The organism is Alkalimonas collagenimarina (genome assembly GCF_030717845.1).
GTDB lineage: Bacteria > Pseudomonadota > Gammaproteobacteria > Enterobacterales > Alteromonadaceae > Alkalimonas > Alkalimonas collagenimarina.
Genome location: NZ_JAUZVZ010000012.1, coordinates 1 through 56,446, shown reverse-complemented (window position 1 = coordinate 56,446; position 56,446 = coordinate 1). Strand labels below are relative to the sequence as shown.

Sequence of the window (56,446 nt, the reverse complement as noted above, 5' to 3'; positions counted from 1 at the left end):
TGCGCAGGTAATGGTTGATGGCAGGGGTGAACGAATGCAACCATGAGGTCAGCTCCGCCCAATAATCAGGTCGATCACCTACTTCTTTTTTATCAATCCCCAGATAACGCGAGTCGAGACGACCAAGGGTTTTGCCCTGATCGCGCAGCAAGTCTTTCCAGAAAAAGGCGTTATCAATATCGAGGTTGCTGCCCAGTACCGATTGCAACGATAAGCCAGAGTAACGAGCTACTTGTTCTGCGATGCGTTGTTTTTCTGCCTCATCAATAAAAGCACCTTTCGCCAGCGCCGGTAGGTACTGATTCAGGGTAAAGTCTTCCACTTCTGGCAGTAACTCATATAGGTCGCGTTGCTGCAAATCGTCAGACAGCACGCCATGGTACCAGGCGGTAGCTGCGAAGTAAGGCAGACGATTGGCGGCTTTCACCGGGCCATTGCGCTCAATGCCCATATCTGTTGGCGAGACCAGAATAACCCCATTTAAATACATCCACTGCTGATTTTGCAGCGCCAAAGCCAGACCAGCAACGCGTGTGGTGCCATAGCTTTCGCCAATTAAAAACTTCGGTGAGGTCCAACGGTTGTGGCGGGTTACAAAGGTATTCAGCCATTCGGCCAGATAGCTGACATCAGCATTGACGCCAAAGAACATCTTTTGCTGCTGCTCGCGGGATAGTGTCTCGCCCTGACTGTTTGGTACCACGCGGGAGTAGCCGGTATTCACCGGGTTTACAAACACAATATCCGCTACATCCAGCACGGAGTAGGGGTTGGTTTTTACGCCATAAGGCTGGATAGGATAGCCTTCATCATCGATGTCGAGCACTTTAGGGCCGGTATAGGCAACATGCATCCAAACGGACGCGGAGCCCGGACCGCCATTGAAGGAGATCAGCAGCGGACGCTTGCCTATATTGGATACGCCGGAACGTTGGTAGTAGGTATAGTGCAGAGTGGCAACGGGTTCCCCTTCTTCATCCCATACCGGCTGAGTGCCAATGGTAGCCGTATATGAGATTCGTTGACCATTGATCCGAGTCTGATGATTGGTTTCCACCGAATGATCGATCTCGATCTGGCGGGTTGTGGCATGGCTGGTACTTGTCAGCACCAGCATAAAAGCTAAAGTAAGCAGTCGCATTCTAGATTGTTCTTTGTTGATGAAGAGTAGTTGTATTTAAGCGCAAAAATGACCAGCCTGCTATCAAGCTGCGGTCAATAACGGCTGGTCGCGATAGAGTGACTTGTTGAATCGTGCAACCAGGCGTTGTCGTCGAGGTCACAGATTAAAATAGAATCAGAAAAACGAATCGTTCTCATTTTTCAATCTTTTGATTTAAAAAGGTTTTTTGATGTTGAGGTGCAACTAGGCTATACTGAGGTATCATCAAATGACTCGGAGCCCATGATGCAAGGTGATCCTAAAATTATTGCACAACTGAATCAGGTGCTTACGGCAGAACTCACCTCAATCAATCAATACTTCCTGCATGCCCGTATGTACAAAAACTGGGGCTTAAAAGGATTGAATGATGTCTGTTACAAAAAATCCATTCTGGATATGAAGCAAGCGGATGCCCTGATCGAACGTATTTTGTTTTTGGAAGGACTGCCCAATCTACAAGCGCTTGGCAAGCTTAATATTGGTGAGCAGACTGAAGAGATGCTGCAGTGCGATCTGGGCTTTCAACAACAACAGTTGCCACCATTACGAGCAGCAATAGCCTTGTGTGAGCAGCTGCAAGATTATGTCAGCCGCGATTTGCTGACCAAGTTACTGGATGATGAAGAAGAACATCTGGACTGGTTAGAAACACAACAGCACCAAATCAGCACCATGGGGCTGGAGAACTACCTGCAACTGCAAACAGGAGCTGACCAATGAAAGGCAAGCCAACCATTATCAAGGCATTGAATACTTTACTCGCCAACGAATTAAGTGCCATGGATCAGTATTTTATCCATTCACGCATGTATCAGGATTGGGGGTTACAGAAGCTGTATGAGCGCATCGACCATGAGTTTGATGATGAAAAAGGCCATGCGGCAGCCCTGATTGAACGTATTTTATTTCTGGAAGGAGTGCCTGATCTCAGCACTCGTGATGGTATCAAGGTGGGCAAGGATGTGTCTGAAATGCTGCAAAACGATTTAGACGTTGAGTATCGGGTGCAGGCTTTGTTGAAAGATAGCATGGCATTGTGTGAGCAAGAACAGGATTACGTGACCCGTACTATTCTGCAGCAACTGCTTGATGATACTGAACAAGATCACGCTTACTGGCTGGAACAGCAGCTTCGTTTGATTAAGATGCTGGGCTTACCAAACTATTTGCAATCGCAGAGTTAACATTCTCTGTCATCGTAGAGCTAACATGAAACCCCGCTAAGCGGGGTTTCTTTTGCACAGCCAGTCAGCATAAATCGTTTAGGAGTTAAATTTCTAATCTTTTTTTACGAACGACACCATCCATTTAAATTGAGAATAATTCTCATTTAGTTCTTGATCACTACCGGTAGTCAGTGCCTATAATAGAACATAGAACTATCTGGAGATGTGAATGAATACCGCGAGTGCAAGTAAGCTCAGTAAACTTACCGTGCGAAAGCTGCTGGGTTGGTTCATCCTGGTGCTTGGTGCTGGCTATGGTTTGCAGCAATTAGCCCTACTGATGCAGCAGCAAGAGCATGTGCGCTATGCGTTTTATGCGGGTATGGCGGCAGCTGCTGCTACAGCACTTGGCGCCTTGCCAGCTTTGTTTTCTCGTGGTTTATCCAATCGATTACACGCGGCCATACTGGGCTTTGGTGGCGGCGTAATGCTGGCGGCCAGTATTTTCTCGTTGATCGTGCCAGCGCTGGGTTTATTTGAAAGCTCAGCGCAAACGAGCTGGCAGGGGCCGTTGCAAGTGGCTGCTGCGATTCTGCTGGGTGCCGTTCTGATGCTGGCATTGGAGCGCAGTGTTCCGCATGAGCATTTTATCAAAGGGGCCGAAGGTCATCAGTCACTGGCGTTAAAACGTAGCTGGTTGTTTGTGATTGCTATTATTTTACACAATATTCCTGAGGGCTTAGCGATTGGCGTGGCTTATGCCAGTGGTGATGCGGTGGGTGCTTCAGCTTTGGCCACCGGTATTTCTCTGCAGAATGTTCCTGAAGGTTTTGTCGTGGCGATGGCTTTGCTGGCGGTAGGCTACAGCCGCCTTCTTGCCCTAATGGTTGGTATGTTATCCGGTCTGGTGGAGCCACTGATGGCTGTGATCGGGGCCATCGTGCTGAGTAACGCGCTCTTGTTGCCTTGGGGTTTGGCGATGGCAGCAGGGGCGATGCTGTTTGTCATCAGCCATGAGATGATCCCAGAGTCGCATAGGCAGGGCCATGAAATGGCGGCTACCAATGGCCTGATGCTGGGGTTTGTGCTGATGCTGGTGCTGGATACCGCGCTAGGATAAGCAAAACCAAAGCTAGATTTAAAGCACAGCAAGGCGAAATTATGCTATTGTGATATTATCACATTTCTATGGAAGGTTTTGGCATGCTCATTCAATTGTTACTGGCCAGCTCAACGGTGTTACTGGTTGCTTTATTGGGCGGTTTCTTACTGATGCTTGCACGGCCGTGGCTGAGCTGGATGGTCCCTGTGTTGATTGGGTTAGCCATCGGGGTGTTGCTTGGTAGTGCCTGGCTGCACTTGATCCCTGAAGCACTGGAAAGCGCGTCGTCGTCAGTGTTTATTATGTTGATGGTACTGTTGGGTTTCCTGTTGTTTCATTTGCTGGAACAGGGGCTGCATTGGCACCACCATCATGTCCCTGATGGCGATGCGCGCCTGGCTCAGTATGCAAAGATGAACCTGGTTGGGGATGGGCTGCACAATGCTGTCGATGGGGTATTGATCGCTGCAAGTTTTATGGTTGATCCTGCACTGGGTTGGGCTACGACTCTGGCCGTGGTGTGGCATGAGTTACCAAAAGAGATTTCCGATGTGGCGGTGTTAATGCATGGTGGTGCCAGTTTAAAGCGTGCCATTGTGCTTAACACGCTATGCAGTCTGCCGGTGTTTGCCGGGGCTTTGTTGTTGTATGCACTTGGGCAATGGCTGGTATTGCCATTATCCGCCTTACTGGCGATTACCGCGGGTGGTTTTAGCTACATTGCTTTGATTGATCTTTATCCACTATTGAAATCCGATGTGAAGCGAACCTCCTGGTTACAGCAAGCGGCTTTGTTTTGCGGCCTTGGCCTGATGCTGAGCTTCCTCTTGCTCGAAGGGCATTAAGCAAACGTTAACTACAGGGCCTGCCAGCAGGCCCTGTACAATGGAATTAAAAATCCATTCCCTGAAACTGAAAGGGCTCAGAAACTATGAATTGAGCAGAGGTTTCACCTGCATACACTTGCCCTTGATTGGCTCGTAATACTTTGACTTGCGCTTGCTCACTGAAATCCAGATTTTTTAAGTCGACCCAAAAGGTATTGGGCGTTAGTGCTGTTTCAAAGAAATAGCGTAAATGCTTGTGATCGGCCACCACCCTCCATTGGGTGGTCGATAAGTTGGGGTAGCCATCGATCTGGTAGCCATACGGCACTGAGGTATTGCGAATCACGCTAAACACACTGGCTGCGGCGATGGCTGGATCTGCCGTCTGTGGAATGCTGTTGATGTAATAATGAGCCCGGACAAAGCGATCAGGGGCTTTGACAGTACCGGGTAAAAACTGATTACCTGGAATACTATCCCAGTATTTTTGGATCGCCAGTTGTTGCTCGTACGGTGGGTCGTTGGTCATCACCACATAGGAAGGGTCATGATGCACCACCAGTGAGCCATCGATGTACTCAAATATCGCATTGTCACCACTGGCATCGGATACTGATAAGTGAATGGTGGTCATTTTATCGGTGCCTGGGATCACATCGGTCACCACCACAAAGTCTTCTTTACTTAAAGCCGCCACGGTTTCGGCTACACTGGCGAAATTATCCAGTACATACTGCGCCCACAATGAAATAGCCAGGCCAGGTTGATCTCCTTGAGGGTTAAAAGTTGGGTACTCGGACTCGACTAGCCAGAGCATATTGGCGACCAACCCCTTTTCGTTCATGCCATCCGAAGTGGCAATGTCCCAGGAGCTCACCACCAAGCTGCCGTATTTCGAAGTCCACTGAATGCTATTGTCGCCGACTTCTCCATGGCGCTGCATACCGCGTGGGAATGTCCATAAGTTGGCGGGGATTGGCAGGGAAAAATCCATACTACGCCCTGTCATTACGGTTTGCTCCGGACCCTTGTACATGACCCGAGTGCAAGCTTCGGCTAGTTCTGTGGTTGCAGCTAGCGTGAGGGTGGCTGCTGCCAATAAGCAGCTGATTTTTTTAAGTGCAAAGCGCATGGCATCACTCTCTATGGATGGGGGATTTTAGAGTCTAGTCAGGTAAGTGACTCTTTACCAGCATGAATTTCGCTTTCAAAAAACCTTGAGCCTGCTGCCCTTGCTTATGTTCATCTGCTTTTAATCTAAGTGATGGTTCTTGTTCATCTTTGGGAGCGGCTGCAGTTCATATGGTGCTGATACAGTGGTCAGGTAAAGCAAGTTAGAGATGATACTTACCTATACTAAATAAGGACCAACCTATGCGTATTCGAGTTGCTTCAATGATTTCCATCGCCGTATTCACCATGGGCACTAGTCAGGTTATGGCTGCGTCTGTGGTGAATAACAACATCACAGAGGCTGAAGTAGAGCAAGCACAACAAGCTTGGGGCAAAGCCTTAATTGCTATCAGTGCCGCATACAGCGCAGGCGGACATGAGCAAGCTGAGCAGAAAGCCCGTCAGGTGCTGGATGCTGCTTATGGCTATGGCCATGGTGCCGTGTTGTTTAAACCCACATTAGCCAGTGGCGAGCAAACCTTTCGTACCAGTTACGATGGCGCCTTAGCCTATTTTGTCGGTGGCAATGCGACCTATGCCGATGATAGTGGCTTTGCTTTGAAAGGTTGGCAAGGGTATGAATTTAATAATGCCGGCGTTTATATTAATGGCGACCTCGCATTGACCATGGGACATGTGATGCTGACCGATAAAAGTGGAGCGGTCACCACAGTCGACAAAACCTGGGGTTTTAAAAAGGACGAGCAAGGCGATCTACGTATCGTATTGCACCACTCGTCGCTGCCCTATAGCGCCAACTAACCGGTTGCTCATCCCAACCCTTTTGGCTGGCCATCTCCTCTGAGGTCAGCCTTTTTTATTCCGCTTGCAAGCAGTAACCCAAACCCCGTCGGGTATGCAATAACTTCACTGAGTGTGGGTCGTCAATTTTTTTTCTAAGCCGGGCAACATAGACATCAACAATATTGGTTAATGGGTCTTCGTTTAACCCCCAGACATTGGTGAGAATGCGCTCACGGCTGTATACCTTGCCGCTGTTGCTCATCAATAACTCAAGGATACCCAGCTCTTTGGCAGTTAAGGTCAGCGTTTTACCGGCACGATTGACTTGCATGCTATCCAAATCGAGCACCAGATCGGCAACCTGCAACTGACGTTGGTGCAAGCTGCTGACATCGCGTTTAGCCAGAGCTTCAATTCGGGCCAGCAGCTCTTCAAAATGGAATGGCTTGCCTAAATAGTCATCGGCTCCAGCGCGCAGCCCTTTCACTCGCTCATCGACTTCCGACAAGGCGGACAAAATGAGAATACGAGCAGGGATTTGTAAGCTACGAATTTGCTGGCATAACGTCAGACCATCCAATTGTGGCAGCATGCGGTCCAGCACAATGACATCTGGCTCGAATTGACGCACGATTTCCAATGCATTCAAGCCATCTTGTAACAGCTGAGTGCGGTAACCTTCAGCTTTTAAACCGCGAGATAGAAAACTACCTACTTTTTCATCATCTTCAATAATCAGTATTTTCATGCTGAGTTCCGCTAAACAAGGGCAGGCACAGGCACACTGTGGTGCCTTTAGGGTGATTGGGCAATAGCTCTATGGTGCCATCGTGCGCTTCCATAATGGCTTTGGCAATACAAAGCCCGATCCCCAGTCCATCGGGGCGGGCATGACGGGCATTGGTCCCTCGAAAATGTCGCTGAAATAGCTGCGATCGATCGTTTGGGTTCAGGCCTATTCCCTGATCACTGAGCTCCAGTTTCAGTTCGTTGTCGTTCAGTGTGAGCGCCAGCTGCAACGAAGGATTGTTGCCGGCATAATGCTGTGCATTGTCGGTAATAATACGCAGCACACTGGCAAACTTTTCGCTATCAAGGAGCAGCCAGTGGTTGGCAGCTAGCTCAGGCAATATCACCGGTTCTAACTGAAAGGGGCTGTTCAGTTGCTGTTGAATGGTATTTGTCGCCAGTTGGCTGAATGCCGATAAGGTCAGTTGTTTTAAGTTTACCTGCAGTAAACGCTCTTCGCCGCGAGCTAAGAGCAGCAAGTCTTCAATCCGCCGGCTCAGCTGTTGGCTTGCCGCCAAAATACGACCGAAAGCCTCTTTGTATTCGGTGCTGTCTTTATCTTTACCGCGCAGGCTAATTTCGGCTTCACCCTGAATGCTGGTGGCCGGAGTACGTAATTCATGGCTGATATCCGTTAATAATTGCTTTTGCCGATGCTCGGCTTCATGCAACTGGGCCAGCGCTTGTTGCAACTCTGCAGTCCGCGCCTGAACTCTTTGTTCGGTAGCTTGCTGGCTTTGTTTTTCCTGGCGGGCAAAGTCAGCAATGTAACCAGACATCAGATTAAACTGGCGGGCCAGCTCGGCAAATTCTGCTGGACCTTGTTCGTCGATACGATGATCAAAGTTGCCCTGCTGCAATTGCTTGGTGCCATCGAGCAGACGTTGGAGCGGCCGGCTCAATGCTCGCGATAGATGCCAGCCAATATAAATGGCAAAAAACAGCCCACCCAGACTGATCAGCAGCATGGTGTGCTGTACTTGTTGAACTGCAGACAACGCATCAGTTTCGGTGCTATTTGCTCGAAGCTTTTGTTCGGCAATGGCCTGCTGCAGCAGCTCAGAGAGATCGGTATCCTGAAATTTATCAAATAAGCTAATCAGGGTGCGCCAGCGCTCGATATCATCTTGGTAGGCGGCTATTTCGCGGGTTCTTAGTGCTTGTTCCAGAGTATGTAAGTTGGATTGCAGCAGAGAAATGACTTTGACCTGTTGCATAATGAGTTGCAGATCCGGCTCGCTGGTGCTGTAGAGCTGATCGCGAACGGCCAATTGATCTAAAGTGTGCAACTGTTGCTGCATGCGGGCGAACAAAGTATCACGAAATCCGGTATTGGCGTCATCGGTGAGTAAATACTCTGCCAGCCAGACCTTCAAACGCTGTTTATCTGCGCGCAGTGAGATAAATTCTGACAGCATTTGATTGGCGATGCGGTTGCGCTTGGTGTGAAACTCAGAGTTCTGCTGAGCCCAAAAGCCAATACTGGATAGCAGCAGAATAATTCCTACCAAAATACAAAGCGATACTATCAATTTGCGAAGGTACATCAGCAGAGCCCAGCGACAATAGTAATGCTCAGTATATGAGCTTTCTGGCTGAGGATCATGAAAATTGGGTTAACTTTGCTGTGGTGATGTTTTCGCCTTTAGCTTAGGACCAGACCGGATCCATGGTCAGCAGTAATCGTTTATTTGTTGCAGCCGGTGAGCGATGGCTGATGGCGTAACAGCCGCTGTTTTCCCAGCCACTACCCTTGAGCAAAGCAACATCACCGCATTGCAGTTGCTGAGTGGGCATGGGCGCATCTACCGGGCCTGCATGCCACTCGGTCGCAGGGCCTGTGTAACTACTGACCAGACGACATACCAGATGATCGGTATGAAATTTAGGACACATCGGTTTATCCAAAACGCGCAGGCGCAGGCCTATCTCGTTGCAATCCATCAGGCAAGCAAACATCTCTGTCAGTTGGCTGATATCCGCAATAAAGAGGTCGCGGCCTTCGCCTTCCGGCAAAGCGTTGCTTAACTCATGGGGGATATCGCTAAGCGACAGCATGCACTGCAGTGGCAATGTCAGCTGTGTTTGCAACTGGTGAGCATAGCTGTGCAGGTGGCTCGATACATGGCGTTGCCAGACGGCTAAGTTGACATCTGGTTGAAAGATCGTTGTCAATCCGTCTGGCTCTTGGCTCAAGCATTGTCGGGCCAGAGGCTGCACTTCGGAGTGATATGGGCTGGTCAAATGGGCAGAGTTGATGGGCTCTGGCCTGAACGTGCTGAAGGTGCTCATACTAATTCGTCCATTGCTGTTAGCTGAAACGGGTTCTCCAGCTGTGGCCAGCTGGTTTCACCCATGGCCAGCTCTGCATCGGTCAGCAGTGCCGCATTCAGTTGTGCAAGCATGCTGGTTTTATCCAGCTGTTGACCAATAAACACCAGCTCTTGCCGTCGATCGCCATACGGTTGCTGAAATTGAGATAAGATTGCCGCTTGGGTCTCTTTGTCATCAGGCCTCTCGTCCCGCGGCACGGCTTGCCAGAACAGACCCGCCATACCATAGCGGGCAATGCCACCCGCCTGATGCCACTGCCAGGCATGGGCAGGGGTAGCTGCCAACCAGAAGTAGCCTTTCGAGCGGATTAAACGGCCAGTCGGCCAGTCTTGATGCAAAAATGCATGAAAGCGGGCCGGATGAAAAGGCCGATGCGCGGTAAAACTAAAGCTACTAATGCCATACTCTTCTGTTTCTGGCTGATGCTCGCCCCGCAACTCTTGTAGCCACCCAGGAGCCTGTGCTGCTTGCTCAAAATCAAATAAACCCGTATTGATGATGCGTGCAAGCGGCACCTGACCATGCTCGGCCAGCACTTGCTGTGCTCGTGGGTTTAAGCTCTTCAAAATAGCTTGCAAGGTCGCCAATTGCTCTGGGCTGACTAAATCGGTTTTGCTTAGTACCAGTAAATCGCAAAACTCGACCTGCTCAATCAATAAATCAGCGACACTGCGTTCATCCTCTTCGCCCAGACTTTCGCCTGTGCTCGTCAGATCGTTGGCTTGCTGGTAATCGTGCAGAAAATTCACTGCATCCACCACCGTCACCATGGTATCAAGCCGTGCGACATCCGATAATCGGCTGCCGTCTTCGTGCTCAAAGGTAAAGGTTTCGGCAATCGGCAGTGGCTCGGAAATACCAGTCGATTCAATCACCAGATAATCAAAGCGATTGGCTTGTGCCAGCTTGCCGATTTCCAGCAGTAAATCTTCACGCAGGGTGCAGCAAATGCAGCCATTGCTCATTTCCACCAGCTTTTCTTCGGCCCGGTTCAGCGTGACTTCTTTATTGATTTGCGCGGCATCGATATTGATTTCACTCATATCGTTGACGATCACGGCAATGCGCAGTCCGTCGCGGTTATGCAAGATATGATTAAGCAGCGTGGTTTTACCAGCGCCTAAAAAACCGGACAAAACCGTCACCGGTAGCGGGCGAGAAACAGCGGAACCAAGCATACAACACTCCAGTATTTGTAATGGTATAACGTATCAATTGTAGCATGCGGTAGAAGGCTGTCTACCGCAGTTTTCACCGTGTTTCGATGACGGCTGGCTGTTTATTGCCAGCGCTTAGCACCAAACTCAAGCCAAGCAGCGTCGATGGTAAAACAGAGATTTTTTTTATCGTGGTTCCTTGTTGTTATGGATATCGGAAAAAACAAAGGGCTTGCCGCGTGGTGGGCCGAGTAATTCATCGCTATGCATGACCAGCCGGCCAGCAATGATGGTGGCAATAGGCCAACCTGTGACCGTATCGCCATGATATGGCGTCCAGCCTGCTTTGCTGGCAATCCAGCTGTTGTCGATGGTTCGCTTGGCCTTTATATCCACTAGGGTAAAATCGGCATCATACCCGGCGGCAATCCGGCCTTTACCGACCAGACCGAAAACCCGTGCCGGGTTGCTGCTGGTGAGATCCACCAGTCGCTGCAAGCTGAGGCGGCCTTTGGCAACATGGTTCAGCATCACTGGCAACAGCGTTTGTACGCCGGTCATGCCGCTGGGTGAGTCAGGATAGGGGCGGGATTTTTCATCCAGCGTATGGGGTGCATGATCACTGCCAAGCACATCGACGGTGCCATCGGCGATGCCCTGCCATAATCCTTGCTGGTGAGCCTGATCCCGCACCGGCGGATTCATTTGCGCCAGGCTACCCAGTTGCTGATAGCAATCCGGCGCCACCAGAGTTAAATGATGTGGAGTCGTTTCGACCGTCACCCGGTGTTTAAAAGCCGCCAGATAGGCCATTTCATCCGCGGTGGATATATGCAGGATATGCAATGGGCGGTTGGCTTGCTCAGCCAAAGCCACGATGCGCTTGGTAGCCAGCAGGGCGCTTTCGGCATCGCGCCACAGAGGATGATTCTCTACTTTACCCGCAGTGAGTGCTTTACGCTCCCGAAGGCGGGCTTCATCTTCGGCATGAATCGCCACCCGACGGCGACCATCGTGCAAAATTTTTAGTAGCAGCTCATCTTGTTCGGTTAATAAGTCACCGAAGGAGCTGCCCATAAAGACTTTGATGCCAGCGCAGCCCGGCAGTTGCTCCAGTTCAGCCAGCTGACCCAGATTGGCCGCGCTGCCACCTATGTAAAATGCGTAGTTGCAATAGCTATTTTCGGCCGCACTATCGAGCTTTGCTTGCAGGCAATCGGCCGATAAGGTCAGCGGATTGGTATTCGGCATTTCAAAAAATCCGGTCACACCGCCTAGCACCGCTCCTTTGCTGCCGAGGGCAATGTCTTCCTTGTGGGTTAAACCGGGCTCGCGAAAATGCACCTGCGTATCAATCACCCCCGGCAGCAAGTGCAAGCCGGTGGCGTCCAGCCTGTACTGGCAGCTCCAGCCCTCAGTGCCAATGGCGGCAATACGATCATCGATGACGGCGATGTTTTCGCGCACGATACCAGATGGAGTCACCAACTCAGCGCCATGAATGATCAGATCGGCGTCTTGATGTGTCAGACGTTTCAGCCATTGTTGTGCAGTCATAATGATTCCTGCTCAGGGTATCGTACCCGGGCGATGGCATCGTGTGGATGCAAGCTTTCAAGGTGGGCGACGTCTATGGCAAAGGCCGGAAATTCTTGCTGTAGCTTGGTATGAAGGCGCCTGACCGCATCTTCAACAAACATCAGGTTCTGGCCATTAAGTTTGGCGAATGCTTGCTCATCGGCCCGTTTCACAGCCGTTTGTACCGGTGTGGCCAGTGTTTGCTCAGCCAGATCAATCAAGTGGCTAATGGGGAAATGGTCCGAATCAGCAGCCAGTTGCACCTCAATACTGGCCTCGCTGCGTTGGCTATGAGGCGTGGCATAGCTGCCATGCTGCTGCAACCAGCTCGCCACATCGCCTTTGCTCAATTGCTCGCTACTGGAAAAGTCGGCCAAAAACTTTTGTTGCAGCAATTGACGACTGAGTGCAGCTGAGCAGGGGCAGGTGGAGGAATACTGCACTTTTGCCGTCATCACAAGCAGGAAGCCGCCGGGCTGTATGCTGGCCTTCAGCTGCACCGGATAACTGCGCCAGCCAGCCAAGTCGGTGGTGATGAGTGCTGGTCGTTTCCGCATACGCTCAAAGCTCAGTGACAAGCTGATGTGATCGCTTTGGCAATCCTGATGGCTGTGCAACAGCTGTTGCAGGAGGCATTGCAGGTTGACCGGGGTACACAATTGCTGTTCGCTGAAATCATTCAGCAGTCGATACAGCCGAGACATATGTATGCCGCGAATACTAGTTGCCGGTAAGTTGATGGCAATGTTGGCCTTGGCGGGAAGCCGCAGATTCTCGCCGTCATCGGCTAAAGACAGCATCAAGTCGATCTGATGCATGCCGACACCATTAAGCGCTGTGGTGCTCTCCGGTTGGGTTTCGGTAGTGATATCAGGCAGAGTTGCCTGCAGCATAGTGGACTCCTTGGTGTATAGTCAGTGAGCGTCAAAATGTGATACTATCACATTTAATTCTCCTTTCACCGCGAAAATTTCTACCATGCCTTGCATCAAAAAGAAGAACTACCTAGCATGTGCGCAATTTTTAAAGTTCAGTTACAGGGAACAACCATGTTTCGATTGACGACCATCCATGCAGCGATTCTGGCTGCTTTGAGTACCCAGGTACTGGCCGATGAGGTCACAGATACGACATTGCAAGATGAGGCCCGACAGGTCGAGCGCATAGAGGTGCGGGCGTCCGGTTTGCGCCGGGATGTGGTGGAAATGGCTGGTCCGGTGTCGGTGTTAAGTGGCGATGAGCTGGTACGCCGCTCTGAAGTCAGTATTGGTGAAACGTTGAAGCATGAACCCGGCGTGCACGGCAATTATTTTGGCCCGGTGGCATCCAGCCCGGTGATCCGTGGTTTGGACGGCGCCCGGGTGCAAGTGATCCACAATGGCATAGGTACCGGCGATGTGTCGCGGGAAGGACCGGATCATGCCATTACGGCCGATGCTATTACCGCACAGCAAATTGAAGTACTGCGTGGCCCGGCGACCTTGTTGTATGGCAGTGGCGCTATTGGTGGTGTGATCAATGTGGTGGATAACCGTATTCCACAGCAACGGGTTGAGCAGGCTGAAACGGTATTACAGGGCCGGTTAAACAGTGCCGGAGCCGAACGCTCGCTGGCCTTTGCCCACGACAGCGGCTCTGATGCACTGGCGTTTCATGCCGATGGTTATGCCCGTAAAAGCAACGAATACAGGGTGCCTGAATACAGCAACGAAGACGGTGACAGCAGCAAGCGGCTGGCCAACTCCTGGTCTGATCATCAGGCCCTGAATCTGGGGTTAAGTAAGGTACAGGACTGGGGCTTTGTCGGGGTCAGTTATGGTTACATCAGCAGCGAGTATGGCTTGCCAGAAGGGCCTGCTGCACCGGGTGATGGCGATGAAGACGGCGAATTTATTCAGCTGAACCAGCAACGGGTTGCTGTGGCGATGGAATACAATCCTCAGCATCCATTGTGGGAACGTTTTACTGCTGATCTGGCCTTTACCGATTACGATCATGCCGAAATTGACGATGGCGAGGTAGAAACAGAGTTCACCAGTAAGGTGCTGGAAGCGCGCTTAACAGCGACCTATGTTCTGGATGGCGGCTGGCGCGGCATCGTCGGTTATCATGGCTATGTGCGTGATTATAGTGCCGAGGGGGAAGAAGCCTTTACGCCCAGCACCGATACCGACAGCCATGCTGTTTTCGTGTTGCAGGAGCGTAACTTTGGCCGCTTCACAGCTGAGTTTGGTGCTCGGTTGGAGCGATTGGTGCAGCAAGCTGATGACGTTACCGACAGTCTGGGTAGCCAGGCCATTCGCGACCCGTTTAATTTATTCAGTTGGTCGGTGGGGGCCGTCTATCAATTGGATGACCAGCATCAGCTGACAGCAGCCTTTAGCCAGGCAGAACGGGCACCTGCTGCCAACGAGCTGTATGCCAATGGCATTCATGTTGGTACCCGCTCGTATGAAATAGGTACCGCTTATCAGGTGACTCAACAGGGCAATGACTTGCAGATCATCAGCGATGCCAGCTTATCAAAAGCCGAGCGGGCCAATAATGTGGATTTAGGTTTGCGCGGCCAGTGGACCGATATCAGTTATCAGTTGAATCTGTTTTACAACCGGGTCGATGATTTCGCCTATTTACGTAACCTCGGCGTTGAGTTTTCAGGCTTTGATGCTTACCAATACACCCAGCAAGACGCAAAAATTCATGGTGCTGAAGGCAGCATCACCTGGCGTTTTGCACCGGATCATCAAATCAGTGTCTTGGCCGATACGGTAAGGGCTCGTTTAGCAGATGGCAGCAACTTACCTCGGATTCCGGCCTATCGGGTCGGTGCTGAATACCAGTTCAGCGCAGATGATTGGACGGCGCAACTCGGTATGACCCATCATGGCAAGCAGGACAAAGTAGGCGACAATGAAACAGAAACACCGGGTTATACCTTGTTTGAAGCCAACTTGAATTACCATTTTCACTGGCAGCAATTGGATATGATGGCGTTTGCCAAAGCGCAAAATGTCACCAATCAACTGGCCTTTGTACATAGCTCCTTTATTAAAGAAGATGCACCTTTGCCGGGACGTAATCTGACCTTGGGCGTTCGCGTTACTTTTTAAAACGCGACCTTACCAGTCACTTCGGCGAGGATATCTCCTTCAAAACAAAGCATAACGGCTGGCTGTTAAGTCAGCCGTTATGCTATAAGGATGTGGGCGGAGTAAAAAAGGATTAGCGATGATGACGGGCTGGTTTGATGTGATTGCAGTGCTGTGGTTTCTGACCATCTGGGTGGGATATACATTGGTTGCCAAGCGCCGTGCCAAGACGGTGAGTTGCTTGTCGTTTGAACTGCGCCGCAAGCGTAATGACTGGATGCAGCAAATGCTCTGTCGGGAAAATAAAATGGCCGATGTCGGCTTGCTGTCGACCTTAGAGCGCAACGTCAGCTTTTTTGCCTCCAGCAGCCTATTGGTGCTGGCGGGCTTATTAACAGCTTTGGCATCAGCGGATAAAATCAGTGTGGTGCTGAGCAATGTATTACCGTGGAGCCGTGACGCTGAGGTGTCTTTACAGCTTAAATTACTATGTATTGCGCTGATTTATGTGTTTGCTTTCTTTCAGTTTACCTGGTCTCTGCGACAGTACGGTTTTGGTGGGGTACTGATAGGGGCGGCTCCTGATGGCCGGAAGATGGAGGATGCTGATCGCGAGGCTTATGCCATCCGCGCAGCCAAAGTGATTGACCAGGCCGGCCACTCATTTAACTATGGCCTGCGCAGTATGTACTTTTCACTGGCGGCTTTGGCCTGGTTTATTGACCCATTACTTTTTATGGCAGCTACTGTGATCGTGATGCTGGTGATGAAACAACGTGAGTTTCATTCCAAAGTGTTGCATGCACTTAGGGATTGTTGAGTGCAACTTTGCGCTTTACTGCAGCTCGAAGGCTCTGACTACGCGCTGTACGCCATCTACATGTCGGGCAATTTCAACCGCTTTATCGGCTTCAGCTGCGGTGGCTAATCCCATTAAGAAGACTTCGCCGTTTTCGGTCACAACTTTAATATTGAGGCCACTGATGTCGCCGTCGGCCAGCAAGGTAGACTTCACCCGGGTGGTGATCCAGCTATCGCGACTTCGGGTCGATAATGAGATGGGGGATCCCACACGGATTTGATTATGCAGATCGCGCACACTTTGCAAATCTCTGGCAATACGACCTGCTTGCTGACGTACTTGTTCTGATTCAACTTGACCTGTTAACAACACAACACCATTGTAGCTGACTACATTGATCCGTCCCTGCTCATTTAAACCTGCCTCGGCAAACTGCTGGTTTGCTCGCAGGCTAATGCCTTTATCATCAATTTGATAGCCGATGGTACGGCGATCCTGAGCGGCAACTACCGCGGTGGCGCCACCTGCCACCACTGCTGCAGCACAGCCTTGCAGTAAAGCCATGCTAACCAAAACGATCAGTAAACGTTGTTGTTTCATAACTCACCCTGTTGTGGGAAAAGACTCATTTCAATGAGTTCGCATAAGCAATGCAATAAAAACGCATAGCACTCGTAAACCCGGGCATTGCGATGCGCGGGGACTCGTAATTCAGTATCCTGAGCATTGAGCAAACCAGAGAGTTCATCACTGCCTTCTACCGTTAAAGCAACAATACTCATATCACAGGTCAGTGCTGCTTCGACCGCTTTAATCAGGCTTTGTTCTTCACCACGCAGTGAAATAACCAACAAAATATCGCCTTTTTGTCCAAGTGCTTTCACCTGACGGGCAAAATAATCGGTATTGGTAGTCGGGCTGGGGCTCAAACTAGACTGATCTTGATGCAAGGCAAAAGCTGGTAGGCAAGGGCGCTCGGTTTCATACTGGTCCAGTAGCAGTTGAGCAAAGTGTTGGGCCAGGCCAGCCGTGGCACCATCGCCACAACAAATCACTTTTCCGCCTTCAATCAGGCTGCTAACAATACGAAATGCGGCTTGCTCAATGGGGCCTGCCATGACTTCACTGGTGGCAATCATGGTTTGAATATTTTCGCTAAAGAGCTGGCGGATTTTATCCTGCATCGCAAGTCCTGTAAGTGTTCGGTATGTTATCTTGCCTGAATGGCGCTTTGGATCCAGTTAAAATCATAAGGCTCCTGGCCAGATATCGCTACCACATCAAAACGGCATGGTCCCTGATGTTTGCTGCGCTGTAAATACAATTGTGCTGTCCGTAGCAGCTTTTGTTGTTGCCGTTGACTGACCGCTGCTATCGCGCCACCAAAAGCATTTGAAGCGCGGTACTTTACCTCAACAAAAATTAAGCAGGGCCCATCTCGCATGATTAAATCAATTTCACCAAGTTTGCAGCTAAAGTTCTGCTCCTGGCTTTGCAAGCCCTGTTGCTGCAAGAACTGCTCTGCCAATTGCTCATAGCGAATGCCCAGCGTATTCGCCATATTAGGGCTCCTGAACAGCTTGTAGAGCTTGCTGGCTGTAGCGTGCCCAACTAAGTTGTCGTTGGATCTGTCCCTCTGGTGTGACACTGAGCTCACCCGTTAAACCAGCATGGCGAAGCGCTGGAATATGTTGCAGCTGTCGCAACTGTGGGATCAGCTGCACGGCATCAAAACCCATAGCGAATAAACGCTGCAATGCTTCATCCTGGTCGGGATAAAGCACATCAAATTGCCGCCGTAACTCAGCACTTTGTTGCACAGTGAGCATCCATGGCATTTCAGTAAAGGTCAGGCCCGCTAAATCCCGGTGATCGGTTCGATCGGCTTGAATGCTATGGCTTCGAGAGCTGGCATAAACTGGTAAACTGGGTGCAGTTTGGCTCACCGATACATCCAAAAAAGGTTTTAACAGTCTGGTTTGTGTAGGATCCGCCAGTAAATACACGGCATCAATATCGAGTCGGCTATGCACATCAGATTCAACCTCCCCCGGGATCAGCTGGCTGATCTGACGGAGTCGTTGTCGGCTTTGTTCCAGTTCAAGCAAACGGGCAACCATAGCTTCCAACTCATCTCTGGCCTGAAAACTATATAACTCAGGAGCATCATGGCCATAACCTTGCCATTGCCGGCTAAAATGCTGAGCCATGCGTTCAGCTGTGGGGTTTTGCGCATGAATTAACACCGGGCGCTGGTAGTCCCGTCGTTGAAACATGGCAGCCATTTGGCTGGCTTCATCATCCATACTCAGGCTAAAAAAGAACGCCGGGCTCTCTGAGTCTGCCGAGCCTGGTTGGCTAGGCTGGTTTAAATACAAAGTGGGCCAATGCCAGTCATCGTGCTGCCGGATCGCATCGACCCGGCTCCGCTGTAACGGGCCTAGGACAAAATCGATAGTGAGTGCAGTTAGCTCATTATGCAGCTGCTGAGTCTCAAGTTGACTATCTAAGAAAAATAGCTCGACCTCAGGTTGTGATGCCACTGCCGCCAGCATGCCATTTTGAATGGCTTGGGCATGAGGCCGAAGATTGCCATGGATGGGCAGTAAAACGGCGACCCGTTTGGGTTGAAACGGCGTCAGCTCGCCGAGTTGCAAAATATCATCCGGTAACACATCCAGTGCAGGCATCTGGCCGTAACGTTGTTGCCATTGCTGCAGTTGTCGCTGCACCTGCTCAGGTTGTCCAATCACAGGGCGAAGGTTCGACGCCAATTGCAGCCAGGCTCCCGTGCGTGGACCAGCATTGACCATAAGCGTTTGCAACTGTGATTCATCCAGTTGGTTCAGTAGTTGCCACAACAGCTGCCATTGAGGCTGGGCATCGGCGGTCATCTTGGTGCTGAGTTCATCCCACTGCAATAACCACTGCGCTGCTTTTTCTGGCTGCTGTAGCTGGCGAAACAAGCGGGATGCTTGCATAGCATAATGGGCTTGAGTCGAAGGCTCTAATGCACTCAGTCGCGTTTGTTCAATCAGTTTTTGTGCAGGACTGTACTGGCGTAAATCGACCAAAGCGTGAAGTTGCCATGCCGGTAGCGTGGCTTGCAGCCACACTTCATCCAAACGATTTAGTTCATCGCTAATGGCTAGTGCTAACCGGGGGTTTTGTTCATTCAATGCCGCCGTTATGGCGTTCAATAATGTTTCTTGTTGTGATTGACCTTGCTGCTGGCGTGCCTCCTGCATCCATTCTCGAGCGGTTTTGCCGCTGTCATCCGGAATCAGTTCGATATCAGGCTCTGGGGTAGCAACGGGAGCAGAGACCTGAGGTGCTTGCTGGGCACAACCTATCAAAAACAAGGCAAGCAGGCTTAAAAGAAGGAATGGCTTTTGTTTGCTGGAATTCACAATGCGCAGTACCATAGCTGAATGATGGCTCTATCTTACTGAGTCCGACTCAGAAGCTCAAACAAAAGCGACCCCATGACGACAGAAACCGGACAACTTTATATCGTGGCAACCCCAATCGGCAACCTGAATGATATCAGTCAGCGAGCCTTGGATATACTGCAACAAGTCGACTGGATAGCCGCCGAAGATACAAGACACTCGGCCCGGCTGCTGCAGCACTTTGGCATTAGCACCCGAATGTTGGCTTTGCATGATCACAATGAAAAGCAACGGGCTGCATCGTTAATCGAGACCTTGCAGCAAGGGCAAAGCATTGCCCTCATTTCCGATGCAGGGACTCCATTGATCAGCGATCCAGGTTACAGCCTGGTGCGCCATTGTCAGCAAGCGGGCGTGCAGGTGGTACCGATCCCGGGGCCTTGTGCTTTGATCAGTGCCCTGTGCGCAGCGGGTTTGCCGACCGATCAGTTTTTATTCATTGGTTTTTTAGCGGCCAAACAGCAACAGCGTATCAACCAGCTGAACCGTATTCCTGCTGGTGTTGGCACTGTAGTCTGTTATGAAACGGCGCGCAGAGTGCAGGCGACCTTGCATGATCTGGTTGAAGTGTTTGGCGCTGAGCGAGAGTTGGTGTTGGCGAAAGAGTTGACCAAAACCTTTGAGCACTTCGCCCGGGGCACCGCCAGCGAGATCCTGCACTGGTTGCAGGAAGATCCAAAGCGTTGTCAGGGTGAGATGGTGCTGATGATTGCACCAGCGGCAAAACCAGACAGCGACAATGATATCGCCCCCGCTGTGCTTCATACCTTGCAGTTACTGATGCAGGAGTTGCCACTAAAAAAAGCAGCTGCATTAACCGCTGATATCCATAGCCTGAAGAAAAATGCACTCTACCAGCACGGCCTGAGTTTGCAGCAGAAATAAAGGCTGTTTTGCACCTGCTTTTCACGTATACTGCGCCCCGAGTTGGCCAAGGCAATCGCTGCTTGCATCTGCAAGGGGAGGAAAGTCCGGGCTCCACAGGGCAGAGTGCCAGGTAACGCCTGGGCGGCGCAAGCCGACGACTAGTGCAACAGAGAGCAAACCGCCGATGGCCCGCTTGCGGGATCAGGTAAGGGTGAAAGGGTGCGGTAAGAGCGCACCGCGCGGCTGGCAACAGTTCGTGGCACGGTAAACTCCACTCGGAGCAAGACCAAATAGGCCTCCTATGGCGCGGCCCGCGTTGGAGGCGGGTAGGTTGCTTGAGGTGTATGGCGACATGCATCCTAGAGGAATGGTTGCCACCTTGGAAACAAGGGACAGAACCCGGCTTATTGGCCAACTCACTTTTCCCCTCCGTAAATCCATCAATTTATTATTCTATTTGTCTTTTATCACCTCTGCACGATGTGTCATCAACTGCAGGTCTCTGGTTATTTATTCCACTTTCTCCCACAAAATCATGTGTTTTGCTCCAGACTGCATTTTTACTGGATCTTAAACGATCATTATGCATGGCTTTTACCTTGACAATGGTCGGATCCCGACCCTAAACTGTAGCATTGTGGGGATTTGTGGAATATTGTGGATCGTGTGGGATCAACCGCTCGCTCCGTGGACTAAATTATGCTTCGTGGCTCATTTACGCTGACAATGGACACCAAAGGCCGGATCGCGCTACCAGCGCGCTACCGCGAATTCTTGTTGTCTGAATGCAGTGGCCAAATGATCTGCACCATCGATCACAAAGACCCTTGCCTGATGCTATACCCACTGGCCGAGTGGGAAGATATCGAAGAAAAACTCAAACGTTTATCCAGCTTTAATGCGCAGGAGCTTCGCTTGAAGCGCTTGCTACTGGGACATGCCTCTGAATGCGACATGGATAAAAATGGCCGCATTTTGTTACCCGGCCCACTGCGTAGCCACGCCGGTTTAGACAAAAATATCCGCTTGGTCGGCCAGTTAAATAAGTTTGAAATATGGGATGAAACTGCCTGGTTAGACCGGGTAGAAGACGATATGGCGCTGGAACGTGACATGCCAGCCGATACTGAATTATCTGAACGACTACAGGACTTTGCACTGTAAATGACTGTCAGCTCTCATACATCTGTCTTGTTGCAGGAAGCACTCGACGGACTCGCCATTCAACCCGATGGGATTTATCTTGACGGGACCTTTGGCCGTGGCGGGCACAGTCGTGAAATTCTTTCCCGGTTATCAGCCGATGGCCGCCTTTATGCTATAGACCGCGATCCTGCGGCGATAGCCGCTGCAGCCCCACTGCAGTCTGACCCTCGCTTCCACATCAACCGCAGCCCCTTCGCGGAGCTGGCCACCCTGTGCCAGCAACAACAGATTCATGGCCAGTTGAACGGCATCTTGCTGGATCTCGGCGTGTCCTCCCCACAATTGGACGATGCTGAACGTGGTTTTAGCTTTATGCGTGATGGTCCCCTTGATATGCGTATGGACCCGGATACCGGGTTATCTGCCGCTGAGTGGCTGGCTAGCGCCGATGTTGAAGACATCAGCTTTGTGCTGAGAGCCTATGGCGAAGAAAAATCAGCTTGGCGTATTGCTAATGCCATCGTTGCAGCACGCGAAGAGGCACCCTTGACCCGGACCCGGCAATTGGCTGAACTGATTGCCGGCGTGGTGAAAAAGAGCCCGAAAGAGAAGAAGCATCAAGCTACCCGTAGCTTTCAAGGCATTCGTATATACATCAACAGCGAACTGGAACAAGTCAAGTTAGCCCTTGAAGCGGCGTTGGATGCGCTGGCACCTGGTGGTCGCTTGGTGGTAATTAGTTTTCATTCGCTGGAAGATCGGTTGGTCAAACAGTTTATGCGCCAACACAGCAAGGCAACGCCTATTCCGCGAGGCTTACCATTAACCGATGCTGAGTTGTATCAGCACTTGCCATTAAAGCTGATTGGCAAAGCCATCATGCCTTCTGAGGCTGAATTAGCAGCCAACCCACGAGCTCGAAGTGCGGTGCTGCGAATTGCCGAAAAAACCGCGCCAATGGCGGGAGGGCAGCCATGAGCCAAATCCGCTTAACTCAGGTGATTTTACGCGATTGGCGCCGCTATCGGTTGGCCTTGTTGCTGATGTTTGCCTGCTTATTAACTGCGCTTGCTGTGGTGCATTCGTCACATGTAAATCGTCAACTAATCAGCTCACACAATCAGTTGGATCAGCAGCGCGATAATCTCGATATCGAATGGCGTAACTTGCTGTTGGAACAGCGTGCCCTGTCTGAACACAGCCGGGTTGAAGCGATTGCCAACAGTCGTTTACAAATGCGTCGTCCCAGTGGCGACCGTGACGTCATGGTGACTTTGCCATGAGCCGGACCAAGCAAAAAACGCATGCAAAACGCAACCAGACTCCAGGTATAGTGGGTTGGCGTTTTATTTTTGTGCTATTGGCGTTGGGCTCGGTCTTTGTTGTGTTGGTTGCCCGAGCCGCCTACTTGCAAGTGCTTGAGCCTGACATGCTGATCAACCAAGGTGATCTGCGTAGTCTGCGGGTGAAGTCGGATACTGTATTGCGCGGCATGATTTTGGATCGTCATGGTGAAGAATTAGCCGTTAGTGTGCCGGTGCAGGCAATCTGGGCCGATCCTAAAGTGGTACTGGAGCGCGGTTCGGAGCAAGATGAGCGTCGTTGGCAGGCATTGGCCGACACCTTAAATATGACACCACAGCAGTTGAGTGCACGGATTGGCAGTGATAGCCGTCGGCGCTTCGTCTATTTGCAGCGTCAGGTAAACCCTGCGGCTGTCGACTATGTGCGTCGTCTGGCGGTACCCGGCATTTATTTTCGTCAAGAGTCGCGTCGCTTTTATCCTGCGGGCGAAGTGACGGCCCATCTGATTGGTTTTACCGATATCGATGATGTTGGGGTCGAGGGCATAGAGCGTCGTTTTAACGCAGTACTGACCGGCACGGCTGGACGCTCTTTAGTGCGACGTGATGCCAAAGGACGCGAGATTGAAGTGCTGGAACGCGAAGATGCATTGGAGCCAAAGAGTCTGCAATTGAGTATTGATCAGCGCATGCAGAGCATCGCCTATCGTGAATTAAAAAAAGCAGTGCTGACCTATGGCGCCAGCTCAGGCTCAGTGGTGATTGTAGATGTACATACCGGCGAAGTGTTGGCCATGGTCAATAGCCCTTCTTACAACCCCAATAACCGACGGAATACGCCGGTACATCATTTTCGCAATCGTGCCATTACCGATATGTTTGAGCCTGGCTCCACCATCAAGCCATTGCCTATTTTAAGCGCGTTGGAATTTGGTTCGGCGGATCTGGATACCGTCATTGATACCTCACCGGGCATGCTGCGTATTGGTGGCAGCTGGGTGCGGGATGTTGGCAGCAACAACGGCAAATTGGATCTGACCGGCATCATGCAGAAGTCGAGCAATATTGGTGTGACTAAGTTGGCGTTATCCATGCCGCATCAACATTTATTGGATCTGTATTTTAATATGGGTCTGGGTATGGATACCGGGCTTGGTTTAACGGGGGAAAGCTCCGGCATGCTCAGTCATCGTAACCGTTGGTCTGATCATGAATTGGCTAGCTTATCCTTTGGTTACAACCTGTCAGTTACTGCAGTGCAACTAGCACGTCTGTATGCTGCTATCGGCAATGGCGGCATCTTACGACCATTGACCATTTTAAAATCAGAACAAGGTCTGCCGGGTGAGCGGGTGCTAACCGAAGCTTATGCCGATGCAATGCTGGACATGATGGAAGCGGTGGTAGAGCCTGGTGGTACTGCTACCCGTGGCCGGGTCGATGGCTATCGGGTGGGCGGAAAAACCGGCACCACGCGTAAAGCTATTGCTGGAGGCTACGGTGATGATTATGTGGCTTCCTTTGCTGGCATAGCGCCTATTTCAAATCCTCGCTTTGCTACCGTAGTGGTACTGAATGAACCCGCCAGTGACTATTACCATGGCGGCGAAATTGCAGCACCGGTGTTCTCAAATATCATGGACGCTGTGTTGCGCTTGAATAATATTACTCCGGATGCTGAACGAGTCCGCATCACCAAGCGCACTGGAGGTTCCCATGCAGGTTAATACCGCTGCGCAATGGCTGGGTGCCTTGGCCGAACAGATACCAGCACAAGCGCTAAAGAATTTACAAATTGATAGCCGTCAGGTAAGCGAGGGCGATGTCTTTTTCGCTTTGCCTGGTCATCAGCAACATGGCAATGCTTTTATCGAGCAGGCTTTAGCACAAGGCGCTGCGCTGGTGATCACCGATGAAGCACCAGCAGCTTTTGTCGAGCATCCACAGGTGATCGTAATGGTAGACCTGATCAATCAGCTGCAAGGTCTGGCTGCTCAATTTTATCAGCACCCTGCCAGCCAGATGAAGCTGATTGCTGTCACCGGCACCAATGGTAAATCCAGTACCAGTTGCTTTGTACAGCAGTTGGCGCAACAGCTACACCATAATGCAGCAGTGATAGGTACTCTGGGCTATGGCCACCCAGATAAACTAACGCCATTGCCGAATACCACACCGCATGCGGTTGAGATCCAGAAAATTTTAGCCCACTTGCTAGAGCAAAATCACCAGTTGGTTGCGATGGAGGTGTCGTCGCATGCCATCGTTCAGCAGCGTATAGAGGGGCTGATGTTTCAGGTGGGGGTTTTTACCAACCTGAGTAGAGACCATTTAGATTACCACGGTAGTATGGAGGCTTACGGCGCTGCCAAAGCGCGCCTATTTACCAGGCATTATTGTCAGCAAGCGGTCATTAATGTGTCTGATGCTTTTGGTGCCGGGCTGGCTGCGCAATGCGAATTGCCTTTCTGCGCTATTGGTACACTGGAGGCATGTCGGCCGTTCGAGCGCTACCTTGCTTACAGCGCCGTGCAACCAATTCCAGGTGGTTTCAGCTGTAAAGTTCATAGCCCGGAAGGCGATTTTGAACTGACCTTGCCCTTGATAGGCCTGTTTAATATTGAAAATGCGCTAGCGGCTATCGCTGCATTGTCGCTGTGTGGTTATCCAGTCGCAGCCTTGTGTCAGGCGGCAGCTGTGTTAAGAGCGATCCCAGGTCGGATGGAGCAATTCCAGTTTCCTCATCCGCTGACTCTGGTGGTGGATTTTGCCCACACTCCAGATGCGCTGCAATTGGCGTTAGAAGCCTTGCGCCCACACTGTCGTGGTCACCTATGGTGTGTGTTTGGTTGCGGTGGTGATCGCGATCAGGGTAAGCGTCCTTTGATGGCTAGCGCCGCCGAAGGTTATGCCGATCGCATTGTGATTACTTCTGACAACCCTCGCCACGAGGATGCCAATCAGATCTGCCAACAAATTGCGGCAGGGATGTCCGAGACGGCCTGCTACCAAATTGAACCCAACCGTGAGCACGCCATTAAATTAGCCCTGAGCGAAGCGCAACCGAACGATGTCATTCTGGTGGCAGGCAAAGGGCACGAAACGTATCAACAGATAGGCGATGTGTTTCGGGATTACGATGAACGAGCCTTTATCCGTCAGCTACAACGGGAGATGAGCCGATGATCACCTTAGATACAGCCACCATTGCAACGGTTACCGCTGGCGTCTTGGTTGGTGACAATACTCCTATTCGTCACGTCAGCACTGATAGCCGGGCAATTAGGCAGGGCGAACTCTTTGTTGCCTTAAAAGGGGCGACCTTTGATGGCCAGGCTTTTGTCGCTGAGGTCGAGCGAAAGGGCGCGGCAGCCGTATTGGTCCATAGCCCACAAGACGTAAGTATCCCACAAATTATCGTGGCGGATACCACCTTAGCCCTGGGACAACTAGCTGCTTATGTCAAACAGCAGTTAGGGACTCCAACGGTTGCTGTCACCGGCAGTGCGGGCAAAACAACGGTCAAAGAAATGTTGGCGGCGATTCTAAAGCGCAAAGGGCGGGTGCTGGCCACGGCTGGTAATTTTAATAATGCCATTGGTGTTCCGTTGACACTGTTACGGTTAGAGCCAGAACATGATTATGCTGTGGTTGAACTGGGTGCCAATCATCAGGGTGAAATTGCGTACACCAGTTCCTTAGTGCAACCCGATGTGGCGATGATCACCAATGTCGCAGAAGCTCATTTAGAAGGTTTTGGCGATTTAGCAGGCGTGGCTCGCGCTAAAGGCGAGATTTTTAGTGCCTTGCAACCGGGTCAGGTTGCGGTGATCCCTGCCGACAGTGAGTTTACTGGTTATTGGCAAAGCCGTTTGCAAAAACAGCAGGTACTGACCTTTAGCCTACAACACGATGCCGATTATCAGGCTGCAGATATTGTCCTGAATACGCAGGGCTGTGCTGGTTTTGAGTTGAAGTGCACACAAGGGCATGGCTTTGTGCAGCTAAACTTGCCTGGTGTTCATCATGTGGCGAATGCCTTGGTGGCTGCTGCTGGTGCGATGGCACTTGGTGCCAGCTTGAATGATGTTCAGCTCGGCCTGGCCGAGATGAGCACAGTGAAAGGTCGGACTCAGGTCATTGATGCGCGCCCGGGCGTGCGAATTATTGACGATAGTTACAACGCCAGCTTAGGCGCGGTCCGGGCGGCAATCGACTTGTTGGCCAGTTATCATGGCTATCGGGTCTTGGTGTTAGGCGACATGGCTGAATTGGGTACAGATGCACGTTTGTACCACGAACAGGTTGGAAAGTATGCAAAGGAACAAGGGATTAATCTTTTGTTCACGCTGGGGGTGTTATCACAGAGCGCCAGTGATTGTTTCAACGGTCAAGGGCATCACTTCAGTTCGCGCCAGACGCTGGTGACGCAACTGGAACCTTTTATCGCCCAGCAACAAGACATCACCATTCTGGTTAAAGGCTCTCGTAGTGCAAACATGGAGTTGGTGGTGCAAGACTTGCTAGCTAGTTGTCAGCAGGAGAAAACCCCATGTTAGTGTGGCTTGCCGAATACCTCACTCAGTACATGACATTTTTTAACGTCTTTAGTTATCTGACGTTCCGTTCAATCTTAGGTGTATTAACGGCGTTAATACTGAGTGTGTATTTAGGCCCCCGCTTGATTGCCCGTTTGCAGCGTATGCAAATAGGTCAGATGGTGCGCAACGACGGGCCGGAAAGTCACTTTTCCAAGCAAGGCACCCCAACCATGGGTGGTTTGTTGATTCTGGGTTCTGTGCTGGTCAGTACTTTACTGTGGGCGAACCTGAGCAACAAATATGTGTGGGTGGTGCTGTTTGTCCTGGTCAGTTTTGGTGCGATTGGTTTTGTCGATGATTACCGCAAAGTCATTCGCAAAGACCCGCAAGGCCTCATTGCCCGCTGGAAATACTTCTGGCAATCGGTCTTTGCCATCATCACCGCTTTATTTATTTACATGACCGCCGAGCAATCGGCGGAAACCGCATTATTGGTGCCTTTTTTCAAAGATGTTATGCCGCAATTGGGCCTGCTGTTTTTGGCATTGAGCTACTTCGTTATTGTCGGTACCAGCAACGCCGTCAACCTGACCGATGGCCTCGATGGTCTGGCTATTGTACCAGTCATCATGGTGTCAGGCGCTTTTGCCATTATTGCCTATGCAAGCGGTAATGTGGTGTTCTCCAGTTATCTGAATATTCCTTATCTACCCCATACCAGCGAACTGGTGGTGCTTTGTTCTGCCTTGATTGGTGCTGGTCTTGGCTTTTTGTGGTTTAACACCTACCCGGCTCAAGTGTTTATGGGCGATGTCGGTTCACTGGCATTGGGTGCTGTACTTGGCGTGATTGCAATTTTAGTTCGACAAGAGCTGATTCTGTTCATTATGGGCGGTGTCTTTGTGATGGAGACGTTATCTGTCATTTTGCAAGTGGGCTCTTACAAGTTACGTGGTCAGCGGATTTTTCGCATGGCGCCAATCCATCATCATTACGAACTGAAAGGCTGGCCAGAGCCGCGCGTGATTGTGCGTTTCTGGATCTTGTCAGTGATGTTTGTGTTGATTGGGTTGGCTACTTTAAAACTAAGGTAATGAAATAATGATGTCATCGTGGCAACAAAAACGCATTGCAGTCGTCGGACTTGGCCTATCAGGCCAGGCGACGGTGCGTTTTTTGCTGCAACATGGCATTCGCCCGGTGCTAATGGATACGCGCAAAAAGCCACAGGGCGTGAATGATCTGGCACTGGATAAAACCGATGGGCTTTACTTGGGCGAACTGGATGCGAATCGATTGGCGCAGATGGATGTCTTAGTGGTCAGCCCTGGTCTGGATCTTCGTCATCCGGCTATCCGCTTTGCCATGGCGCAAGGTGTTGAAGTCATAGGTGATGTGGAGTTGTTTGCCCGTTACAACCATAAACCTGTGGTGGCCATTACCGGTTCGAATGGGAAATCGACGGTAACGGCGATGGTTGAAGCCATCTTGCAGCACAGTGGTATTAAAGCCGTGGCTGCTGGCAACATCGGTTTACCGGTACTCACGGCCATGCAGCAAGACGATGCCGAGCTGTTTGTGCTGGAGTTATCAAGCTTTCAGTTGGATACCACGACCAGCCTTAGTTCGGTTGCTAGTACCATTTTAAACCTATCCGCCGATCACTTGGACCGCTACTCATCATTGCAAGCCTATAGCCAATCCAAGCAGCGGGTCTTTCAGCAAACAAAATTAGCATTCTACAATCGGGCCGATGCGCATACGATGCCTCAGCCGCAGGGGCTAAACCAACACAGCCTGGGGCTGGATGCACCACAAAGCTCCGATGGCTATGGTGTAGTCGAGCGTGCCGGTCATTATTATCTCTATCTGGCCGGTTCGGAGTTGATGCCAGTGTCGGCCCTATCATTGGTGGGACGACACAATCAGTACAATGCACTGGCAGCGGCCGCTCTGAGTCTGGCAGCAGGAGCCGACTTTGCCAGCATGCGTCATGTGTTAAGCCACTTTAAAGGGTTGCCTCACCGCTGTGAGTTGGTGCTGGAGCATCAGGGCATTCGCTGGGTGAACGACTCCAAAGCCACCAATATCGGTGCCACATTGGCCGCGATTGATGGATTACGCTCTGAGGTGTCAGGGAAATTGATTTTGCTGGCAGGTGGTGACGGCAAAGGCCAGGATATGACTGAGCTGGCCAGCACCTTACAAAAGGATGTTGATCAGCTCATTACTTATGGTCAGGACGGTACCGCTATTGCTGTGATGAAAAACGGCAGTAAGCAAGTCGCTGATCTGCAGGCTGCGGTCAAGCAGGCGGCTCGTTTTGCGAAAGCGGGGGACATGGTATTGCTGTCTCCTGCCTGTGCCAGTTTGGACATGTTTAAAAATTACATGGAACGTGGCGAACGTTTTGCCGAAGCAGTGCGGGAGGTGGTGCGATGAAAGCGTTCACCTTGCTGCACTGGCCACGTTGGCAACAATGGTCCTTGCTGGAGCGTGACCAGCAGCGCGATTACGACAGTGTGTTTCTGGTGTTGTTGTTGGCATTGCTGGCGATTGGTTTGGTGATGGTGACCAGCGCTTCCATTCCCGTAGCCGATCGCATGTTTGGCAACCCGATCTACTTTACCATGCGCCATTTGATCTATATGGGGTTGGGCTTTGCTTGCGCTATTGCCGTGCTTAATATTCCGGTGCACTGGTGGCATCAGAGCAATATTTTGTTGCTGGCATTGGCTGTTGCGGCGTTGCTGGCGGTGCTGCTTTTTGGTCATAGCGTTAATGGTGCTAAACGCTGGTTATCGGTTGGGCCTATCAATATACAAGCGGCCGAACCGGCAAAACTATTTTTCTTTGTTTACCTGGCCAGTTATTTGGTACGACGTCACGACGAAGTACGGGATAATATGAAAGGCTTCCTGAAGCCCATGTTGGTGCTGTTCTTATTTGCGGTGTTGCTGTTGTTGCAGCCTGATCTGGGTACCGTCATTGTGATGTTTGCCACGGCTGTGGTGTTGCTGTTTTTGGCTGGTGCCAAACTATGGCAATTTATTGTGCTGATGGCGACAGGTTTGCTGTCGGTGGCAGTACTGATTGTCTATAGCGAATACCGCTGGCGTCGGGTTACAGCATTTCTTGACCCCTGGGCTGATCCGTTTGGCAGCGGTTACCAATTAACGCAATCTCTGATGGCCTTTGGCCGTGGCGGCTTTAGTGGTCAGGGCTTGGGCAACAGCATTCAAAAGCTGGAGTATCTGCCAGAAGCCCATACTGATTTTATTTTTGCCATCATCGCTGAGGAAGTGGGCTTTTTGGGTGTGCTTGGCGTGATTGCGCTGTTGTTTTTAATGGTAGCGCGGATTTTATGGATAGGTCGTCAGGCCATGCTAAAACACATGCATTTCCACGGGTTCTTAGCCTTAGGTATGGCGATATGGTTTGGCTTTCAAACCGCAGTCAATGTCGGCGTCGCCAGCGGTGTGTTGCCAACCAAAGGGCTCACCTTACCCTTTGTCAGTTATGGTGGCAGTAGTTTGATCATCATGCTGATTGCTGCTGCGCTGGTGATGAGAATCGATTTTGAAGTACGGATGGATGGCAAGCAAGCAATCACCGGAGGGCGTAGCAAATGACAACAGTCTCAGCAACACCTCATGCCGCCACAACCACCATGGCAACACCGACCGTGTTGCTGATGGCGGGTGGCACTGGTGGTCATATTTTCCCGGCGCAGGCTTTGGCGCAGCAGTTGGCCACACGTGGCTGGAGCATTCATTGGCTGGGTACCGCCGATCGGATGGAAGCACGTCTGGTGCCTGAATTTGGTTGGCCTTTTCACAGCATTGCAGTGCAGGGGTTACGTGGCAAGGGCTGGCAGAAACTTTTGCTAGCACCCTGGATGCTGTTGCAATCAGTCTGGCAAGCGCGGTCTGTGGTGCAACAGGTGCAACCTGATCTGGTGGTTGGCTTTGGTGGCTATGCCAGTGGCCCTGGTGGGGTGGCGGCTTGGCTGCAACGCATTCCGCTTTTAATTCATGAGCAAAATGCGGTTGCAGGAACCACTAATCGTTGGTTGGCGCGATTGGCTAAACAGGTACTGGTGGCTTTTCCTCAAGCATTCCCCGGGCTTGCCAAGCGCGAGCTGGTTGGCAACCCGGTGCGCCACGAAGTCATTGCTGCTGGCCAACCGGAACAGATGCATGAGCACACAGAGTTACGCATTCTGGTGATTGGCGGCAGTTTAGGCGCCAAGGTATTTAATGAACAGTTGCCAGCACAGCTTTCGGCATTAGCTGAAACGGGTGCTATCGCAGTACGGCATCAAACCGGATCTGCGATGGAGACGATAGTCCAACAGAGTTATCAGCAACTAAGCCAACCGCAGCTTCAGGCTGAAGTAATGGCATTTATCAATGATATGGCCGCTGCTTACCATTGGGCGGACTTAGTGATATGTCGTGCTGGTGCTCTCACTGTCAGTGAAGTGGCCTGTGCCGGGGTTGCGGCTATTTTTGTGCCTTTGCCACAAGCTATTGACGATCACCAAACGGCCAATGCCAATTGGTTGGTCGAACAGGGGGCGGCATTATTACTAAAGCAAAGCGATTTGGAGCAAGGGCAGCTGGCTTCATTAGTGGCCCCTTGGCTGCAAAATAAAACAACTTTACAACAACTGGCACAGAAAGCTCGACGCTGTGCCATGGATGACGCGGCTGAGCAGTTGGCGCAGCGCTGTGAACAGCAACTTGGAAGAGCGGTATGAATAAAGCAGTATTACCTAAGCATTTACCTCAACACTTACCACAACATAGCCATGCTATGCGCCGGATTGGGCGTATTCACTTTGTGGGTATCGGTGGTGCTGGTATGGGTGGTATTGCCGAAGTATTACTGAACGAAGGCTACAGCATCAGTGGTTCTGATATTGCGCCGAACACGGTGCTGGAGCGATTGATCTCGTTAGGTGCTGACGTACGCTTTGGCCATAGCGCAGAGCATATCGAGGGTGTGAGTGTCGTGGTGGTATCCAGTGCAATAGCTGCTGATAACCCGGAAGTGCAAGCCGCCATGGCGCAGCGTATCCCTGTGATCCGTCGGGCAGAAATGCTGGCAGAACTGATGCGTTTTCGCCACGGCATTGCCATCGCTGGTACGCATGGTAAAACCACGACTACAAGTTTGCTGGCTTCGATTTTTGGCGAAGCTGGCACTGACCCTACCTTTGTGATTGGGGGCTTATTAAACTCAGCAGGCAGCAATGCCCGTTTGGGCACTGGGCCCTACCTGATTGCCGAAGCGGATGAAAGCGATGCTTCCTTCTTGCATCTGCAACCCATGGCGGCGGTGATCACCAATATAGAACCAGACCACATGGACACCTATGGTGGCGATTTTGAAAAGTTAAAAGCCACCTATGTCGAGTTTTGTCATAACCAGCCATTTTATGGCGTGGTGGTGGCCTGCCTTGATGACGACGTGATCCGCGAGTTACTGCCAGCCATTGGTCGTAAAGTGCTGACCTATGGTTTTTGTGATGATGCTGATTATCGCATCAGCGAGTTTCATCAAACCGGTGCTCAAAGCCACTTTACGCTGACCGATGTGAAGCAGCAGCAATGGACCATTTCGCTGAATTTGCCGGGGCGGCACAATGTGCTGAATGCCACGGCTGCCTTTGCTATTGCGCAAGATGAAGGCATTGCCGAAACCGCCATCCTGGCTGCTTTGCATAAATTTGAAGGCATTGGCCGTCGTTTTCAGCAGTATGGTGAATTTGATACTGGCCAGGGCAAAGTATTGATGATTGATGATTATGGCCATCATCCGACTGAAGTCGCGGCCACTATTGCGGCAGCACGCAGCGCCTGGCCGGATCGCCGCTTGGTGATGGCGTATCAGCCTCACCGTTACAGCCGGACCCGAGATTTGTACGAAGAGTTTACTCAGGTGCTCTCCGGGGTCGATCAACTGCTATTGCTGGATGTGTATGCTGCCGGTGAAGCGGCAATTCCAGGCGCTGATAGCAAAAGCCTGTGTCGCTCTATTAGGGCGCGTGGACAGGTTGATCCTATTTATGTCGCACCACCGCAGGAGCTTGGCGTGGTGTTGGCAGATGTGCTGAAAGATGGCGATGTGCTGTTAACGCAAGGTGCTGGCAATATTGGTGCTTTGGCAAAATCACTGGCCGAAGCCAAATTAGATTGTGCGCAATTAAAGCAAAGTGGGGGTCAGGCATGAGTCGCTTTGGCCGTGTGGCGGTGTTATTTGGCGGGAACTCCGCTGAGCGGGATGTCTCGCTTCGCTCAGGGCAAGCGGTGCTGAGTGCACTGCAACACAGCGGTGTTGATGCCTATGCGGTCGATCCGAAGCATCAATCGCTGGCCGAATTGGCTGCCAGCAAACCCGATAGGGTCTTTATCGTCTTGCACGGCAGGGGCGGCGAAGATGGCAGCATGCAAGGTGCTTTAGAGCAACTGAACCTGCCCTATACCGGCAGTAAGGTGCTGGGCTCGGCCCTGGCGATGGATAAAAGTCGTTGCAAAGGGTTGTTTCGAGCGCTGGGTATTCCGACAGCTGATTTTCAGGTGCTGCAACAGGTTGAGCAAGCGACCCATGAACTGTTACAGAGTCTTGGTGGCAAGGTGATGGTCAAGCCAGCCAATGAAGGTTCCAGTATCGGCATGAGTGTTGCTGCTGATGAAGCCACCTTAAAAACAGCGGTGGCAGCAGCACTGGTGTTCGATCGCGATGTATTGGTAGAGCGCTGGATAGATGGCCGTGAATTGACCGTGTCGGTGTTGGGTGAGCAGGTACTGCCCATTATAGAAATGCGTACTCCGCGGGATTTTTACGATTATGAGGCCAAGTATCAGGTGGATACCACCGAGTACCTGTGCCCGGCACCACTGAATGAAGCGCTGACGCAGCAAGTACAGCAGATTGCCTGGCAAGCCTTTACTGCGGTGGCTGCCTCAGGTTGGGGGCGGGTCGATTTTATGCTGGATGCGCACAATCAGCCTTATGTATTGGAAGTGAATACGGTACCTGGCATGACGGAAAAGTCATTGGTACCTATGGCGGCCAAGGCCGCCGGTTATACCTTTAATGAACTGGTGCTGGCCGTACTGGATCAGACCATCGCAGAGAAGGAGCAAGCGTAAAACCATGACAACGCAGCCACAACCACAGCAAAGTACAGCCAAGCGGGCATTTTATGCTGGTTTAGCCTTCTTTGTTTGTGCGTTGGTACTACTTAGCTGGGGCGGTTGGACACTGAAGCAGTATGTTGGTGATCAGCAAACTGCGCCCATCGAGCAGGTGCGTTTATTTGGTGATTTTCGACATATTGAGCCAACACAGTTACAGCGGTTGTTGCAACAACAGTATGTTGGCAATATTTTTCGGGTGGACGTAGATCAGGTGCAGCAGTTCCTGTTGCAACAACCCTGGGTGTATCAGGCAGCCGTGCGCAAACAATGGCCTGATACGCTGGTGGTCGTGGTGACTGAGCAGCACCCCGTGGCAATCTGGAATGAGCAACAATTAATCAACCAGAAAGGTGAGCTGTTCAGCGCACCACTGGACCAGCTCATTGCAGATTTGCCGGTGCTGACAGGCCCTGCCGGGAGTGAACAGGATGCCCTGACTATGTTTCGTTATGTGGAGCAATTGCTGAGCTTGCATCAGTTAAGCGCTGAGCGCTTGGAGTTAAGTGAGCGCTTTGCCTGGCAAGTACAGCTGGATAACGATATTCGGTTGCAGCTGGGACGGCAACACACGGTGCCACGCGTGCAGCGTTTTTTAGATTTGTATCCGGTATTGCAGCAGCATAGTGAGCAGGCAATCGCCGAAGTTGATTTACGGTATGACACCGGTGTAGCGGTACGCTATATACCCGTTGCCTTATCCAGTGGGTATAGCCATTTAGAACAGAAGAGAGAAGCATGACGAAGTCAGTAGATCGAGAAATGATCGTAGCCCTGGATATCGGCACAGCCCAATGCAAAGCCGTGGTCGGGGAGATTACGCCTTCGAACCAATTGAGTATTATCGGCGTGGGAACCCATACCACCCGGGGCATGGACCGTGGCGGTGTCAATGATTTGAATCTGGTTATGCAATCGGTACAGCGGGCCATTAACGAGGCCGAGCTGATGGCCGATTGTCAGGTCTCATCGGTCTACCTGGGCATCAGTGGCAAACATATTCGCTGCCAGAATGAAAGTGGCATGGTGCCGATTGGTGATACCGAAGTGACCGCCGATGATGTCGCTAGTGTGATCCATGCGGCTAAGTCGGTGCCGATTTCAGCCGAGCGACGGATGCTGCATGTGCTACCGCAAGAGTTCTCCGTCGATATGCAAGAAGGCATCAAAAGCCCGGTTGGCATGTCAGGCGTGCGGATGGAAGCCAAGGCGCACATCATTACCTGTGCCAATGACATGGCGAAAAATATTGAAAAATGTGCCGAACGTTGCGGGTTACGAGTTGACCAACTGATCTTTTCGGCACTGGCTTCCAGCTACGCGGTGCTGACCGACGATGAAAAAGAGCTGGGCGTCTGCGTGGTCGATATGGGAGGTGGCACCATTGATATTTCCATATACACCAATGGTGCTGTGCGCCATACCGCCGTGGTGCCCGTCGCGGGGAATCAGGTGACCAGTGATATCGCTAAAATTTTCCGTACGCCACTGAGTCATGCCGAAGACATCAAGGTGCAGTATGGCTGCGCGCTACGCAGCATGGTTGGGCAGGAAGAAAATATTGAAGTGCCAAGCGTGGGCGGACGACCTGCCCGCAGCATGTCACGTCAAACGTTGGCTGAAGTGATTGAACCGCGTTATCAGGAGTTATTTGAGCTGGTGCTGGAAGAGATAAACAGCAGTGGCCTGGAAGAGCAAATTGCGGCTGGTGTGGTTCTGACCGGCGGCGCTGCCAAAATCGAAGGGGCTGCTGAGTTTGCTGAAGATGTGTTCCAAATGCCAGTGCGGCTGGGGCATCCGATGCAGGTGACTGGCCTGAAAGATTATGTGCAGGACCCGGCGTATGCCAGTGTGGTGGGTTTACTGTTGTATGGCCAGGAAAGTCAGGACCAAAACAAAGCGGGCATCAGCCCAAAAGATACCGTCAGTGGCTTGCTAAGAAAGCTAAGTAGCTGGTTTAAAGGTGAATTTTAACGGGCAGGTCACTGCCCAGCAAGCTGTGATAGTACAGCTTGAACACAGATCCGCCGGTGCAAGCATTCGAAGGAATGACTGCACTGAACGAAAAAGCAAAAAACGGAGAGAGAGCTATGTTTGAATTAATGGATAGTCACAGCGAAGAAGCTGTTATCAAAGTAGTGGGTGTTGGCGGCGGTGGTGGTAATGCCGTCGAGTACATGGTTGCCAGTAACATCGAAGGGGTGGAATTTATTGCCGCCAATACCGATGCGCAGGCATTACGTAATTCTTCCGCTAATGTCACCTTACAACTGGGTGCAGCGGTGACCAAAGGTTTGGGCGCTGGTGCCAACCCTGATATTGGTCGTCGTTCGGCTGAAGAAGACCGCGAAACCATCAAAAAAACCATTCAGGGTGCTGATATGGTCTTTATTGCCGCTGGTATGGGTGGTGGTACCGGAACCGGTGCGGCCCCGGTGGTTGCTGAAGTGGCCAGAGAGCTGGGTATTTTGACCGTTGCGGTGGTGACCAAGCCGTTCCCATTCGAAGGCAAAAAGCGCACGGCTTATGCCGAGGAAGGGATCTTAGAGCTGAGTAAGTATGTTGACTCACTAATTACCATTCCGAATGACAAATTACTCAAAGTATTGGGTAAAGGCACCAGCTTGTTGGATGCATTTAAAGCAGCAAACAATGTGCTGCTAGGTGCGGTGCAGGGCATTGCCGAACTAATCACCCGTCCTGGTCTGATTAACGTCGACTTTGCCGATGTGCGTACCGTGATGTCAGAAATGGGAACTGCCATGATGGGAACAGGTACAGCATCCGGTGCCGATCGTGCTGAAGAAGCAGCAGAGCAGGCGATTTCAAGCCCGCTATTGGAAGATATCGACTTGTCAGGTGCCAAAGGCATTCTGGTCAACATCACGGCTGGCCTGGATATCAGCATCGAAGAGTTTGAAACGGTGGGTAATGCCGTGAAAGCCTTTGCTTCTGAAAATGCGACCGTTGTTGTTGGTGCGGTGATTGATCCTAATATGTCGGATGAACTTCGCGTCACTGTTGTTGCCACAGGTATAGGAGCATCACGCAGACCAGATATTAGCTTAGTGACTCAGCGTCAGGAAGTATCTGCTCCGGTGTATCGTACTGCAGGTGGTAATACCGCTCAGCAAATGGCTCCGGCCACTGAGACGGTTTCTGCACCTAAAATGCACGCAGAGCAGCGCAGCGAGCACAAACCTGCTCAGGATATTTTTGATATCCCGGCATTTTTGCGTAAGCAAGCCGATTAATAAAATCGGTTAAAACAAGGCAGATTGGTTGCGATAAGCGATTTAGTTAAGCGCTTATTCAGTTTCGTTTGGCATAATTGTTAACATATGCTATGCTTCGCGCCCAATTTTATATTGTTCATTTTTTGAGCTGGATACGATCATGATCAAACAACGTACCATTGCACAAACCGTCCAGTCGGTCGGGGTTGGCCTGCACAAAGGTGAAAAGGTCACGCTAACTCTCCGGCCTGCGCCTGATCACACCGGAATTTTATTTCGGCGAGTCGACCTGGACCCGATCGTGGACTTTAAACTCAACCCGGAAATGGTTGGGGATACTGTGCTTTGTACTTGTTTGATCAATGAAGATGGCGTTCGCTTGTCGACTACTGAGCATTTAATGGCGGCAGTAGCAGGCTTGGGTATCGACAACCTGATTGTGGAAGTCGATGCTGCTGAAGTGCCGATCATGGACGGCAGCGCCAACCCATTTGTCTACTTATTGCTGGAAGCTGGTGTCAGCGAGCAAAAGCATGCCAAAAAATTCATTCGTATCAAACGGCCTGTCCGCGTTGAAGATGGTGATAAATGGGCTGAGTTTAAGCCCTATCATGGCTTCAAGTTGGATGTAGCGATTGACTTTGAGCATCCGGTGATTGCCGGTACTCAGCAACGACTGAAAATGGACTTTTCTGCTGCCAGTTTTATTAAAGACATCAGCCGTGCCCGCACCTTTGGCTTTATGCACGATATTGAGTATTTACGTGCGAATAATTTAGCGTTGGGTGGTAGTTTTGATAATGCCGTGGTGCTGGACGAGTTCCGGGTGTTGAACCAGGATGGCCTGCGTTACGACGATGAGTTCATTAAACACAAGGTGTTGGATGCCATCGGCGATTTGTACATGGCCGGTTACAGTATTTTGGGCGAATTCAGCGCCTACAAAACAGGCCATGCCATCAACAACAAATTGTTGTGCGCCATGCTGGCTGATCAAGAAAGCTGGGAGTTTGTCACCTTTGAAGATCCGGCCGATATGCCGATCTCCTTTTTGGCACCACAGCTTGCCTAGTGTGTCTTTATTTGTAGAAAAACCAGCTTCGGCTGGTTTTTTTATGCCTGTAATGTTTCGTAGCCTCCATAGGCTAGGTGTAACAGCAGAATGGCTGGAGCTACTTACTCCACCGGCTTCAAGGATCACATCCCTGTGCCCGTTCAGCCTCCGCAGCATCCATGCTGCTGTTGCGTAAGTACACCAGCCACTCTGCTTGGCGAGCTTGTGGTTCGTTCAACAGCTCATCCTTTGGCGCGTCGTTTGGCCGCTAGTTTGAGTAATGACTCCCGCAATTGGCCTGAACTTGAGGCGGCAAGTTGCTCCAGTCGCTCGGCAGCATCGTGACTTAAAGTCGGTATTGGGGACGGTTTTTCCGGCTCTGGCCGTCGAATTCGGCTGTTTGGCGTGATTTCAATGTCCAAACCTGCTAAATCAGGCAAGATCTTTTGGCGAAAATTGTCTAAAATGGCGTCGCGTTGCATTTTGACCCGGGTGGCCCAAGCCGCTGACTGACATAAAATAACCGCCCGGCCTTGTTTAATACGGCCGACCTGGCAACCGTGATCGGCGTGCTGCAACAGCTCGGTCAACAGCTGGTTACAACGTTGCAGTTGATCGGGCGTCTGCTGGCGTTGCAATAAAGGCAAGTCCGTCAGTAAATGCGTCAATTGGGTTGGTTTTTGCGAGTAACGAGCCATAGCAGTGCCCTTGTGGACCATGGTATGAGTGTAGCATTATTTTGTATGCTATCGTACTCACTTGAAAGTTGGCTAAAGCAACACCATATCAGCTAGCAGGGCCAGAGCGATCAGGATAAAAGTTGATTGGACATCGGTCAAAGAGATGGGTAATGTCACCCTCCTGATGTAGAAATAAATTCGAATTAAATGGTAACCAAAACATGTTTGGAAAATTGTTCACCAAGTTTATTGGCAGTCGCAATGATCGCTTCTTAAAAAAACTGCAAAAAAGAGTCACTGAAATCAATGCACTGGAAGCTGACTTTGAAGCATTGACCGATGAGCAGTTGCAAGCTAAAACCGCCGAATTAAAGCAACAAGTCACTGCTGGTGCTACTTTAGATGATGTATTGCCACAGGCGTTTGCAACCGTTCGCGAGGCCAGTAAGCGGGTGTTTAAAATGCGCCACTTCGATGTGCAGCTGATTGGTGGTATTGTTTTGCATCAGGGCAAAATTGCTGAGATGCGCACCGGTGAAGGTAAAACCCTGACCGCAACCTTGCCAGCCTACCTCAATGCGTTAAGTGGCGAAGCGGTGCATGTCATTACCGTGAACGACTATCTCGCACGTCGGGATGCCGCAACCAATGCTCCTTTATTTGAGTTTCTTGGTTTGTCAGTTGGCGTTAACGTACCCGGCATGGCACCACAAGAAAAGCAGCAAGCCTACGCTGCTGATATCACCTACGGCACCAACAATGAGTTTGGCTTCGATTACCTGCGTGACAACATGGCGTTTTCTGCGCAAGAGCGGGTTCAGCGCAAATTGGCTTTTGCCATCATCGATGAAGTCGATTCGATCCTGATCGATGAAGCCCGTACTCCGCTGATCATTTCTGGCCCGGCCGAAGACAGCTCTGAGCTGTACAAGCAAATCAATACGCTGGTGCCACAACTGGTGAAGCAAGAAAAAGAAGACGAAGAAGGTGTCGAAGGCGATGGTCATTTCACCATCGACGAAAAAGCCAAGCAAGTCTATCTGACGGAGCTGGGACAGGTTCAGGTTGAAGAGATGCTGAAAGAGCAGGGCTTAATTCAGCAAGAAGATCACTTATTCTCTGCCGCCAACATTACCTTGTTGCACCACGTCTACGCCGCCCTTCGTGCGCACAATCTGTTTAAGAAAGATGTCGATTATGTGGTAAAAAATGGTGAAATCATCATTGTTGATGAACACACCGGCCGCACCATGGAAGGGCGCCGTTGGTCAGAGGGCTTGCACCAGGCAGTCGAAGCCAAAGAAGGCGTCAAGATCCAAAATGAAAACCAGACACTGGCATCAATTACCTTCCAGAACTATTTCCGTTTGTACGACAAACTGGCTGGCATGACCGGTACTGCCGATACGGAAGCGTTCGAGTTTCAACAAATTTATGGTCTGGAAACCATTGTTATTCCCACCAATAAACCAATGGTGCGCGAAGACATGGCCGATTTGGTCTATCTGAACTCGGTGGATAAATACGCCGCCATCATTGAAGACATTATTGCCAACCGTGATGCTGGCCGTCCGGTGCTGGTGGGTACGGCGTCGATTGAAAGCTCAGAGTATCTTTCTGACTTATTGAACAAAGCTAAAATTAAGCATCAGGTGTTAAACGCCAAGTTTCACGCCAACGAAGCACAGATTATTGCGCAGGCGGGCCAACCCAGTACCGTGACTATCGCCACCAATATGGCCGGTCGTGGTACCGATATTGTGTTGGGTGGTAACTTACAGGCTGAAATTGCGGCACTGGAGAATCCAACCGAGCAGCAACTAGAGCAACTGACCGCCGACTGGCAGAAACGTCATGACGCTGTTATTGAATCGGGTGGCTTGCATATCCTGGCCACCGAGCGGCATGAATCACGCCGTATTGATAACCAGTTACGTGGCCGTTCTGGTCGTCAGGGCGATCCGGGTTCCTCGCGTTTTTACTTATCGCTGGAAGATCCATTAATGCGTATTTTTGCGTCTGACCGCATGGCGGGCATGATGCGTAAGCTGGGTATGAAAGAAGGTGAGGCGATAGAGCACCCCTGGGTTAGCCGTGCTATTGAGAACGCACAACGCAAAGTAGAAGCCCGTAACTTTGATATTCGTAAGCAATTGCTCGAGTTTGATGACGTCGCCAATGACCAACGTAAAGTGGTGTATGAGCAGCGTAACGAGCTGATGGACACCAACGATATCTCAGAGACCATCCATGCCATTCGTGGCGATGTGCTGGATTCTGTGATCAGCGAGTATATCCCTCCACAGTCGTTGGACGAGTTATGGGATGTGCCAGGTCTTGAGCAACGGTTAAAAGCCGACTTCACCGTCGAATTGCCAGTGGCACAATGGCTGGCAGACGATAACAAGTTGTACGAAGAAAAGTTGCGTGAGCGCATTCAAGAGAGCGTCGAGCAAGCGTACATTGCTAAAGAAGAAATGGTGGGTGCGCAGGTGCTGCGTCAGTTTGAAAAAGCCATCATGATGCAGAGTCTGGATACCCATTGGAAAGAGCACCTGGCGGCGATGGATCACCTGCGTCAAGCGATCAATTTGCGTGGTTATGCCCAGAAGAATCCGAAGCAAGAGTACAAGCGTGAATCGTTCGAGTTGTTTTCGCAGATGCTCGATAATCTGAAACTGGATGTGGTCAGCGTACTAAGCCGCGTGCAGGTTCGGGCGGCGGAAGATGTCGATGCCGTTGAAGCACAGCGCCGTAAAGCCGATGCAGTGCCACATGAGTATCAGCACGCCGAAGCTGAGCAGGTCGGTGGTGATGAGCCAGCGCCAGCACAAGCTGGTGGCCCCATGGTACGTGATGGTGCCAAGGTGGGCCGCAACGACCCATGCCCTTGTGGTTCCGGTAAAAAATACAAACATTGCCACGGTAAGCTCAGCTAATGTCGGGCACTGTGGATAAAAAGGGGCCAGGCGCCCCTTTTTTACACGTCGCAGTGGGGGTGATTTGGCAGCAGGGCAAGGTATTGCTCAGTCGTCGTGCTAGCCACCAGCATCAGGGCGATAAGTGGGAGTTTCCCGGTGGTAAGCTGGAAGCGGGTGAAACCGTACTAGAGGCTTTGCAGCGCGAGCTGACTGAAGAGCTGGCAATTACCGTGCAAAATGCCCAGCCTTTGATGGAAGTTCGTCACCGTTATCCTGAGCGTGAGGTATTACTGGATATCTGGCTGGTCGATGCCTTTAGCGGCGAGCCACACGGCGTTGAAGGGCAGGCCGTGCAATGGTTTGCTGCCAGCGAATTAGATACCCTGTCATTTCCTGATGCCAATCAGCCTATTGTCGAGCGGGTGATGCAATTGGTGTAAAGCACTTACTTAAAGAATTGATTATCTTTACCCATCAACTCTTCTTCTAATTCTGCCAGATATTCCTCACCCAACTCAGCATTCAAATCAGGTTTACCAGCAATGCGGTGATTTTCTGCGGCCCAGTCGCCTAAATCAATCAGCTTACAGCGCTCACTACAGAAAGGCCGAAAGGGTGAAGCTTCGCTCCAAACTACTTTGGTGTCACAGGTTGGACAGTTGACTACCGGTGCGCTCATAAAGGATCCCGCAGATTAACGAATTTCAGGCTGCTAAGTTTAACAGCAAGCCAGAGCAAATGGGATGGGTTTTTCTGCCGCAAAGCGGCCATCGGCTTCGCTAAGCTGCATAAAACGAACGGCAAAGCGGTACTTGTTGCCACTCACCGTTGGGTAGACCGCTAAGTCCATCGAGTACTTCAGTCGCAGCAATTCGTATTTGTCGGTGGTGCTTTGGTAAAAGCCATTCTCGGCATGCAAGGCTTCAAACTGGCCCCGCTCGCGAACAAAGGTCAGTACAAACTCGATACTTTGAGCGGCAAGCGCCAGTTGTTCCAACCACTTAGCGCAGGCTTGCTGGCGTACTAACGGCGATTGGCTGAACCAGTATTGCAGTTGGGGTACATCAAAAAAACAAGCGCCACCAGGAATGGCGTAACGCTGGCGGATAGGGATCAAAAAGGCATCGTCTTTAAAACTGGAGCATAGCTTGCCAGAACGATTCAATTCACTTTGCAGACGCACTGCTTTTTGCAGCATATGCTGTAACGCATCGTCAGAAACAGAGGGATGACGCGACCAATTCACCAGCGCTTGCTCACAGCGCTCGACATCTTTCATCAGATCAGGCCGTACATCATTGCGCTCCATGATATCCAGTAAGGCGAACAGGGTGGTAAAAAAGGCATGTTGTTGCGCCTGATTATCCAGTGCGGCATGGGCCTGCACCTGATTCATCAGGTGCTCAATACGCAGATAGGTGCGGATCTTTTCGTTCAATGGGTGTTCGTAAATTACGTCGGTCATGGGTCTCATCTGATTGGTTGTGCATGCAGCTAGCGGCGTTGTGCGGCTAACTTCAGGTAACGCTGATGCAACGCATCTATTTGTGGCGCCAATTGCTCTGGCCCGGCGCTGTTATCTATGACGTCATCGGCCGCAGCTAATCGTTGTGTGCGATCGACTTGAGCCGCCATAATGGCAGCCACTTGTTGTTCAGACCCTCCATCACGTAATAAAGTTCGTGCTAATTGGGTTTGTTCCGTCACATCCACCACCACTAAGCGGTCAATATAGGATTGCAGCTGATTTTCTAACAGTAATGGGGCAATAAACAGCACGTAAGGTGAGCTGGCGGCGGCCAACTCGTCTTGCATTTTTTGGCGGATCAGCGGGTGCAGCAAAGCATTAAGCCAGTCTTTGTCGGCAGCATGGCTAAATACCCGTTGTCGCAGTGCGGCACGATCCAAACTGCCATCGGCTAACAACATATTCGGGCCAAAATGATCGACAATTTGCTGCAAGGCCGCGCTGCCGGGTGCCACCACCTGACGGGCCACAACATCGGCATCCACAAGCTCAATGCCTTTGGCAGCAAAAGCATTGGCCACAGTGGTTTTGCCTGAACCTATGCCACCGGTCAGGCCAATAATCAATGGCTTAATGGGGTTCTCCACAATGTTGTTGCGTTAGCACTTTGGTTGTTGCGTTGCACTCTAACCACCTGTTGCTGAATATCCTCTGAATACTCACATAGTATGGCGCTTTACTATGATACTGAGCTCTAGAACACTGAGCTATATACCACTGAGTTAGGGCGCCAGTACCCGCAAGTACCACTGGGTCAGTTGCTCACCATACAGCATGGCAATAAAACCGGCGGCGGCAATGTAAGGGCCAAATGGAATGGGGCTGCTTTTATCCCGGCCTTGCAGCAGAATCATGCTGATGCCAACCACAGCACCAACTGCGGATGAAAGCAGAATAATCAGCGGCAATTGCTGCCAGCCGAGCAAGGCACCAAACACCGCCAGTAATTTAAAATCACCATAGCCCATGCCTTCTTTGCCGGTGAGTAGTTTAAAGCCCCAGTACACCGTCCAGAGACTCAAATAACCAGCCGCCGCGCCAATAATAGCATCGGCAGGGCCAGGGCTGTAATCCGACAGACTATATAGCAAGGCCAGCCACAATAGCGGCAGGGTAATTTGATCCGGTAGCAGCATTTTATCCAGATCAATAAAGGTCAGGGCGATTAAGGCCCACAATACCAGCAGATAAACTACTGTGGTGAACGTCGGGCCAAAATGCCAGGCCACAACGACAGATAATAACGCAGTCAGCCCTTCGACCAGTGGGTAGCGAGCCGATATTTTCGTACCACAGTGGCGACAGCGGCCACGCAACCACAACCAACTAAGGATAGGCACATTGTCTCTGGCGGCAATGGGCGTTTGACAACTGGGGCAGCAAGACCGTGGTACCGCCAGGTTAAAGGCTGCTGGCGCGGTAGTCGCATTAGTGGTAGTGGCTTGCCCTTCATGAAAATAGGCCTGGTACTCTTGCTGCCAGCCCAGCTCCATCATTTTAGGTAAGCGGTAAATCACCACATTTAAAAAACTGCCGATCAGCAGGCTCAGTACCAGCACCAGTGCATAAAAAAACCAGGGTGCTTGCTGCAATAGCTCAATTGTTTGAATCATTATACAACACTGCCCATCTGGAAGATTGGCAAATACATGGCGATAATCAAACCACCAATGACGACGCCCAACACCGCCATAATCATCGGCTCCAATAAGGCAGTCAGGCCATCGACGGCGTCGTCGACCTCCTGTTCGTAGATATTGGCCACTTTGCTTAGCATGCCATCCAGCGCGCCGGATTCTTCGCCAATGGCGACCATTTGCACCACCATTTCCGGGAACTGCTTGGTATTTTTCATCGCATGTTGCATCTGATTACCAGCGGTCACTTCTTCCCGCACTTCCATAATGGCGTTGCGGTAAATCTCGTTACCTGCTGCCCCTGCTGCTGATTCCAGGCCATCAATTAGCGGCACACCGGCAGCAAAGGTGGTCGATAAGGTGCGGGCAAAGCGGGCCACCGCCGCTTTATTCAGGATATTGCCAATCACCGGCGCTTTTAATAGCATGGCATCCATAGCAGTGCGGGCCTGCAGGTTTTTATTGTAGGCTTGCTTAATTATATAACCGGTAATAAACAACACGCCCAGTACTACCCACCAGTAGGCCTGCATTAAATCGGAAATACCCAGCACAAATAAAGTAAAGGCAGGTAACTCAGCACCAAAGCCAGCGAATATGTCGGCAAACTGCGGCACCACAAAAATCAGCAAAATGGAGGTAACGATGGCAGCTACTACTAAGACAGCAATGGGGTAAAACATGGCTTTTTTGATTTTCGATTTCAGTGCTTCGGCTTTTTCTTTGTAAATGGCAATACGGTCGAAGATGGCATCGAGCGCACCGGATTGCTCGCCGGATTTAACCAGATCACAGTACAGCTCATCGAAGTACTTGGGGTATTCGCGTAATACTTCCGATAACGGCAAACCAGCTTGTACCTTAACCGACACCTTTTGCATCAGGGTACGTAAGCTGGCTTTATCGGCACCACTGGCAATTAAGTCAATAGTCTGTACCAAAGGCACACCGGCGCCCAGCATGGTTGCAATTTGCCGGGTGACCACGGCAATATCAGCAGCGGTCACTTTTTTCTCGGTATTAAATAAGGGTTTTGGTTTACGCCTCACCAAAGATGGGGTAATGCCTTGCTGGCGCAGCAGGGCTTTGACTTCCTGACTGGAGCCGCCTTTAATTTCGCCATTGGCTTTTTTACCGCGGCGATTCAGGCCTTTCCAGCTATAGGTATCAAGCTCTTTAATTTTATATTTTTGGGCCTGAGCCATGGTTTTTATCCTGTATTAGTCGCCTGCAGTACTGCTCTGCAAGCAACGTGAAATAATCTATTTTTTTAGCAGTTTTTTGTCCATACCATGTTTTATTCAACATTCAACATTCAACATTCAACATTCAACATTCAACACGAGCTATCCTTTAGTCACCCGGTTGACTTCGGCCAGACTGGTCATGCCCGCCGCTACCTTAAGTAAGCCCGATTGGCGCAAATTGGCGATGCCTTCCTGCTGGGCGGCCTTGGCGATATCCAGTGAGTTACCGCCCTCCATAATAATAGATGCCATCGCCGGGCTGACCGGCATGACTTCATAAATACCGACCCGACCTTTATAGCCATTGGTGCAATGGTCGCAGCCGACCGGTTTATAGACGGTTAAATCCGCCAGTTGCTCATCCGTAAAACCCTGTTGCTTTAATTCGGCTTCGGGTAGTTTTTCTGCGGTTTTGCAATGGCCACATAAGCGGCGGGCCAGACGCTGTGCAATAATCAAACTGACCGAGCTGGCGACGTTGTAAGCTGGTACGCCCATATTCAGTAAACGAGTCAGAGTTTCCGGTGCCGAGTTGGTGTGCAGGGTCGATAACACCAGGTGGCCGGTCTGGGCGGCCTTGATAGAAATTTCGGCGGTTTCTAAATCACGAATTTCCCCGACCATAATGACATCCGGGTCTTGTCGCAAAAAGGCTTTTAGCGCCGAAGGGAAAGTTAAGCCAGCTCGCGGGTTGACCTGCACCTGATTGATACCGGCCAGATTGATCTCGACCGGGTCTTCGGCGGTGGAAATATTGCAGCCTTCGGTATTCAAAATATTTAAGCCGGTATACAGCGACACGGTTTTACCACTACCGGTTGGGCCAGTGACCAAAATCATGCCTTGCGGCTGGGCCAGCGCATCCATGTAGAGTTTTTTCTGCGCTTCTTCGTAGCCAAGAATATCAATACCGAGCATGGCGCTATCGGAATCGAGGATCCGCATCACCACCTTTTCGCCCCAAATGGTCGGCAGGGTGCTGACACGAAAATCAATCGACTTTTTGCCGGAGATTTTTAATTTAATACGACCATCTTGCGGCACCCGCTTTTCGGCAATATCCAGCCGTGACATTACTTTTAACCGGGCCGATAGCCTGTTGGAAAGAGCTATCGGTGGTGAGGCCACTTCATGTAAGATTCCATCGATGCGAAAACGAATGCGGTACATTTTTTCGTACGGCTCAAAGTGCAAATCGGACGCACCTTTACGGATGGCGTCTAAAAGCATTTTATTGATAAAGGCGACAATGGGCTGGTCGTCTTTATCGGGCTGCACCGACATATTGTCGTTTTCATCGTCTTCTTCATCGGTGCTTAAGCTGCTGAGATCCCAATCGCTGCCACTGCCTTGGTCAAAGCTGTTATCAAACAGCTTATCAATTAACTGCTGCAGCTGCTCGTACTCGACTACCACCAACTCGGCATGCAAGCCGGTATTAAATTCAAAGTCTTCAATCGGTGCCATATTGGTCGGGTCGGTTACCGCCAAATGCAAACTACGGCCGGCACGTGATAATGGCAAAATATGGTGTTTGCGGATCAATTTTTCGTTGCGCAGCTCTTTCGGGATGGCATCCATATCAAAAAAACTGAGGTCGAAGCGGGCATGCTGACTTAGCGAGGCGGCTTGTTCGGCCAGGTCACGGGACGAGACCAGTTTTTCCTGAATTAAAAACTCCGGCAGCGTTTTGTACTGGCCACCCTTACGGCTCAACAACTCAGTGGCTGCTGTACTATTCAGCAACCCTTGTTGTGCCAAGCGTTTAAACAGGGAGGAGTTCGCACTAACCGCCATAGAAACCAAGCATCCTGGAAAAAGTTATTCTTTTGATTATGCCAATATTGCTTGGTTATTCAAGTTTTTACTTGATTTAAAAGGCGAAGCATCGTGAAAACAAAGATGCAGTGTTTCTTGTTATTTTCAGGTAATGAGATTTTCTTTGACATTACACAAATAACAGTATCACTGCTGTGTTGATAAGTCGTGGTAATGGCTTTAAGGGAGGCTATTCGAGTTAAAGTCTTAAATAGAATCAAATTATAGCACGCTTAAACTGGTAAATGTATAAAAGCAAATCGTCATAAAGCAAAATAAAAAAGCCAGCTAAACTCCGCTGGCTCAAATAATTTCAACATTTTTTTGTAACTAACATTTAAGGATTAGCCACGGAAGTTTGCTGGTACTTGATTATCAGGGCATGTTGAAGTACCAGTCCAAGCTGAAGCGTTCTCATCTGGAGTTAACACTAAATTACAAGCTGCATCAACACCAGCCTCAGTTTGTACTTGTACAGTAATAACACCTTCACCAGCAACAGTTGCTGCTGCGCAATATTGTGTGGTTGTTTCAGCACAACCTGCTTGAGCAGCAGAAGTAGGAAGGTTTCCGGTAGAAGCAAAAAACTCTGTAACCGATGTGCGACAAGAGCTCATGACTCCAACGCATTCACTGACTTTAGCGCGGGTTGTGTAGTTTGTATAAGCAGGCAACGCTACTGCTGCCAAAATACCAATGATCGCAACTACGATCATCAATTCAATTAAGGTGAAACCCTGTTGGGCTTTTTTCATCGTATTCATGGTAAAACTCCTGAGGTTTGTATGCGCCGTTAGGCTACCTCTTATTCTGCGTTAAAATGCAGATTTCGCAAGTTGAGCAGAAAAAAAGTTATGTGTTTTTTTTATCTATTTGTTTTTAAATGAATTTATTTTATTTGTCTGTGCGTTATTTAATCAGCTTGTGTAGTATAAAAGTATTAGTTGTCGGATCAGTTTGTATGGAAAAATGAGCCAAAAGAGGGGCGTTTCTTAGCTGAATAGTGCCAAGCGACCAATAAAGTCCTGACCATGTTGGTTGTCGTAGTAGCCAGAACTTTCTTGCGGACGGGACTAAAAGCGCTGAATCAGCAATGACTCTATTCACTTAATGTGCTGAGTCGGATCCATTCGTTGATGCAATACTCTGATGATGGTGATGCCATCGTCTGTCTGAACAAAATAAAGAATATGGCTTTTATAGGGAAAGCTGAGTAGCTCTGCAAAAAGCTCTGGTCGTTTGGTGCCCACGTCGGGGTTATTGGCAAGGAGTTGCGCTCTATCTTCGAGGCCATCAATGTATTTACTTGTCTGCACATAACCCCATCGTTCAAACGTAAAATCGATCACTATTTCGAGATCGCGTTCAGCTTTGTCGGTAAAGGTATAATACTTAGTCACTATAAAACTTAGTCACTATGAAATCCGTTGCCTCAAGCGATTAATCACATCGCTACCTTTGGAAACTTTGCCGGTATTAAGATGGTCGATGCCTTCTAAAATCGCTGCTTTTAACCGCTCTTCTCTTAGCGCCTCTAATTGCGCATAGTCAGCAACGGATAAGACCACCGCAATAGGCTTACCATTCTTATTGATACCGATGGGTTCATGCTGCGCTTTAAGAAGCAAGTCACCAAACTCGCGCTTAGCATCACTGGCATTGATGGTTTCCATAAGGTTTCTCTCGCTTCAAAATGATTGGTTTGATTATTTTAATCATTTTGTGCCCATTATGTCCAGTAAAGAGCAAGCCCTAGCTTGATAGCAACGCCAGACGGCCGATAAATTCCTGACCATGTTGGCTAAGCAGCCAGACAATCAGCATGGCGTTGCCAGCGACTACCAGCCAGAACTCGCGTTGAAATTGAAACTTACTGCGTTTATGCGCCAACTTCCTCTGCGCCAGCAAGGCACCGGGCCAGCCGCCAATAAAGCTATACAGCTGCAGGCTTTCTTCTGGTAACCGTTTCGGTTGGCCGACGATGGCGGCGGCTTTGTCTTGTTGGTACAGCCAGTAGGTAAACAAGCTGGCTTCGATATATAGAATAGGCAGCATCAGCGGCAAGCTGCCAAACAGCAGCGCCATGGTCAGTAGCATTAAAAAACCACTACGAAAATACAGCGAGATATCCTGAGCATAATCGAGATCGATCCATTGGCTGCTGGCTTTAGATTTATCTTTGGCTTTGGCTGGGGCTTGTTTGGCGGCATCGACAAATTGCAACTGAGTTGCAATGGTACGGCCGGAGCGATCTTCGCTGAGCTGAAACTGCAACTCGTCGCCGATTTCTGGCCGAGCTGACTTGGTGACAAAATCACGGATATGAAAAAACAGCTGTTGTTGGTTATGCTGGCAGGTCAAAAAACCAAAACCTTTCGCATCCTGCCAGAACACCACCCGCCCGGTAAGCGAGTATTAGTTGTCGGATCAGTTTGCATGGGAAAGTGAGCCAAAAGAGGGGCGTTTCTTAGCTGAATAATGCCAAGCGGCCGAGACATTTTGGTCATGCTGGTTTAGTTTGCAGAGCCTTATACCTAAGGCATGCGTTTCTTTAGGCGATCGATCACGTTGCGACCATGGGAAACTTGGCCAGATTTAAACTGGTCTATTCCTACCAAAATCGCTGCTTTTAGGCGCTCTTCTTTCAGCTTTTTCAATTGCGTATTTTCAATTTTCATGGCGTTCTTTTTTATCACACAGAAAACCCGTAGTGTGTGCCATCTGGTAATTCTACATCAAGGCGAAGTTTACCACCGGACGCTTCTACGTAACGCTTGAGGGTAGATAGCCTCATGTCACGCCCTGGTTTTTCCATATCAGAGACGGTTGGTTGCGTGATACCAAGTGAAACGGCAATGTCACTCTGAGTTAGGTTCATCCGCTCACGGAGCTCAGCCAGATGAATGTTAAGCAACATTTCTGTTGCTACCTGTTCGGCTTTAGCAACCACCGCAGGTTTTTCGTTTGCAAGTATTTGCTCAAGAGATCTTGCCATAGTAGTTACTCCTTTTTTAATGCTTCCAGATGAGCCGTAAACTCACGGTCAGCAATCGGGATCATGACGTCATAAAATCGTTTTTCATCTCCAGCTTTGTTACCAGCACAAAGTAGAATCCCTTTTCGCTTGGGATCGAAAGCAAAGAATGCTCTGATAGGATCTCCTTTGCTCTGAACTCGAAGTTCTTTCATATTGCTGTGAGATGAACCATTCACGGTATCAGCGTATGGTCTAGATAACATTGGGCCTCGCTCACGAAGCACTATCATTGAAGCCAGCACATTAGCGCGATCTGTGTCGTCTAGTGTATCGAACCAATTATCAAAGGTATCTGTTGTCCCAATGCTCCACATAACGAGTCCTTGTTTATTATAGGTTCAATTCTATATAGGTTATAAGCTATAATCAAGAGTGCTAAATTAATAATGCTTCGGCGCTATGCCCAAGAGTTCTTGCCATGGTATTTACTCTTTTTCCGTTGACTTAATACTCCACCTAGCAAGGGGCCTAGTTCGACAACAGCGCCAAGCGACCCATAAACTCCTGACCATGTTGACTCAGTAGCCAGATAATCAGCATGGCATTACCGGTGACCACCAACCAGAACTCGCGTTGGAACTGAAATTTACTGCGTTTATGGGCGAGTTTTTTTTGCGCCAGCAATGCGCCGGGCCAGCCGCCGATAAAGCTGTACAGTTGCAGGCTTTCTTCTGGTAAACGGGTGGGTTGGCCAACCACGGCAGCGGCTTTATCTTGCTTGTACAGCCAGTAGGTAAACAAGCTGGCTTCAATGTACAAAATGGGCAGCATCAGCGGCAGGCTGCCAAACAGCAGGGCCATAATCAGCAGCATCAGAAAGGCGCTGCGAAAATACAATGAAATATCCTGGGCGTAATCGAGATCAATCCATTGGCTGCTGGCTTTAGATTTATCTTTGGCTTTGGCTGGGGTTTGTTTGGCGGCATCGACAAATTGCAACTGAGTCGCAATGGTACGGCCGGTGCGATCTTCGCTGAGCTGAAACTGCAGCTCGTCGCCAATTTCTGGTCGAGCTGACTTGGTGACAAAATCACGGATATGAAAAAACAGTTTCTGTTGGTTTTGCTGGCAGGTAATAAATCCAAAACCTTTCGCATCCTGCCAGAACACCACCCGCCCGGTAAGCGGAGTTTCTGATTGCTGCATGGCTTAGGGTGTTCACTCGTTGTTGCTCTGTTTTGAGTGTATCAGAAGCTGACAATAGTGTGTCAGTTTTTTGCTGCTGTGTTGAAGTTGAAAGCGTTAACTCTAATCTACACTGATAAATAATTAAGAAGGTGAACGTTCGGACAAGTGCTGCTCCGGTGACATATGTTTATGTAGCACCGCAAAAATAATGATTTTCTTTTCTTTGGCAACATAGTAAATGATATGGCTTTGGCAAGGAAAACTATGTACACCTTCTTTGACATCGGGCCGATGAACGCCAAGTTTAGGATTTTCTGCAAGTAATGCAAAACTCCCCTTTAGCGTTTTTAGGTAGTTATCTGTCTGAGCCACTCCCCACTGTTGAATGCTAAAACGGCGAATTAGTCGCACATCGAGTTGAGCTTCAGTGCTTAGTTCGAATAAATTCAATCGAACTTACCAGCAATCAGTTGCTCCATAAATTCAGCTCCATCGACTGTAGTGCTTTCATCTAATCTGGCGGCTCGTTGCTTTAATAATTCAAGTTTAAGCAGATTCATGCGTTCAAACTCTTCCATTGAAACCATCACTGCAACAGGTTTACCATTTTTATTGATACTCACGGGGCTAGCCTGTGCTTTCATCAGAAGCGAACCGAAATGAGTTTTTGCTTCGTTGGCAGTTAAAGATTCCATAGCATCACCTGTTTTATCATCTACCTTGTAATTATGGTTGAAACGTTCGATTTAATCAATCTGCAACCGCATCGATAAATCAATGGCCTGCACATGCTTGGTTAACGCACCCGAGGAAATAAAATCGACCCCGGTGGCGGCCAGTTCGCGCAGCCGCTCACTGGTGATGTTGCCCGAGACTTCCAGCTTGGCACGTTGCTGGGTCAGTTGCACGGCTTGCTGGGTGTCGCTCAGGCTGAAGTTATCCAGCATAATAATATCGGCGCCTGCTGCCAGCGCTTGCTCCAGTTCGGCCAGGTTTTCTACTTCCACTTCGACTGGTTTACCGGGGAAGTTATGCTGCGCTTGCTGCACGGCTTGCGAGATACCACCGGCTGCCGCGATATGATTTTCTTTAATTAAGAACGCATCAAACAGGCCAATACGATGGTTCTGGCCACCGCCGCAACGAACAGCGTATTTTTGTGCCAACCGCAAACCCGGGATCGTTTTGCGGGTATCCAGTAATTGGGTATGGCTGCCACTTAAATGCTGTACATACTGATCGGTGGTGGTGGCGGTGCCACTGAGGGTTTGTAAAAAGTTCAGCGCGGTGCGTTCGCCGGTGAGCAAGCTGCGGGCTGGGCCGTTTAGGCGGCACAGTAGCTGATTGGCGGCGACACTGTCGCCATCCTGCACCTGCCATTCGATGGTGACAGTTGGATCGAGCTGCTGAAACACCTCATCGACCCAGGCGGTGCCACAAATAATCGCAGCCTCACGGCTGATGATAGTGGCCTCGGCTAGCTGTACAGCTGGGATCAGGCTGGCGGTAATATCGCCTTGCTCAACCGGTAACTGGCCTAAATCTTCCGCTAAGGCTGCCGCCACGGAAGCGCGAATATGGTGCTGTAATTCAGCAGTTAAGATCATCGACATAGTGCTGGCTAGTACTCTTTAGTGCGTTACCGACGTTGTATTAACGTCAGCTGGTTGGCTTGTTGGTTGAATTCTAACTGGTTCAGCGCACTCATACCTAATAAAATTTCGGTGCCGGACAGATTAGGTACTATGCTGGCATCGATCCGATACAAGTGAATATCGCCCAGTTGCAGCTCATCGATTTGGCTGCGCCAGGCACTGGCGACGCCATTGGCGGTCATCACCTGAATACGCTGGCCCCGTTCCAGCCCCAGCCGCCGGGCAGCCTGCTCGGATACGGCAACCGTAGTGGCACCGGTATCGAGCATAAAGTCGGCTGGTAAGCCGTTAATCAGTGCAGTACCGACATAATGGCCGGAGCGATTTCGTACCAGAGTGGTGCTGATTTCCCCTTGCGAGCCCTGGATGCTTTGCAACTGTTGGTTGGGGTTGTACTGCCCATCGAGATAACCCTGAAACCACCAGACCCCCAAGCCGAGCAGCAGTAGCCAGGCAATAATAGTAAAGCCTTTACCTATTTTGTCTGTTGCTTCAGCAGGTTGCTTTTCAGTCATCGTACCTTTCTCATCGGTTTGCTCTCTGGTGTGTTCGGGTGCTAAAGGCTATCATACGGAGAAATGCTATGATGCCAAGAGGTTAGAGGTTCTACATGCATAGGGTAAATGCCCCTGAAACCATTGTACGTCATTCACCGCACTGCGATCAGCGGCCAGATGGTGAGACCATCAGTGTGCTGGTGATCCATAATATTAGTTTACCACCGGGCCAGTTTGTTCAACCCGGTGCGACAAAACGCCCAATTGATGATTTTTTTCGTGGCGAATTGGATATCAATGCACACCCATTTTTTGCTGATATTTCCCATTTGCGAGTGTCGGCCCATTGTGTAATTTGGCGCGATGGTGGCATTTGGCAGTATGTGCCTTTTGAGCACCGTGCCTGGCATGCTGGTGTCAGCCGCTTTGATGGCCGAGAGCAATGCAATGATTTTTCCATCGGTATTGAGTTAGAAGGCACCGATGATTTGCCGTATACTACAGAACAGTATACGAGTTTAGTTTCATTAACGCGCTGGTTAATGCAGCAGTATCCGGCCATTACGCTAGATCGCATTGTGGGGCATGAACACATTGCTCCGGAACGAAAAACGGACCCCGGCCCGGCGTTCGACTGGACTATGTTTCGAGCCATGCTACGGGCGGCTATACAGGAGAGCACATCATGACCTTAGTGAGTATGTTACTGGCGCTGATCATTGAGCGGTTAGCCGCCCGCAGTGAGTTTTGGCAAGGCAGTCGTTATGCTAAGGCTTGGTTTTCACTGACCGCCAACAGCAAACTGGCGGAGGTGGCACGCCATCCGATTGGCCAGTACGGCTGGATTTTACTGCCCGGACTGGTGGTGTGCTTTGTACTTTGGTTGATCGACCACTGGTTGGTGACAACGGTTGTACACACCTTATTGCTGTTGCTGGCGATTGGCTGCTGGCATTACCGCCAGCTGTATAAGCAGTATTTGAATGCGCAAGAACGCAATGATGACGAAGCGGCCTTTTTAGCCATGCAGCAGATTCGCCAGGACAGCGGTGCTGCCTTTGATGATACCAGCTATGGCCAAAGCCTGATTTGGCTCAACTTCCGCTACTATGCAGCCGTGTTGTTTTGGTTTCTGGTGTTTGGCGCTTTTGGTGTGATTACCTATGTGATTCTGCGTCAGTTGAATGAGCCTGCTCAATCTGATGATGAAAGCATGCAAGCCACCAGCAGCATGCTGGCAGCCGATGAAAGTGAAACTCCGGCCTATCAACGCTTAATGCATATTGCTGATTGGTTCCCGGCACGTTTATTTGGTATTGGTTTTGCGCTGGTGGGCTATTTCTCCCGTGCTTCCTCTGCGTTGTTGGGCTATTTTCTCGATTTTACCAGCCCGAATGAACAGGTGGTGATTGACGTGGCAACGGCTGCAGAGCCCATGGCCGAGGAGCTATTGAATACCGCAGAAGAAACCACCACCATGGTACAATTAGCCAAGCGCAATATACTGTTCTTTTTGGCATTTACCGCTATTCTGACGCTAACCGGCTGGTTGGCGTAGCGACGGTTG

Annotated in this window: 59 protein-coding genes and 1 other RNA gene (1 of these 60 cut by a window edge); 29 read left to right on the top strand and 31 right to left on the bottom strand. The window is 50.4% G+C overall.

What is annotated here, in order from left to right:
• On the bottom strand, positions 1-1,141 hold the 5' portion of the coding sequence (locus Q3O60_RS09975) for a S10 family peptidase (protein WP_305893779.1). Its footprint begins 356 nt before the window's first position; the window shows 1,141 of its 1,497 coding nt (coding positions 1-1,141); it begins with the start codon at positions 1,139-1,141; its stop codon lies beyond the left edge, outside the window.
• 267 nt (positions 1,142-1,408) lie between these two features.
• On the opposite strand from Q3O60_RS09975, the gene bfr (Q3O60_RS09970) reads away from it, so the two are divergent.
• From bfr (Q3O60_RS09970) to Q3O60_RS09955, 4 genes are all read left to right on the top strand, one after another.
• Positions 1,409-1,885, top strand: a complete 477-nt coding sequence (gene bfr / locus Q3O60_RS09970) for a bacterioferritin (protein WP_305893846.1) — start codon at positions 1,409-1,411, stop codon at positions 1,883-1,885.
• The gene (bfr, locus tag Q3O60_RS09965) at positions 1,882-2,349 is read left to right on the top strand and encodes a bacterioferritin (RefSeq protein WP_305893778.1); all 468 of its coding nucleotides are present in this window, start codon (positions 1,882-1,884) and stop codon (positions 2,347-2,349) included. The genes bfr (Q3O60_RS09970) and bfr (Q3O60_RS09965) overlap by 4 nt, the downstream gene beginning before the upstream one ends.
• 211 nt (positions 2,350-2,560) lie before the next feature.
• The gene (locus Q3O60_RS09960) at positions 2,561-3,451 is read left to right on the top strand and encodes a ZIP family metal transporter (RefSeq protein ID WP_305893777.1); all 891 of its coding nucleotides are present in this window, start codon (positions 2,561-2,563) and stop codon (positions 3,449-3,451) included.
• An 83-nt stretch (positions 3,452-3,534) separates the two neighbouring features.
• Positions 3,535-4,278, top strand: a complete 744-nt coding sequence (locus tag Q3O60_RS09955) for a ZIP family metal transporter (RefSeq protein ID WP_305893776.1) — start codon at positions 3,535-3,537, stop codon at positions 4,276-4,278.
• Positions 4,279-4,324: 46 nt separating this feature from the next.
• Here the strand turns inward: Q3O60_RS09955 and Q3O60_RS09950 are convergent, their stop codons facing one another.
• Entirely contained in the window at positions 4,325-5,392 is a 1,068-nt protein-coding gene (locus Q3O60_RS09950; RefSeq protein ID WP_305893775.1) for a linear amide C-N hydrolase, read from the bottom strand.
• A gap of 287 nt (positions 5,393-5,679) precedes the next feature.
• On the opposite strand from Q3O60_RS09950, the gene Q3O60_RS09945 reads away from it, so the two are divergent.
• Positions 5,680-6,195 carry a metal-independent carbonic anhydrase family protein gene (locus tag Q3O60_RS09945; RefSeq protein ID WP_369812658.1) on the top strand — a complete coding sequence of 172 codons (516 nt, stop codon included), beginning with the start codon at positions 5,680-5,682 and terminating at the stop codon, positions 6,193-6,195.
• Between the two features lie 55 nt (positions 6,196-6,250).
• Here the strand turns inward: Q3O60_RS09945 and Q3O60_RS09940 are convergent, their stop codons facing one another.
• From Q3O60_RS09940 to folE2, 6 genes are all read right to left on the bottom strand, one after another.
• Positions 6,251-6,925 carry a response regulator transcription factor gene (locus Q3O60_RS09940; protein ID WP_305893773.1) on the bottom strand — a complete coding sequence of 225 codons (675 nt, stop codon included), beginning with the start codon at positions 6,923-6,925 and terminating at the stop codon, positions 6,251-6,253.
• Complete coding sequence (locus Q3O60_RS09935; RefSeq protein WP_305893772.1) at positions 6,906-8,513, bottom strand: sensor histidine kinase; 1,608 nt, start codon at positions 8,511-8,513, stop codon at positions 6,906-6,908. Before Q3O60_RS09935 ends, Q3O60_RS09940 begins: the two co-directional genes overlap by 20 nt.
• Before the next feature lie 103 nt (positions 8,514-8,616).
• The gene (locus Q3O60_RS09930; protein ID WP_305893771.1) at positions 8,617-9,258 is read right to left on the bottom strand and encodes a DUF1826 domain-containing protein; all 642 of its coding nucleotides are present in this window, start codon (positions 9,256-9,258) and stop codon (positions 8,617-8,619) included.
• Positions 9,255-10,478: a zinc metallochaperone GTPase ZigA gene (gene zigA, locus Q3O60_RS09925; RefSeq protein WP_305893770.1), complete on the bottom strand. Its 1,224-nt coding sequence runs from the start codon at positions 10,476-10,478 to the stop codon at positions 9,255-9,257. Before zigA ends, Q3O60_RS09930 begins: the two co-directional genes overlap by 4 nt.
• Positions 10,479-10,643: 165 nt before the next feature.
• Positions 10,644-12,014, bottom strand: a complete 1,371-nt coding sequence (locus Q3O60_RS09920; protein WP_305893769.1) for a dihydroorotase — start codon at positions 12,012-12,014, stop codon at positions 10,644-10,646.
• Positions 12,011-12,928: a GTP cyclohydrolase FolE2 gene (folE2, locus tag Q3O60_RS09915; protein ID WP_305893768.1), complete on the bottom strand. Its 918-nt coding sequence runs from the start codon at positions 12,926-12,928 to the stop codon at positions 12,011-12,013. Before folE2 ends, Q3O60_RS09920 begins: the two co-directional genes overlap by 4 nt.
• Positions 12,929-13,084: 156 nt before the next feature.
• Between folE2 and Q3O60_RS09910 the strand changes: the two genes are divergently transcribed.
• Positions 13,085-15,145 (top strand): TonB-dependent receptor, encoded by a 2,061-nt coding sequence (locus tag Q3O60_RS09910; RefSeq protein WP_305893767.1) that lies wholly within the window; start codon positions 13,085-13,087, stop codon positions 15,143-15,145.
• Between the two features lie 118 nt (positions 15,146-15,263).
• Positions 15,264-15,944, top strand: a complete 681-nt coding sequence (locus Q3O60_RS09905; protein WP_369812657.1) for a DUF599 domain-containing protein — start codon at positions 15,264-15,266, stop codon at positions 15,942-15,944.
• Between the two features lie 15 nt (positions 15,945-15,959).
• Here Q3O60_RS09905 and dolP read toward each other — a convergent pair whose 3' ends face one another.
• The 4 genes from dolP to Q3O60_RS09885 are packed head-to-tail and all read right to left on the bottom strand — an operon-like array spanning position 15,960 to position 19,336.
• A complete protein-coding gene (gene dolP, locus Q3O60_RS09900; RefSeq protein ID WP_305893766.1) occupies positions 15,960-16,526 on the bottom strand; it encodes a division/outer membrane stress-associated lipid-binding lipoprotein in 567 nt (188 codons plus the stop codon).
• The gene (locus tag Q3O60_RS09895) at positions 16,523-17,110 is read right to left on the bottom strand and encodes an SIS domain-containing protein (RefSeq protein ID WP_305893765.1); all 588 of its coding nucleotides are present in this window, start codon (positions 17,108-17,110) and stop codon (positions 16,523-16,525) included. Before Q3O60_RS09895 ends, dolP begins: the two co-directional genes overlap by 4 nt.
• Before the next feature lie 26 nt (positions 17,111-17,136).
• Entirely contained in the window at positions 17,137-17,487 is a 351-nt protein-coding gene (locus Q3O60_RS09890; RefSeq protein WP_305893764.1) for a YraN family protein, read from the bottom strand.
• Between the two features lies 1 nt (position 17,488).
• On the bottom strand, positions 17,489-19,336 hold the full coding sequence (locus Q3O60_RS09885; RefSeq protein WP_305893763.1) for a penicillin-binding protein activator: 1,848 nt from the start codon (positions 19,334-19,336) through the stop codon (positions 17,489-17,491).
• 75 nt (positions 19,337-19,411) lie between these two features.
• On the opposite strand from Q3O60_RS09885, the gene rsmI reads away from it, so the two are divergent.
• From rsmI to lpxC, 18 genes are all read left to right on the top strand, one after another.
• On the top strand, positions 19,412-20,263 hold the full coding sequence (gene rsmI, locus Q3O60_RS09880) for a 16S rRNA (cytidine(1402)-2'-O)-methyltransferase (RefSeq protein ID WP_305893762.1): 852 nt from the start codon (positions 19,412-19,414) through the stop codon (positions 20,261-20,263).
• Positions 20,264-20,301: 38 nt separating this feature from the next.
• An RNA gene (rnpB, locus tag Q3O60_RS09875) (RNase P RNA component class A) lies at positions 20,302-20,668 on the top strand.
• A gap of 276 nt (positions 20,669-20,944) precedes the next feature.
• Positions 20,945-21,409: a division/cell wall cluster transcriptional repressor MraZ gene (gene mraZ, locus Q3O60_RS09870; RefSeq protein ID WP_305893761.1), complete on the top strand. Its 465-nt coding sequence runs from the start codon at positions 20,945-20,947 to the stop codon at positions 21,407-21,409.
• Positions 21,410-22,369 carry a 16S rRNA (cytosine(1402)-N(4))-methyltransferase RsmH gene (gene rsmH, locus Q3O60_RS09865; RefSeq protein ID WP_305893760.1) on the top strand — a complete coding sequence of 320 codons (960 nt, stop codon included), beginning with the start codon at positions 21,410-21,412 and terminating at the stop codon, positions 22,367-22,369.
• Positions 22,366-22,674 carry a cell division protein FtsL gene (ftsL, locus tag Q3O60_RS09860; protein WP_305893759.1) on the top strand — a complete coding sequence of 103 codons (309 nt, stop codon included), beginning with the start codon at positions 22,366-22,368 and terminating at the stop codon, positions 22,672-22,674. The genes rsmH and ftsL overlap by 4 nt, the downstream gene beginning before the upstream one ends.
• Complete coding sequence (locus tag Q3O60_RS09855; RefSeq protein WP_305893758.1) at positions 22,671-24,422, top strand: penicillin-binding transpeptidase domain-containing protein; 1,752 nt, start codon at positions 22,671-22,673, stop codon at positions 24,420-24,422. The genes ftsL and Q3O60_RS09855 overlap by 4 nt, the downstream gene beginning before the upstream one ends.
• Complete coding sequence (locus Q3O60_RS09850; RefSeq protein ID WP_305893757.1) at positions 24,412-25,881, top strand: UDP-N-acetylmuramoyl-L-alanyl-D-glutamate--2,6-diaminopimelate ligase; 1,470 nt, start codon at positions 24,412-24,414, stop codon at positions 25,879-25,881. The genes Q3O60_RS09855 and Q3O60_RS09850 overlap by 11 nt, the downstream gene beginning before the upstream one ends.
• The gene (locus tag Q3O60_RS09845) at positions 25,878-27,254 is read left to right on the top strand and encodes a UDP-N-acetylmuramoyl-tripeptide--D-alanyl-D-alanine ligase (protein ID WP_305893756.1); all 1,377 of its coding nucleotides are present in this window, start codon (positions 25,878-25,880) and stop codon (positions 27,252-27,254) included. Before Q3O60_RS09850 ends, Q3O60_RS09845 begins: the two co-directional genes overlap by 4 nt.
• Positions 27,248-28,330, top strand: a complete 1,083-nt coding sequence (gene mraY, locus Q3O60_RS09840) for a phospho-N-acetylmuramoyl-pentapeptide-transferase (protein ID WP_305893755.1) — start codon at positions 27,248-27,250, stop codon at positions 28,328-28,330. The genes Q3O60_RS09845 and mraY overlap by 7 nt, the downstream gene beginning before the upstream one ends.
• A 7-nt stretch (positions 28,331-28,337) precedes the next feature.
• Complete coding sequence (gene murD / locus Q3O60_RS09835; protein WP_305893754.1) at positions 28,338-29,678, top strand: UDP-N-acetylmuramoyl-L-alanine--D-glutamate ligase; 1,341 nt, start codon at positions 28,338-28,340, stop codon at positions 29,676-29,678.
• Positions 29,675-30,868 carry a cell division protein FtsW gene (gene ftsW, locus Q3O60_RS09830; RefSeq protein WP_305893753.1) on the top strand — a complete coding sequence of 398 codons (1,194 nt, stop codon included), beginning with the start codon at positions 29,675-29,677 and terminating at the stop codon, positions 30,866-30,868. Before murD ends, ftsW begins: the two co-directional genes overlap by 4 nt.
• Positions 30,865-31,998, top strand: coding sequence for an undecaprenyldiphospho-muramoylpentapeptide beta-N-acetylglucosaminyltransferase (gene murG / locus Q3O60_RS09825; RefSeq protein WP_305893752.1), 1,134 nt, complete (start codon positions 30,865-30,867; stop codon positions 31,996-31,998). Before ftsW ends, murG begins: the two co-directional genes overlap by 4 nt.
• Entirely contained in the window at positions 31,995-33,473 is a 1,479-nt protein-coding gene (gene murC, locus Q3O60_RS09820; RefSeq protein ID WP_305893751.1) for a UDP-N-acetylmuramate--L-alanine ligase, read from the top strand. Before murG ends, murC begins: the two co-directional genes overlap by 4 nt.
• Positions 33,470-34,396, top strand: a complete 927-nt coding sequence (locus tag Q3O60_RS09815) for a D-alanine--D-alanine ligase (RefSeq protein WP_305893750.1) — start codon at positions 33,470-33,472, stop codon at positions 34,394-34,396. Before murC ends, Q3O60_RS09815 begins: the two co-directional genes overlap by 4 nt.
• A 4-nt stretch (positions 34,397-34,400) precedes the next feature.
• Entirely contained in the window at positions 34,401-35,183 is a 783-nt protein-coding gene (locus tag Q3O60_RS09810; protein ID WP_305893749.1) for a cell division protein FtsQ/DivIB, read from the top strand.
• Positions 35,180-36,415 (top strand): cell division protein FtsA, encoded by a 1,236-nt coding sequence (gene ftsA, locus Q3O60_RS09805; RefSeq protein WP_305893748.1) that lies wholly within the window; start codon positions 35,180-35,182, stop codon positions 36,413-36,415. Before Q3O60_RS09810 ends, ftsA begins: the two co-directional genes overlap by 4 nt.
• 116 nt (positions 36,416-36,531) lie before the next feature.
• The gene (ftsZ, locus tag Q3O60_RS09800; protein WP_305893747.1) at positions 36,532-37,695 is read left to right on the top strand and encodes a cell division protein FtsZ; all 1,164 of its coding nucleotides are present in this window, start codon (positions 36,532-36,534) and stop codon (positions 37,693-37,695) included.
• Positions 37,696-37,837: 142 nt separating this feature from the next.
• Positions 37,838-38,749 carry a UDP-3-O-acyl-N-acetylglucosamine deacetylase gene (gene lpxC, locus Q3O60_RS09795; protein WP_305893746.1) on the top strand — a complete coding sequence of 304 codons (912 nt, stop codon included), beginning with the start codon at positions 37,838-37,840 and terminating at the stop codon, positions 38,747-38,749.
• Between the two features lie 224 nt (positions 38,750-38,973).
• Here lpxC and Q3O60_RS09790 read toward each other — a convergent pair whose 3' ends face one another.
• The gene (locus Q3O60_RS09790; protein ID WP_305893745.1) at positions 38,974-39,429 is read right to left on the bottom strand and encodes a DciA family protein; all 456 of its coding nucleotides are present in this window, start codon (positions 39,427-39,429) and stop codon (positions 38,974-38,976) included.
• 203 nt (positions 39,430-39,632) lie between these two features.
• Here Q3O60_RS09790 and secA point away from each other — a divergent pair, with 203 nt between their 5' ends.
• Together secA and mutT are read left to right on the top strand one after the other, a co-directional pair.
• A complete protein-coding gene (gene secA, locus Q3O60_RS09785; protein WP_305893744.1) occupies positions 39,633-42,350 on the top strand; it encodes a preprotein translocase subunit SecA in 2,718 nt (905 codons plus the stop codon).
• Positions 42,350-42,772, top strand: coding sequence for an 8-oxo-dGTP diphosphatase MutT (gene mutT / locus Q3O60_RS09780; protein WP_305893743.1), 423 nt, complete (start codon positions 42,350-42,352; stop codon positions 42,770-42,772). The genes secA and mutT overlap by 1 nt, the downstream gene beginning before the upstream one ends.
• 5 nt (positions 42,773-42,777) lie before the next feature.
• On the opposite strand, the gene yacG is transcribed toward mutT, so the two are convergent.
• The 18 genes from yacG to Q3O60_RS09690 form a co-directional block, all read right to left on the bottom strand.
• A complete protein-coding gene (gene yacG, locus Q3O60_RS09775; protein ID WP_305893742.1) occupies positions 42,778-43,011 on the bottom strand; it encodes a DNA gyrase inhibitor YacG in 234 nt (77 codons plus the stop codon).
• A gap of 39 nt (positions 43,012-43,050) precedes the next feature.
• On the bottom strand, positions 43,051-43,797 hold the full coding sequence (gene zapD, locus Q3O60_RS09770; RefSeq protein WP_305893741.1) for a cell division protein ZapD: 747 nt from the start codon (positions 43,795-43,797) through the stop codon (positions 43,051-43,053).
• A 29-nt stretch (positions 43,798-43,826) separates the two neighbouring features.
• On the bottom strand, positions 43,827-44,447 hold the full coding sequence (coaE, locus tag Q3O60_RS09765; protein WP_305893740.1) for a dephospho-CoA kinase: 621 nt from the start codon (positions 44,445-44,447) through the stop codon (positions 43,827-43,829).
• Between the two features lie 135 nt (positions 44,448-44,582).
• The gene (locus tag Q3O60_RS09760) at positions 44,583-45,473 is read right to left on the bottom strand and encodes a prepilin peptidase (protein ID WP_305893739.1); all 891 of its coding nucleotides are present in this window, start codon (positions 45,471-45,473) and stop codon (positions 44,583-44,585) included.
• Positions 45,473-46,702, bottom strand: coding sequence for a type II secretion system F family protein (locus Q3O60_RS09755; RefSeq protein ID WP_305893738.1), 1,230 nt, complete (start codon positions 46,700-46,702; stop codon positions 45,473-45,475). The genes Q3O60_RS09760 and Q3O60_RS09755 overlap by 1 nt, the downstream gene beginning before the upstream one ends.
• A 141-nt stretch (positions 46,703-46,843) precedes the next feature.
• Positions 46,844-48,541, bottom strand: a complete 1,698-nt coding sequence (pilB, locus tag Q3O60_RS09750) for a type IV-A pilus assembly ATPase PilB (RefSeq protein ID WP_305893737.1) — start codon at positions 48,539-48,541, stop codon at positions 46,844-46,846.
• Positions 48,542-48,906: 365 nt separating this feature from the next.
• Complete coding sequence (locus Q3O60_RS09745; RefSeq protein ID WP_305893736.1) at positions 48,907-49,326, bottom strand: pilin; 420 nt, start codon at positions 49,324-49,326, stop codon at positions 48,907-48,909.
• 339 nt (positions 49,327-49,665) lie between these two features.
• On the bottom strand, positions 49,666-49,962 hold the full coding sequence (locus Q3O60_RS09740; protein WP_305893735.1) for a type II toxin-antitoxin system RelE/ParE family toxin: 297 nt from the start codon (positions 49,960-49,962) through the stop codon (positions 49,666-49,668).
• A 15-nt stretch (positions 49,963-49,977) separates the two neighbouring features.
• Positions 49,978-50,235 (bottom strand): type II toxin-antitoxin system Phd/YefM family antitoxin, encoded by a 258-nt coding sequence (locus Q3O60_RS09735; RefSeq protein ID WP_305893734.1) that lies wholly within the window; start codon positions 50,233-50,235, stop codon positions 49,978-49,980.
• A gap of 79 nt (positions 50,236-50,314) precedes the next feature.
• Positions 50,315-50,956: a DUF1294 domain-containing protein gene (locus tag Q3O60_RS09730; RefSeq protein WP_305893733.1), complete on the bottom strand. Its 642-nt coding sequence runs from the start codon at positions 50,954-50,956 to the stop codon at positions 50,315-50,317.
• A 140-nt stretch (positions 50,957-51,096) separates the two neighbouring features.
• The gene (locus Q3O60_RS09725) at positions 51,097-51,240 is read right to left on the bottom strand and encodes a hypothetical protein (RefSeq protein ID WP_305893732.1); all 144 of its coding nucleotides are present in this window, start codon (positions 51,238-51,240) and stop codon (positions 51,097-51,099) included.
• A 14-nt stretch (positions 51,241-51,254) separates the two neighbouring features.
• Positions 51,255-51,557 carry an XRE family transcriptional regulator gene (locus Q3O60_RS09720; protein ID WP_305893731.1) on the bottom strand — a complete coding sequence of 101 codons (303 nt, stop codon included), beginning with the start codon at positions 51,555-51,557 and terminating at the stop codon, positions 51,255-51,257.
• Positions 51,558-51,562: 5 nt separating this feature from the next.
• Entirely contained in the window at positions 51,563-51,913 is a 351-nt protein-coding gene (locus Q3O60_RS09715; RefSeq protein WP_305893730.1) for a type II toxin-antitoxin system RelE/ParE family toxin, read from the bottom strand.
• 154 nt (positions 51,914-52,067) lie between these two features.
• A complete protein-coding gene (locus Q3O60_RS09710; RefSeq protein ID WP_305893729.1) occupies positions 52,068-52,745 on the bottom strand; it encodes a DUF1294 domain-containing protein in 678 nt (225 codons plus the stop codon).
• A 123-nt stretch (positions 52,746-52,868) separates the two neighbouring features.
• Positions 52,869-53,177, bottom strand: coding sequence for a type II toxin-antitoxin system RelE/ParE family toxin (locus Q3O60_RS09705; protein WP_305893728.1), 309 nt, complete (start codon positions 53,175-53,177; stop codon positions 52,869-52,871).
• Positions 53,174-53,422 (bottom strand): type II toxin-antitoxin system Phd/YefM family antitoxin, encoded by a 249-nt coding sequence (locus Q3O60_RS09700; protein ID WP_305893727.1) that lies wholly within the window; start codon positions 53,420-53,422, stop codon positions 53,174-53,176. Before Q3O60_RS09700 ends, Q3O60_RS09705 begins: the two co-directional genes overlap by 4 nt.
• A gap of 51 nt (positions 53,423-53,473) precedes the next feature.
• Positions 53,474-54,340, bottom strand: a complete 867-nt coding sequence (nadC, locus tag Q3O60_RS09695) for a carboxylating nicotinate-nucleotide diphosphorylase (RefSeq protein ID WP_305893726.1) — start codon at positions 54,338-54,340, stop codon at positions 53,474-53,476.
• Between the two features lie 26 nt (positions 54,341-54,366).
• Complete coding sequence (locus tag Q3O60_RS09690) at positions 54,367-54,897, bottom strand: retropepsin-like aspartic protease family protein (RefSeq protein ID WP_305893725.1); 531 nt, start codon at positions 54,895-54,897, stop codon at positions 54,367-54,369.
• A gap of 95 nt (positions 54,898-54,992) precedes the next feature.
• Between Q3O60_RS09690 and ampD the strand changes: the two genes are divergently transcribed.
• Both ampD and ampE read left to right on the top strand, forming a co-directional pair.
• Complete coding sequence (ampD, locus tag Q3O60_RS09685; protein WP_305893724.1) at positions 54,993-55,568, top strand: 1,6-anhydro-N-acetylmuramyl-L-alanine amidase AmpD; 576 nt, start codon at positions 54,993-54,995, stop codon at positions 55,566-55,568.
• Positions 55,565-56,437, top strand: coding sequence for a regulatory signaling modulator protein AmpE (ampE, locus tag Q3O60_RS09680; RefSeq protein ID WP_305893723.1), 873 nt, complete (start codon positions 55,565-55,567; stop codon positions 56,435-56,437). The genes ampD and ampE overlap by 4 nt, the downstream gene beginning before the upstream one ends.
• The last annotated feature ends 9 nt before the right edge of the window (positions 56,438-56,446 follow it).

Bases quoted from the DNA above. Each gene is read 5' to 3' on its own strand.
- Q3O60_RS09920 (WP_305893769.1), bottom strand. From the start codon at position 12,014: ATGACTGCACAACAATGGCTGAAACGTCTGACACATCAAGACGCCGAT.
- Q3O60_RS09755 (WP_305893738.1), bottom strand. From the start codon at position 46,702: ATGGCTCAGGCCCAAAAATATAAAATTAAAGAGCTTGATACCTATAGC.
- Q3O60_RS09790 (WP_305893745.1), bottom strand. From the start codon at position 39,429: ATGGCTCGTTACTCGCAAAAACCAACCCAATTGACGCATTTACTGACG.
- murC (WP_305893751.1), top strand. From the start codon at position 31,995: ATGAATAAAGCAGTATTACCTAAGCATTTACCTCAACACTTACCACAA.
- Q3O60_RS09735 (WP_305893734.1), bottom strand. From the start codon at position 50,235: ATGGAAACCATCAATGCCAGTGATGCTAAGCGCGAGTTTGGTGACTTG.
- Q3O60_RS09855 (WP_305893758.1), top strand. From the start codon at position 22,671: ATGAGCCGGACCAAGCAAAAAACGCATGCAAAACGCAACCAGACTCCA.
- Q3O60_RS09850 (WP_305893757.1), top strand. From the start codon at position 24,412: ATGCAGGTTAATACCGCTGCGCAATGGCTGGGTGCCTTGGCCGAACAG.
- mutT (WP_305893743.1), top strand. From the start codon at position 42,350: ATGTCGGGCACTGTGGATAAAAAGGGGCCAGGCGCCCCTTTTTTACAC.
- murD (WP_305893754.1), top strand. From the start codon at position 28,338: ATGATGTCATCGTGGCAACAAAAACGCATTGCAGTCGTCGGACTTGGC.
- nadC (WP_305893726.1), bottom strand. From the start codon at position 54,340: ATGTCGATGATCTTAACTGCTGAATTACAGCACCATATTCGCGCTTCC.
- ftsA (WP_305893748.1), top strand. From the start codon at position 35,180: ATGACGAAGTCAGTAGATCGAGAAATGATCGTAGCCCTGGATATCGGC.
- Q3O60_RS09815 (WP_305893750.1), top strand. From the start codon at position 33,470: ATGAGTCGCTTTGGCCGTGTGGCGGTGTTATTTGGCGGGAACTCCGCT.
- ampD (WP_305893724.1), top strand. From the start codon at position 54,993: ATGCATAGGGTAAATGCCCCTGAAACCATTGTACGTCATTCACCGCAC.
- Q3O60_RS09725 (WP_305893732.1), bottom strand. From the start codon at position 51,240: ATGAAAATTGAAAATACGCAATTGAAAAAGCTGAAAGAAGAGCGCCTA.
- bfr (WP_305893778.1), top strand. From the start codon at position 1,882: ATGAAAGGCAAGCCAACCATTATCAAGGCATTGAATACTTTACTCGCC.
- Q3O60_RS09905 (WP_369812657.1), top strand. From the start codon at position 15,264: ATGATGACGGGCTGGTTTGATGTGATTGCAGTGCTGTGGTTTCTGACC.
- ampE (WP_305893723.1), top strand. From the start codon at position 55,565: ATGACCTTAGTGAGTATGTTACTGGCGCTGATCATTGAGCGGTTAGCC.
- rsmI (WP_305893762.1), top strand. From the start codon at position 19,412: ATGACGACAGAAACCGGACAACTTTATATCGTGGCAACCCCAATCGGC.
- ftsZ (WP_305893747.1), top strand. From the start codon at position 36,532: ATGTTTGAATTAATGGATAGTCACAGCGAAGAAGCTGTTATCAAAGTA.
- bfr (WP_305893846.1), top strand. From the start codon at position 1,409: ATGCAAGGTGATCCTAAAATTATTGCACAACTGAATCAGGTGCTTACG.
- Q3O60_RS09745 (WP_305893736.1), bottom strand. From the start codon at position 49,326: ATGAATACGATGAAAAAAGCCCAACAGGGTTTCACCTTAATTGAATTG.
- zapD (WP_305893741.1), bottom strand. From the start codon at position 43,797: ATGACCGACGTAATTTACGAACACCCATTGAACGAAAAGATCCGCACC.
- lpxC (WP_305893746.1), top strand. From the start codon at position 37,838: ATGATCAAACAACGTACCATTGCACAAACCGTCCAGTCGGTCGGGGTT.
- Q3O60_RS09890 (WP_305893764.1), bottom strand. From the start codon at position 17,487: ATGGCGAATACGCTGGGCATTCGCTATGAGCAATTGGCAGAGCAGTTC.
- Q3O60_RS09960 (WP_305893777.1), top strand. From the start codon at position 2,561: ATGAATACCGCGAGTGCAAGTAAGCTCAGTAAACTTACCGTGCGAAAG.
- Q3O60_RS09720 (WP_305893731.1), bottom strand. From the start codon at position 51,557: ATGGCAAGATCTCTTGAGCAAATACTTGCAAACGAAAAACCTGCGGTG.
- Q3O60_RS09690 (WP_305893725.1), bottom strand. From the start codon at position 54,897: ATGACTGAAAAGCAACCTGCTGAAGCAACAGACAAAATAGGTAAAGGC.
- Q3O60_RS09700 (WP_305893727.1), bottom strand. From the start codon at position 53,422: ATGGAATCTTTAACTGCCAACGAAGCAAAAACTCATTTCGGTTCGCTT.
- ftsW (WP_305893753.1), top strand. From the start codon at position 29,675: ATGAAAGCGTTCACCTTGCTGCACTGGCCACGTTGGCAACAATGGTCC.
- Q3O60_RS09950 (WP_305893775.1), bottom strand. From the start codon at position 5,392: ATGCGCTTTGCACTTAAAAAAATCAGCTGCTTATTGGCAGCAGCCACC.
- zigA (WP_305893770.1), bottom strand. From the start codon at position 10,478: ATGCTTGGTTCCGCTGTTTCTCGCCCGCTACCGGTGACGGTTTTGTCC.
- Q3O60_RS09760 (WP_305893739.1), bottom strand. From the start codon at position 45,473: ATGATTCAAACAATTGAGCTATTGCAGCAAGCACCCTGGTTTTTTTAT.
- Q3O60_RS09930 (WP_305893771.1), bottom strand. From the start codon at position 9,258: ATGAGCACCTTCAGCACGTTCAGGCCAGAGCCCATCAACTCTGCCCAT.
- mraZ (WP_305893761.1), top strand. From the start codon at position 20,945: ATGCTTCGTGGCTCATTTACGCTGACAATGGACACCAAAGGCCGGATC.
- Q3O60_RS09845 (WP_305893756.1), top strand. From the start codon at position 25,878: ATGATCACCTTAGATACAGCCACCATTGCAACGGTTACCGCTGGCGTC.
- ftsL (WP_305893759.1), top strand. From the start codon at position 22,366: ATGAGCCAAATCCGCTTAACTCAGGTGATTTTACGCGATTGGCGCCGC.
- Q3O60_RS09955 (WP_305893776.1), top strand. From the start codon at position 3,535: ATGCTCATTCAATTGTTACTGGCCAGCTCAACGGTGTTACTGGTTGCT.
- Q3O60_RS09935 (WP_305893772.1), bottom strand. From the start codon at position 8,513: ATGTACCTTCGCAAATTGATAGTATCGCTTTGTATTTTGGTAGGAATT.
- Q3O60_RS09910 (WP_305893767.1), top strand. From the start codon at position 13,085: ATGTTTCGATTGACGACCATCCATGCAGCGATTCTGGCTGCTTTGAGT.
- Q3O60_RS09945 (WP_369812658.1), top strand. From the start codon at position 5,680: ATGGGCACTAGTCAGGTTATGGCTGCGTCTGTGGTGAATAACAACATC.
- mraY (WP_305893755.1), top strand. From the start codon at position 27,248: ATGTTAGTGTGGCTTGCCGAATACCTCACTCAGTACATGACATTTTTT.
- folE2 (WP_305893768.1), bottom strand. From the start codon at position 12,928: ATGCTGCAGGCAACTCTGCCTGATATCACTACCGAAACCCAACCGGAG.
- Q3O60_RS09895 (WP_305893765.1), bottom strand. From the start codon at position 17,110: ATGCAGGATAAAATCCGCCAGCTCTTTAGCGAAAATATTCAAACCATG.
- rsmH (WP_305893760.1), top strand. From the start codon at position 21,410: ATGACTGTCAGCTCTCATACATCTGTCTTGTTGCAGGAAGCACTCGAC.
- Q3O60_RS09810 (WP_305893749.1), top strand. From the start codon at position 34,401: ATGACAACGCAGCCACAACCACAGCAAAGTACAGCCAAGCGGGCATTT.
- dolP (WP_305893766.1), bottom strand. From the start codon at position 16,526: ATGAAACAACAACGTTTACTGATCGTTTTGGTTAGCATGGCTTTACTG.
- yacG (WP_305893742.1), bottom strand. From the start codon at position 43,011: ATGAGCGCACCGGTAGTCAACTGTCCAACCTGTGACACCAAAGTAGTT.
- pilB (WP_305893737.1), bottom strand. From the start codon at position 48,541: ATGGCGGTTAGTGCGAACTCCTCCCTGTTTAAACGCTTGGCACAACAA.
- murG (WP_305893752.1), top strand. From the start codon at position 30,865: ATGACAACAGTCTCAGCAACACCTCATGCCGCCACAACCACCATGGCA.
- secA (WP_305893744.1), top strand. From the start codon at position 39,633: ATGTTTGGAAAATTGTTCACCAAGTTTATTGGCAGTCGCAATGATCGC.
- Q3O60_RS09710 (WP_305893729.1), bottom strand. From the start codon at position 52,745: ATGCAGCAATCAGAAACTCCGCTTACCGGGCGGGTGGTGTTCTGGCAG.
- Q3O60_RS09715 (WP_305893730.1), bottom strand. From the start codon at position 51,913: ATGTGGAGCATTGGGACAACAGATACCTTTGATAATTGGTTCGATACA.
- Q3O60_RS09940 (WP_305893773.1), bottom strand. From the start codon at position 6,925: ATGAAAATACTGATTATTGAAGATGATGAAAAAGTAGGTAGTTTTCTA.